We start from the raw sequence: 55,340 nt of genomic DNA on the forward strand, positions 1-55,340 counted from the left end.
GATCACGTGCCAGAACAGTCCCGAACCGCCGGCCGGGTGGTGCTCGTCGGAGCCCACGGCCACGGTCGCTGGCACCTGCAGAACCTGCGCCGGCTGGCTGCGGCCGGCGAGGTCCGTCTGGTCGGGATCTGCGACCCGCGGCCGCTGGACGACGAGTTGCGCGCACTGGCCGGCGACGTCCCCGTCGCCGCCTCGCTGGACGAGCTGCTCGCAGCGACCAGCCCCGACGTGACCATCATCTGCACGCCGATCCACACCCACACCGACCTGGCGCTCACCGCCGCCCGGGCGGGCAGCGCCGTGCTGCTGGAGAAGCCCCCCACCCCGACGCTGGCCGAGTTCGACCGGCTGGTCGAGGGCATCGAGAGCACCGGGGCGGCCTGCCAGATCGGCTTCCAGAGCCTGGGGTCAGCGGCCATCGACCGGGTGCGCTCGCTGGTCGAGGGCGGGGCGATCGGCACGGTCCGGGGCATCGGCGGCGCCTGCGCGTGGGTCCGGGACGCGTCCTACTACGGCCGGGCCAGCTGGGCCGGGCGGCGCAGCGTCGACGGGGTGCCGGTCGTCGACGGCGCGCTCACCAACCCCTTCGCCCACGCGGTCGCCACCGCCCTGGCCCTCGCCGGGGCCACCGGTGCCGGCTCGCTGGAGTCGATCGAGGTGGAGCTGTACCGGGCCAACCCGATCGAGGCCGACGACACCTCCTGCCTGCGGATCCGCACCGCCGACGGGCTCGTCGTCACCATCGCCGCGACGCTGGCCGCCGAGCACCCGCGGGACCCCGTCCTGGTCGTGCACGGGAGCACCGGGCAGATCACGCTCTCCTACAAGACCGGCGAGGTGCGGCTGCAGGCCGGCGGGGTCGACGAGACCACGACGCACGACGCCGCCGACCTGCTCGAGGACCTGCTGGCCCACCTCCAGGACCGCACCCGGCCGCTGCTCGTCCCCCCGGCGGCGACCCGCTCCTTCATGGAGGTCGTGGAGGCGGTGCGCTGCGCCCCGGACCCGGCAGAGGTCCCGGCCGCGCACCGGCGGGCCGAGGGCGAGGGCACCACCGCCCACCAGGTCGTCCCGGGCATCGACGCGCTGGTCGACCGGGCCGCGGAGGAGCTGCGGCTGTTCTCAGAGCTCGGCGCTCCCTGGGCCACGGCCCCGGCCGTGCGGCGGCCGGGTGCCGCGCCGTCCCCGGTGGGGCACTGACCGTGGCGCTCAAGGACCTGCACCAGGGGCACGTCCCGGAGGAGCCGTCGCCGCCCGGCACGGTGCTGGCCACGCTCACCGTGGCCGGCACGGTGGTCGCCACCTGCTGGGACGGCGCCGGGCTCCCCGGCGTGCTCGCCCCCCGGCCGTTCCTGCACCCGGTCAGCACGCTGGCCGGCACCCCGGTCACCGACGCCCAGCCCGACGACCACCGCTGGCACCTGGGCGTCTCGGTCACCCTGCAGGACGTCGGCGGGGCGAACGTCTGGGGCGGCCGCACCTACCTGCGCGACCAGGGCTACACCTGGCGCGCCGACCACGGGCGCCAGGCGCACACCGGGTGGACGGCGCAGGCACCCGACGGTTTCCGGGAGACCCTCGACTGGCTGGACCCGGACGGGCGCACGCTGCTCACCGAGGAGCGCACCGTGCAGGCAGCGCCCGCTCCGCTCGCCGGCGCCTGGACCCTCGACCTGACCACCACCCTGCGCAACGCCACCGACGCCCCGGTGGAGCTGGGCAGCCCCGCCACCAACGGGCGCAGCGGCGCCGGTTACGGCGGGCTGTTCTGGCGGCTCCCCCCGGTGACCGGGGCCCGGGTGTGGAGCCCGGACGCCGAGGGCGAGGACGCCGTGCACGGCACCCGGACGACCTGGGTGGCCTTCGCCGCGACCGGCCCGGCGCCGTTCACCGTGGCGCTGGCCGGCACCGACGAGACCACCCAGGGCGACCCCTGGTTCGTCCGCGTCGACGACTACCCCGGCCTGGGCTCCCAGCTGGCCGCCGAGCACCCGGTGCGGCTCGCCCCCGGGGCGGCCACCACCCGCAGCTTCCGGGCCCTGGTGGCCGACGGGACGCCGAGCTCCCAGGCCATCGGGGATGCGCTCACGGCCCCGCCGGGCCAAGGTGGACGGCGATGACCGCTGCTCGGGAGAGCCCGACCGGCCGCCGGGCCACGCCGGACGAGGTCGTCGGGGCCCCCGCCGTCCGGCGCAGCGGCCCCGTCCTGCTCTCCGAGGTCGCCGCCCACGCCGGCGTCTCGCTGGCCACCGCCTCCCGGGTGCTCAGCGGCAGCCGCTCGGTCGGTGAACCGCACCGCGGCCGGGTGCTGGCCGCAGCCCAGGAGCTCCGATACACGCCGAACGCGCAGGCCCAGGCGGTGGCCCGGGGGGCCAGCAACGTGGTCGGCCTGATCATCCACGACGTCCTGGACCCGTACTTCTCCAGCATCGCCGGCGGGGTGATGCGGCAGGTCGAGGAGCGCGAGCTCGTGGTGTTCCTGGCCAGCACGCACAGCGACGTCGACCGCGAGCTGGAGTTCGTCCAGACGATGCGCTCCCACCGGGTGCGCGCGCTGATCATCTGCGGCAGCCGCACCACCGACCGGGCGCACAACGAGCGGCTGGCCCACGAGCTCGAGGGCTACGCGGCGGCCGGCGGCCAGGCCGCGGTGATCAGCCAGGACCGGCTGGGCACCCACGCCGTGGTGCCGCAGAACCGGACCGGGGCCCGCTCCCTGGCCCGCGAGCTGTGCCGGCTGGGCCACCGCCGCTTCGCGGTGCTCGCCGGGCCACGCGGGCTGCTGACCTCCCGCGACCGGCTGACCGGCTTCCGGGAGGGGCTGGCCGCCGAGGGGATCGACGTCGCCGAGCTGCAGGTGCTGCACGGGGAGTTCACCCGGGAGGGCGGGGAGAGCCTGGCCGCCCGGCTGATCGCCCAGGGCCCGCTGCCGACCTGCGTCTTCGCCGTCAACGACGTGATGGCCCTCGGCGCGCTGGCCGGCTTCCGGGCCGCCGGCGTGCGCGTGCCGGACGACGTCTCGCTGGCCGGCTTCGACGACATCGCCCCGCTGCGCGACGTCGTCCCCTCGCTCACGTCGGTGCACCTGCCGCTGGAGGAGATGGGCGCCCGGGCGGCGCAGCTGGCGCTGGACACCGAACCCCAGACCACGAGCCAGGCCGTCAAGGTCCACGCCGAGGTGGTGCTGCGCGACAGCACCCGCCGGCTCGCCTGACCACCACCGGAGGACACCGTGCACCCCCACCTGGACCGACCGTCGGCCGCCGATCGGGCGGTCAAGCGCGAACGCGTCCTCGACCTGCTGCACCGGACCGGGCACGAGCGGCTGGTGCTCACCTCGGTGGGCTCGCTGTCCTGGTACCTGGACGGCGCCCGGCCGGCCGTCAAGCTGTCCGCCGAGAACGGGGTGATCGCCGTCGTGGTCGACGCCGCCGGGGACACCGTGTTCGTGCCGAACAACGAGGCCGACCGGCTCGCCGCCGAGGAGCTGCCCGCCGACGTCCGGGTGCAGGTGACCGACTGGTGGGCACCGCTGCTGGGGCCCGACCTGGCGCCTGGCACCCCGGGAGTGCTGACCGAGGCCGACCCGGTCGCCGCGGAGGGGCTGCGGGCCGCCCGGGCGAGCCTGCTCCCGGTCGAGACCGAGCGGTACCGCCGGCTCGGCCGGGACGCCGCCGAGGTGCTGACCGCGACCGCGCTGTCGCTGCAGCCCCGGACGACCGAGCGCGAGGCCGCGGCCCGGCTGGGCGGTGAGCTGCTCGCCCGCGGGGCCGAGCCGTTCGTCGTCCTGGTCGCCGGGGAGGAGCGGCTGCCCTTCCGGCACGCGCTGCCCACCGACGGGGTGCTCGGCCGGCGGGTGATGCTCGTCGTGTGCGGTCGGCGGCACGGGCTGATCGCGAACGCGACGCGCTGGGTCGCCCTCGCGCCGCCGACCGCCGCAGAGGCCGATGCCGACGCACGGATCCGCGCGGTGGAGACGGCGTTCCTGGCCGCCTCCACCCCCGGACGCCCGCTCGGCGAGGTCTTCGCCGCCGGCGCCGGCGCCTACGCCGACCAGGGCTTCCCGGCCGACGAGTGGACCCGGCACCACCAGGGCGGCCCGACCGGCTACTGGGGGCGCGACCCGGTCGCCACCCCGGACAGCGAGGTGCGGCTGGTGGCCGGACAGGCCGTCGCCTGGAACCCGTCCGCCCCCGGCGTGAAGATCGAGGACACCCTGCTGCTGGGCGACGGGGGTCCGGAGGTGCTCACCACCGACGGCGTGTGGCCGACCACCCGCGACGAGCTGGGGCTGCTGCGCCCCGACGTCCTGGTCCGCGTCTAGGACGACGCCTCCCCGCCGGACCGGCGGGGAGGGCGCCCTCGGTCAGCGGAGGCGGCCGGAGCCGGCCTTGACCCTCACCAGCGCCGGCACCGCGACCGTCGGGTCGATCCGCTCCACGAAGGTGGGCGTCCAGCTCACCGTGGTCGGGATGTCCGGGTCGTTCACGGCGTTGTAGGCCTCGACCAGGCTGGTCCGGCGCGGCCAGGAGCGGCTGCTGACCAGCGTCCCCGACTCGTCCAGGCCCGCGCCGTCGAGCACGTCACCGCGCCAGTCCTCGACGAAGGACGCCGGGTCGACCCCGGGGGCCAGCTGGACGAAGTTGTTGTCGGCGACGATCTCGGCCTCCACGCCGACGCCCCAGCTGTACTGGTAGGCCGCCGGGTCGGAGACGACGTACCAGTTGTTGTAGACGTGCACGTCGCCGTAGCGCACCCGGGGCGCGCGCTGGCCGATGTCCTCCCACAGGTTGTGGTGGAAGGTGACCCGCAGCCGGCCGCGGTCGGCGACCCGGCTGTTGGAGGAGCCGACGAGGTTGGTCTTGTCGTGGTCCCGGAACTCGTTCCAGGAGACCGTGACCAGGTCCGAGGAGTTGGTGATGTCCAGCAGGCCGTCGTGCACCTCGAACTTCTGGCCGTAGACGACGGGCAGCGCCTCCGGCGGGTTCTGCCCGTCGTCGAAGGTGTTGTGGTCGACCCAGACGTGGGTGGACTCGGCGAGCCACAGGTTGTCGTAGGCGGCGTTCCAGGCACCGGCGTCGCCGTCGGTCGGGTCCCAGGCGGTGAAGCAGTCGTAGGCGTCGGACAGCCGGAGGTTGCGGATGATCACGTCGTCCGAGCCGCGCACGGTGAGCGCGGCGCCGACGATGCCGGCGTCCCGGCCGACTCCGATGATCGTGACGTTGGAGCCCACGTACTGGCGCACCTGGGCCTCCTGGACGTCCGCGGACGCCGCCCGGGCGTCCTCCAGCGGACCGGTGGGCTCCGTCTCCGTCCCCCAGACCTCCGGCGCGTAGGCCGCGATGTAGTCGGCCATGTCGAAGCCCTCGACCTCGTAGGACGCACAGTCGACGGCGCCGTCGGCGGTGCGCCGCTGGGCGTCCAGGACGCCGTGGACGTACACGATCCGCGGCGTGGTGTCCCCGCGCGCGGCGTCGCCACCCAGGGCGGCGCGGAACTCCTCCCAGGTGTGGACGTGGAAGACGTCGGCCGGGTCGGCCGTGGACCCACCGGTCGTGCCGCCCTCGGCGGCGGCCCAGCCGTCCTGCGCGCCGAGCACCTCCCGACCGAGGTCCCGGCCCGGGTCGCGGCCGTGCGCCGATGCTGCGGTCGGGGCGAGTGTGACGGCCAGGGCTCCGGCCGCGGTGACGATCAGGGTGCGACGCAGTGCGCGCATGCCACTCCTTCGAGGAGAATGGGAAAGCGGTTTCCCGAGTGATGCGCGTCACGCTAGTTGCGGATCGGAAACGGTGTCAAGACGTCCGAGACGACTCGCCGACCGCCATCCCGGCTCAGTCAGACGGCGAGCACGGCCTCCCGCTCGGCTGCGCCGGCGAGCTCGGCATAGCGGCCGCCCAGCGCCAGCAGCTCCTCGTGGGTGCCCTGCTCGACCACCCGGCCGTGGGCGAGCACCGCGATCAGGTCGGCGTCCCGGACGGTGGAGAGCCGGTGCGCGATGGTGATCGTCGTCCGGCCCTGGCTGGCCTCGTCCAGGGCCGCCTGGACGGCGCGCTCGGTGGTGTTGTCCAGCGCGCTGGTCGCCTCGTCGAGCACCAGCGCCCGCGGGTCCCGCAGCAGCGTGCGGGCGATTGCCAGCCGCTGCTTCTCCCCGCCGGAGAAGCGGTGCCCGCGGGCACCGACCACGGTCTCGTAGCCGGCCGGCAGCGCGGCGATGACGTCGTGGACCTGGGCCCGGCGGGCGGCGTCGACCATCTCGGCGTCGGTGGCGTCGGGCTTGGCGTGCCGCAGGTTCTCGGCGATCGTGCCGTGCAGCAGGTAGGTCTCCTGGGCCACGACGCCGACCACGTGGGCCAGGTCGGCCAGGGAGACGTCCCGGACGTCGATGCCGTCGACGGTGACCCGCCCGGCGGTGGGGTCGTTGAGCCGGGCGACCAGGGAGGCGAGCGTGCTCTTGCCCGACCCGGTCTCCCCCACCAGCGCCAAGGTCGCCCCGGCGGGCACGGTGAGGTCGACGTCGTGCAGCGCGTCGCGGGTGCCGTCGGGGTACCGGAAGCCGACGTGGTCGAACCGCACCTCGCCGCGGACCGCGCGCGGGTCGAGGGGCACCGGGCGGGCCGGGTCGTCGATGTCGACCGGCAGGTCGAGGTACTCGAAGACCCGGCTGAACAGCGCCATCGAGGCGGTCAGCGAGACGCCGATGTCCAGCAGGCCCATCAGTGGGCGGAACAGCGCGCCCTGCAGCGCGGTGAACGCGACGAGCGTGCCGATGGTCATCCCGCCCGACGTCGCGGGCAGCCCGGCGATCAGGTAGATCAGCGCCGGGATGCCGGCGAACACGATGCTCATGGTGGCCATCCGCCAGCGGCCGGCGAGCTGGGACCGCACCTCGAGCCCGACCAGGACGTCGGAGGTGCCGGCGAACCGCTGGGACTGGGCCGGGCCCGCGCCGAGGGTCTTCCCCAGCAGCACGCCGCTGACGCTGAGCCCCTCCTCCACCTGGGAGTGCAGGTCGGCCAGGGACCGCTGGCGCTCGGCGGTGATGGCGCGGCGCATCCGGGCCACCCGCCGGGTCAGCCAGACGGCGGGCGGCAGGACGACGAGGGACAGCAGGGACAGCCGCCAGCTCAGCACGGCCATGGCGACGACGGTGCCGATCACGGTGGTGGCGTTGGCGGCGAACGAGGTGGCCGTGGTGGTGACCACCGACTGCATGCCACCGATGTCGTTGGTGAGCCGGGACTGGACCTCACCGCCCTTGGTGCGGGTGAAGAAGCCGAGCGACTGGCGCTGCAGGTGCGTGAACACCGCCGTCCGGAGCCCGTGCATGACGTGCTGGCCGACGGTGGTGGACAGCCAGGTCTGCAGCACGCCGAGGACGGCGGTGACCGCGGCCACGCCGACCATGCCGGCGACCGCCCAGCCGAGCAGGGGCACGTCCTGCTCGGGGATCGCCTCGTCGATGACCAGCCGGATGAGGAACGGCGTGGCCAGCGCGATGGCCGAGCTGGCGACGATGAGCGTGACCACGGTGGCGAGCTGCCGCCGGTACGGGCGGAACAGCCCCGCGACGCGGCTCCAGCTCACCGGTGCGCGCTCCAGTTGGGCGCGGTCGGCCGGGTCGGGCCGCCCGCCGGAGCGCCCGCCTCCCCGACCTGGGTCCATGGGGTCGATGGCGACCACCCCTTTCTGCTTTCCTGAGGTTACCTCACCGTGTGGCAACCTCAGGGCCGCAGGTAGCATTCCCGCCGTGACGGACCGCGGCACGGCAACGCTCGGCGACCTGCTCATGCGGGTCGCCCGCACGCTGCGCCGCCGGTTCATCGCCGCGCTCGCACCCTGGGACCTCTCCCCCCACCAGGCCCGGGCGCTCCGGGTGGTCTGCGCCCGCGACGGCGTCCGGCTCTCCGAGCTGGCCGAGGCGCTGCGGATCGCCCCGCGATCGGCGACCGAGGTGGCCGACGGGCTGGAGGAGCGTGGGCTGGTCGAGCGTGCCACCGACCCGGGCGACCGGCGGGCGGTGCGGTTGACGCCGACCGAGACCGGCCGCCGGGTGCAGCGCGAGGTGGACGACGCGCGGGCCGCGGACTCCCAGGAGCTGTTCGCCCGGCTCTCGGCCGCCGACCGCGCCGAGCTGGAAAGGATCCTGCGCCAGCTCACCGACTGACCGGCGAGCTCAGCCCTCGTCGAGGGCGAACGAGCCGGTCTCGACCTCGCCGACCCGCTGGTAACTGGCCAGGACGGCCCCGGTGCCGGACACCGTCGACGTGACCAGCCGCCAGGTGCGCGGCACGGTGCCCTCGGCGAACAGCTTCCGCCCGGAGCCGAGGACGACCGGGAAGACGACCAGCCGCAGCTCGTCGACCAGGTCCTCGGCCAGCAGGGTCTGCACCAGCCCGAGGCTGCCGTGCACCTGCAGCTCACCGCCGTCCTCGGCCCTGAGCGCGCGGACGGCGTCGGCGACCTCCCCCTCGATCAGCCGGGCGCCCGACCAGTCGACCGACTCCAGCGTGCGCGAGGCGACGTGCTTGGGCAGCACGTTCAGCGACCAGGCGATCCGGTCGCCCTCGGTGGGCATCTTCGGCCAGTGCGCGGCGAAGATCTCGTAGGTGCGTCGGCCGAGCAGGAAGTCCTGAGCGGTGGCGAACCAGGCGTCCATCTGGCCGCCCATGACCTCGTCGAAGTGCGGCACCAGCCAGCCGCCGTGGGAGAACCCGCCGGAGGTGTCCTCCTGCGGGCCGCCCGGGGCCTGGGCGACCCCGTCGAGGGTGAGGAACGTGGTGACGACGAGCGGGCGCATGGCAGACCTCCGGAGTCCGGCCGCCCGGATGGCGGCCCGTGCACCCAGAGACCCGGCGGCCGGGCCGAAGTCATCGGCGGGAGGCGCTCACTCCGCCGGCTCCAGCTCGAAGAACACGACCTGCGGCGGGGCGTTGACCCGCATCGGCAGCGCGCTGAACCCGAGCCCGCAAGTGACGTACAGCGCGTTGCCCTCGGCGCCGTACGCCGCCGGTGACCACCCGTCGGCGACCACCTTCTCCTCCTCGGTCAACCCGAGCCAGCTCCAGCGCGGCAGGCCGGGCAACGCGATCTGCCCGCAGTGGGTGTGCCCGGCCACGGTCAGCGGCGCGCTGCCGGGCGGCATCTCGGGGAAGGCCGTCGGGTTGTGCATCAGGACCACCCGCGGCGCGTCCTCCGGCAGCCCGCTCAGCGCCTGGTCGACGTCGACCAGACCGGGGCGCACCGGGCCGACCCCGACGACGTGCAGCGGGTCGGTGCCGGTGCCGGGGACCGGCACCGACTCGTTGAGCAGCACCGGGACCCCGGCGCCCTCCAGCGCGGTCGTGAGCTCCTCCGCGGCGTCGCTGGCGTAGTCGTGGTTGCCCAGGACGGCGTAGGTGGGGATCCCGGCGTCCAGCAGCGGGGCCAGCAGGTCCAGCGCCGCCGCCACCTCGGGTTCGACGTCCGGACCGGCGTGGTAGACGAAGTCCCCGCCCAGCAGCACGAGGTCGGGCTCGGCCTCCACCACCCGCTCGACCGCCCGCTCGACCATCCCGGTGTTGGCCCACCACATGCCGATCTGCATGTCGGCCAGCAGGGCGACCTCCAGCCCGGCCGCCTCCGCGGACAGCCGGGGGAGCTCCACCTCCTCCCGGTCGTCGTCGAGGACCAACCGCGGTTCGACCAGGACGCCGTAGCCGATGAGCAGGACCAGGGCCGCCAGCAGGGCCAGCCCGACACGGACGGACCAGCGCCTCATACCCGGCCGGCCATCGCCGCGCCCCGAGCGGGGTGCCGGAGACCTCGGCCGGAGCTGATGCGGAAGGCCCAGGCGCACGCCAGGACCCACACGGTGCCCAGCAGCAGACCGGCGGCGACGTCGGTCGGGAAGTGGGCGGCGACGTAGATCCGGGTGATGCCGATCGCCGGCGCGAGCAGCACCGGCAACGCCAGCACGGCCCACCGCCAGCGACTGACCCCGTAGCCGATGACCAGCGCGGCCAGCGCGCCGTAGAGGGCGACGGCCATCCCGGAGTGGCCGGAGGGCCAGCTGGCGCCGGCCGGCAGCCCCTCGGTCAGGTCGACCACGTCGGGCCGGACACGGCCGACGACCAGGCCGACGACGAAGTAGATGACCACCTCGCCGACGATCACGACGAGGACGAAGACGACGGGGCGCCAGCTGCCCACCCAGGCCAGTGACAGGACCGCCAGGGTGAGCCCGACCGCGATGGCCGCCCGGGTGCCGGACAGCATCCCCACCGCGTCGGCCACCGTGGTGAGCGTCTCGGTGCGCTGGTCGACGAACCAGACGGTGACGCTCTGGTCGAACCGGCCCAGAGCGGTGTCCCTCAGCACGCGGGTGACCAGCAGCCCCAGCCCGACGAGCACGGCGAACAACGCCGCCGCCGCACCGACCAGCTGCAGGACCGTCGTCCGTCCAGCGGGGAGCACCGGCTGGTGGGTGGGCGCCGGCCGCGGGGCCTCCGCGGGGTCGACCTCCAGGGGGTCGAGCGGCTCGTCGGTGTACTCGTGCCGGTCGTGCTGCCAGCCGCGGAAGGCGATCGTGGTGATCGCCAGCCAGGCCGCCCCCAGCGCCCAGCCGGCCAGCACGTCGGAGACGAAGTGCACGCCGAGGGCCAGCCGGGTGAACCCGATCGCGAACACCAGCAGCGCGAACAGGGCGATCAGCCACGGGCGCACCCGGCGGCTGACCACCGGCAGCAACACCAGCAGCAGCACGCCCCAGGTCACCACGGCGGTCATCGCGTGACCGCTGGGGAAGCTCTGGTTGGCCGGGGTCTCGACCACCGGGTTCAGCACCACCGGGCGGGCCCGGTCGGCCACGTACTTGGTGAGCAGGATGAGGACCGGCAGGCCCATCCCGGTGACCGCGACGAACGCGGCGAGCCGGCGGTGCCGGCGGATGAGCAGGAAGAGTGTCGCCAGCACCGTCACCAGCACCGAGGCGCCGGTGCCCCCGAGGTCGGTCACGGCACGCAGCACGCTCACCGTCACGGACGAGCCGCTGACCGCCTCGTTCAGGTCCGCCGCGACCTCGCCGTCGAGGGAGGCCAGCGGCGACCAGCTCTCCTGGACCAGCAGCCACAGCGCGAGGAACGGCACGGCGCCGACGAGGAGGGCCACCAGTCCCAGCACCGCGCGGACGCCGAAGCGACCGGGCGCCTGCGGCGGTTCGCGGTCCGATGGCGACTGGGTCGAGGTGGTGAGGGGCCGGCTCATGAGGAGCCCGCTACCCAGCTTCGCCGGGGAGCCCGACCATCGTTGCGACACCGTGACCTGAGCGACACGCCTACCGCGCCACCCGCCGGGTAGGCCGCTGGCTGATCCCTGCTCGCCGAGAGAACGGACGTCACCATGACCTCGCACCTCCCCCGGTACCGACGGTGGCCCGGCATCGCGCTCGCCGCCGCGACACCACTGCTGCTCGTGACCGGCTGCGGTGAGACCGAGGACTCCCCCAGCCTGAACGACGACGAGGGCGAGGTCGTGACGGACGAGGGCGGCGAGATCGTCGGCGGCCCCGAGGCCCCGTCGGTCGACGTCAACACCGACGTCGAGGTCGTCGGCGTCGAGCTCGCCTACCCGGTCGACGGGCTCTACGAGGTGGGTGCGGAGGTGCCGCTCTACGCCGCGCTGACCAACATCGGCACCGAGCCGGTCACCCTGGTCGACGTCACCGGCCCGGACTTCGAGGAGGCCGTCAGCCTCGACGGGAGCGCGGAGCCGTTGGACGCGGTCGAGATCACTGTCGCCCAGAACGACAACACCTACATCGGGGCCGAGGGATCGCCGTCGATCGTCCTCGTCGGTCTGGAGACGGAGCTGCGCTCCTCCCAGTCGATCCCGGTGACGTTCGTGTTCGAGGAGGCCGGCGAGATCACCGTCGAGGTCCCGGTGTCCGCCGACGACAGCGACCCCTTCGAGCGGTTCAGCTTCCCCGACCCGGCCGAGGACCCGAGCAACGAGTGACCGGGCGGGTTGCGATCCGGTCACGTTCCGACACCTGACGGACTTCCCCTCGGTCACCGGGCACCCCTCCGGGGAGCCCACGCACACCGACCGAGAGGACACGAACCGATGACCGACCCACGGACGACGACCGGCGCGACCAAGGCAGCAGAGAAGAAGCGGCCGATGTGGCCGTGGCTCCTGCTGGCCGCCCTGCTCGCCGCGCTGCTGCTCTGGTGGCTCATCGCCGAGTTCACCGGAGACGACGACGCCGACGCCGACGCCGGCGCGGGCGCCGTGGTCGAGGAGACCACCACCGAGACCGAGACGGAGGTCACCGGCACCGAGACCGTGTCGCCTTCGGCGCCCGCGTCCGAGATCGGTCTGGGCACCGTGCTCGTCGGCGACCTGGACGTGCTGGACCCGTCCGTCGACCTGAGCGCCAGCGTCGGGGAGCCCGTCCAGGCCAACACCGTCGAGGTGGCGGCGGTCGTCGCCGACGAGGCGTTCTTCGTCGGCCCCGAGGCCGGCCAGACGATCCTGGTCCGGCTGGAGGAGTTCGGTGGCACCGACTCCGAGGAGTCGCCGTTCGAGGTGGCGGAGGGTGACACCGTGAGCTTCGGCGGGACCCTCGAGCAGGTCGACGACGAGTTCCTCGCCGAGCTGCAGCTCTTCGACCCGACGACGCAGTTCGAGACCGGCGACTTCTACGTGCAGGCCTCGGAGATCACCCTCGTCGAGTGATCCCACTCTGGACTCCCGATGGCGTCCCCGGCCCGCGACTGCTGCGGTCCGGGGACGTCGTCGTCCTGCACCCTGCAGAACCCGTCGGACCCCACTGTGGAGAGGCGCCGTCGTGCCGAACACCATGACCGAGCCGAACGCCCCGCGGGGGACCAGGTGAACGCACGTGACCACGGGGTGGCCGCCGGTGTGCTGACCACAGCGGTCCTCCTCGCCGGGGCCGCCGCACGCCGGGAGAACGCCCGCCGGCTGGCCAGCCGGACGAACGGGTTCTCGCCGTCCGTCCGCACCGACGACGGGGTGCGGCTGCACGTGGAGGTCGCTGACGAGGTCGACGCACCGACGGTGGTGCTGGTCCACGGCATCGGCGTCTCCGCGGAGATGTTCGACCCGCAGTGGACGGCCCTGCGCAGCCGCGCCCGCGTCGTCCGCTACGACCAGCGCGGGCACGGCTCCAGCGGCTGGGCCGGCGGGCGCGGGGCGACCGTGGCCGAGCTGGGCCACGACCTCGGCCAGGTCGTCGACCAGCTGGGTGGGAACGGGCCGGTCGTGGTCGTCGGGCACTCGATGGGCGGCATGGCCGTGCTCGCGCTGGCCGCTGAGCGGCCCGAGCTGTTCGGCACCCGGATCGCCGGTGCCGCCCTGATGAGCACCCGCGCCGCACCGCTCGACGGCGCCGAGCGGGCCAGCACCCCGATCACCGCACGGGCCCGCACCGGCCTGTCCACCGGGGGTGCGTGGCTGCTGTGGCTGGTGGCCCCCCTGGTGGGCGCGTTCCGCCCGTTCCGGACCCGGCCGGGACGGCGGCTCCTGCGCTGGCAGCTGTTCGCCGGTGACCCGCCCGAGGACGCGGCGCGTGCGCTGACCGGGATGTGGGCGGACACCCCGGTCGGGGTGTTGTCGGCCTACCTGCGGAGCCTAGCCACCTACGACCAGCGACCCGCGGTCGCCGCGCTGCGCACCGTGCCGGTCCTCGTCCTGGCCGGGACGTCGGACCGCACCATCCCCACCCGTTCGGCGCCTCGTATGGCGGCACAGATCGGCGAGGGGGCCGAGCTGGTCCTGGTGGAGGACGCCGGGCACCTGGTCAACGACACCCACCGCGACATCGTGAACGCGGCGCTGGGCGCCCTGCTGGACCGGGTCCAGGCGGGGGTCGGCGACTGACCCGCCCCTGTCCGGTCAGCTCTCGACGACGACCTCGATCACCGGGTACCCGGAGGCGCCGTCCGGGGCCACCGGGGTGCGCTCGTCGGTCTGGACCTCACCGAGCCCGTCGGTGGCCCGGGCGGTGATGACGTGGACGCCCGGGGTCGCGTCCCAGGGCAGGTACCACTGCCGCCAGCAGTCGACGTCGAGCCGTTCGGCCAGCTCTGCCTGCTGCCAGGGGCCGTCGTCGATGCGCACCTCGACGCCCTCGATGCCGCGGGTGGGCGCCCAGGCCACCCCGGCGATCGGACGCTCCCCTGCGGTGATGGTCCGCCCCGGGCCGGGGACGTCGATCCGGGTGGAGGTCTTGATCGGCCCCTCCTTGGCCCAGCCGCGGGGGACCCAGTAGCCGTCGACGTCCCAGTCGGTGAGCTCGATCGCAGAGAGCCACTTGGTCGCCGACACGTAGCCGTACAGCCCGGGCACGACCAGCCGCGCCGGGAAGCCGTGCTCGGCCGGCAGCGGCTCGCCGTTCATCCCGACGGCCACCATGGCCTCGGTGACGTCCAGGGCGGTGACGGTGGGGAACCCGGCGGTGAACCCGTCGACCGACCGGCCGACCAGCTGGGTCGCCCCCTCCTGCAGCCCGGCGCGCTCGAGCAGCCGGAACAGCGGGACCCCCTGCCAGCGTGCGTTGCCCACCAGGTCGCCGCCGACCTCGTTGGAGACGCAGGACAGGGTGATGTCGGCCTCGATCTGCGGCATCGCCATCAGCTCGTCGTAGGTGAGGGTGAACGGGTTGTCCACCATCCCCCGGATCTCCAGCTGCCACTCGGCCGGGTCGATGGTCGGCACCCGCAGCGCGGTGTCGATCCGGTAGAACTCCTCGTTCGGCACGAACAGCGGCGTCAGACCGGGGATCTCCAGGTCGGCACCCGCCGGCACCGGTCCCGCCGGCCGGACCGGCACGGGCAACCGGATCGCCGCCCGGAGCTCGGTCAGCCGTTCGCGCCCCATGAGCAGTCGGCTGCCGACGCCGCCGATCACCGCCACCGCGGCGGCGCCGCCGGCCAGCAGGAGGAAGTTGCGGCGGCCCGTCGTCCCGGGCCCGTCCGACGCCCGCGTCTCCGCAGCCGCGGCAGCCAGCAGGTGGTACAGGATCGCGACCCCCACCGCGGCGCCCAGCACCCCGGCCAGCACGGTGAGGACGGCGGAGGCGTCCGGCGCAGCGAGGCCGGCGGCGACACCGAGCGCGGTGATCAGCACGAACGCGACCGCACCCAGCACGAACCGGCGGCGTGCCAGCAGTCCGGTGCCGGCGCCCAGCAGCGCGGCGACCAGCCCGATCGAGGCCAGCAGCACCGGCTTGTCGTTGGTGCCCAGCGCGGCGATCGCGGCACGCTCCAACCAGCCGGGAACGCTGTCGATGACGGCGTCCCCCACCGAGATGACCAGCGAGGGCACCCCGTCGATGGCGCCGGCGGCCAGCTCGACCACCCCGATGCCCGCCGCAGCCGCCAGCAGCCCGGACAGCGCCGCACGGCCGGCCGGTGCCCGCCGCGCCGCGTCGTCGTCCCGCGGTCCTTCGACCGGTTGTGCGTCATCCATGCACCCAGCTTCACCCGACTCGGCGGGTGGGACACGCCGAGCCGGGGAACCGACGCAGGATCGTCACGGAACACCGGCTGGGCGGGCGTCGGTGCGGACCGAGCAGCGTCGCCGAGGAGCGTTCCGAGCGTTTCTCCTCGCCGAGGACTCGACCGATCGGCTCCCGTGCTCCACGATCAGCCGATGACAGAGTCGTCATCCGCCGTCCTGGCCGGCTGGGCGCCCGAGCCCTTCACCAACGCCGGCATCACCCACACCCTGCACACGCGCGGCTCCGGGCCGGGCCTGGTGCTGCTGCCCGAGCTGCCCGGCCTCACGCCGGAGGTGATGGGCCTGGCCGAACACCTGGTCGGTGCGGGATTCACCGTCACCGCCGTGGACCTCTTCGGCGATCCGGGCCGGCAGACGAGCCCGGGCTACGCGGTGCGCAGCTCCGCCGGGGTCTGCACCAGCCGGGAGTTCCGCGCCCTCGCCCGTCGGGCCGACCGGCCGGCGGCCGAGTACGTCCGGGCCGTGGCCCGCCGGGTACGTGACCGGGTGGGCGGCCCGGGGGTCGGGGTGATCGGGATGGGCGTCAGCGGGGGTCTGGCGCTGGCCTCCGCCGCCGAGCCGGCCGTGCTCGCGCCCGTCGCCAGCCAGCCGTCGACGCCGCTCCCGCTGACCCCGGGACGCCGGCGGGACCCGGGGATGTCCGACCGGGAGCGTGCGGCGGTCCAGGCCCGGGTCACGGCCGAGGGCCTGCGCCTGATGGGCCTGCGGTTCAGCGAGGACACCGCGGCGCCCAGCGACCGCTTCCGGGCCCTGCGGGCGGTGTTCGGCGACGGCTGGCTGCCGGTGTCGGTGAACAACCGGCCGGGCAACGAGGCAGGCATCGCCCAGCAGGAGCACCGGGTGCTCACCAGTACCGACGCGGCGACCCCCGGCCACCCGACGTACGAGGCCCGCGAGCAGGTCGTGGCGTTCCTGCGGGAACGCCTGGCCGCCCTGCCGGCGACCGCCCGGTCCCTGTGAGGGACCTCCCGGTGGCGCCGGCCGGCGCCACCGGGAGGGACCCACGGGAGCCCTACGCTGCGAGCGAACCGGCTGGCGTCAGGCTGACCTGACGAGGACCGTCGAGCGCATGACCAGCCCCGCAGAGCTCGCCGTCCAGCACACCCTGCGGACGGCGGTCGCCCGCTACGACGACCTCCGAGCCCGCGACTCGCTCGCCGATCCCACCGCCGAGGACTCCGTCGCCGCCGAGCACCTCACCCAGCCCGAGGCCCTGGAGCTGCTCGCACTGAGCCAGGTGATCACCAGGAAGGCGAGCTACGGACAGCAGCTGGCGGTGCGGTCCGCCCGGGAGACCGGGGCGTCCTGGTCGGCGATCGGCCGGGCGCTGGACATGACCAAGCAGGCCGCGTGGGAGGCGCACACCCGCTGGATCGAGGACCAGGCCGCCCAGCACCGGGACACCGGCGTGTCCGGCCTCGACGACCTGTCGGTCGCGCGGGCACGCAAGCTCGCCGGCCGTCCGGACGACCAGCTCTGAGCCGGGAGCCGCTGGCTCACTCCGGGAGGTGGAGGCAGAACGGGTGGCCGGCCGGGTCGAGCATCACCCGGACGTCGGCCTGCGGCTGGAACTCGGCGACGGTCGCGCCCAGCGACCGGGCGAACTCCACGGCCGCGTCCAGGTCGTCGACGGCGACGTCCAGGTGGGCCTGCATCCGCGGGTCTCCGGGGCCGGCCGGCCAGACCGGGGGCACGTGGTCGGCCTCCAACTGGAACGACAGCCCCGGCCCACCCGGGCGCAGCGTGGCCCACTCGGGGTCGTCGGTGGCGATCGGCCAGCCGAGCATCGTCGCGTAGAAGCGCGCGAGCCCGCGCGGGTCCGGGGTGTCGAGCACGGTGCCGGTCAGCGTCATCCGCGGTCGGTCCTGCACGTGGTCAGCCGTTCTGCTCGATGTAGGTGTCCGGGTCCTTGTCCTGGATCGGGATCCCGGTGACGTGCTTCGCCTCGTAGGTCAGGAACTGCACGGCGATGTCGTGGCGGGTCTGCAGGTCGGCGTGGTGCCGGAAGTCGAGCAGGTCCTCCCGCTCCTCCTCGGCCATGTGGTCGTCGTTGGCCTTGCGCGCCTCCCACACCGCCGTCCACCACTCGTCGGTGCCGACCTGGTGGTCCTGCGTCTTCCGGACGGCGTCCCGGATCTCGTTGTGGTCGGAGACCGCGTCCTCGACCTCGTCGCGCACGCCGCCGTCCGGGTTGCCCTTCCCCAGCTTCAGCACCTGGGGGTAGAAGTACTTCTCCTCCCCCTCGGCGTGCACCTCGAGGAAGGCCGCCAGCCGGTCCCACATGGCGCTCAGCGCCTCGTTGTCACCGCGCGGCATCTCGTCCAGGTAGGCGAACATGCGTCTCTGCTGGTGGTGCTGCTCGAGGATGATCTCGGTGATGTCCATGGGGCCAGCGTGCCCCCGATCCGGGCTCCCCGCGCGACGCCGAGGCGGGGCCCCGTGACGACGCCCCCTCCCGCGGACGGGAGGGGGCCTCGCCCGGTGCCCGGGTCGTCAGTCGGCGCAGATGCTCGCCGGGTCACTGACCCCGCAGTTGTTGCCCCGGAAGGTGATCCCCGGGCCGGCCTCCTGCAGCAACGTGTTCGGGATCGGCCGGGTCACCCAGACGTCCACCGGCTCGTTGTCCAGGATCCGGTTGGACTTGACCTCGATGTTCTCCACCAGGCCCGGCCCGGCGACACCGGGCGGGAGGGTGCCCGGCGGCGGGGCGAAGCTGACCAGCGTCAGCCCACCGGCCGGGTAGTTGATCGGGGCCGCTCCGGCCGGGGTGACCGGGCGGTTGCCGGTGATCAGGTTGCCGACGACCCGCACGGAGTCGGCGTTCGTGATGGACATGCCGACCCCGGAGACCAGCTGGGCGCCGTCACGCCCGGCGATGCAGTAGCGGTTGTTGGCGATCGAGGCGTTGGCCTTGATCGTGAAGTCACCGCCCTGGACCTGCCGGGTGGCGTCCGGGACCTCCGTCACCGCGTCGTCGAAGAAGAGCACGCCGACGCAGTTGCCGGTCACCTTGTTGGCGGTGATGGAGCCGCCGCGCGACTCGCGGACGAAGATGCCGAGGTTGTAGCCCTCGACGTAGTTGGCGGTGATCCGCGCGTTCGCGTTGTCGGAGTCACCGACCCCGACTCCGGCGGTGCCGGCGAACCACGGCGCACCCCGGTCGACGCCCTTGTACACGTTCCCGGCGATCGTGATGTCCGTGGACGCCGCGGCGAGCACGCCGTACCGCTCGTGGCCGATGCCCGAGGTGGCCTTGACGGTGAAGCCGTCGGCCTGCCACCCGACGACCCCGCTGGCCGGGTGGTTGCGGGTGCCGAGCTTCGCGACGGTGACCGGGCTGTCCGGGTTCAGGAAGAAGATCCCGGACACGTCGTCGGCCAGGGTGCTGGGATCGCCCTCGTTGTCCGTGCCCTCGCTGGCCGTCCAGCAGGCGTTGGGCGCCACGTCGGGCAGCGGTGCGCCCGGGCCCCACTCCGGCCAGGTGATGAGCGTCGTGTTGGGGCCGGACCCGATGATCTTGAGGCCCTTGCCCTCGACGCACACGGCCTCCTGATAGGTGCCGGGCGCGATCTTGATGGTGTCGCCGGAGGACGCCCGGTCGACGGCCGCCTGGATCGACTCCCCCGGGCGCACCACCAGGGTGCTGGGGCCGCCCGCGGCGGCGGTGCCCACCGGCAGGGCCCCGACGGTCAGGGCTGCGGCCAGGACGATCGTCCGGCTGCGGGTCCGCCAGCTGACCCGGCGTGCCCTCGTTGTGCTGGTGCTGCTGTCCATTCTCGCCCTCCTGGAAGGAACCGCGCTGGTGAGCCGCGCCGGTGCGGCGCCCACTCCGGCGTCCCGGTCCCGCTTCCGGTCCCGAGGCGAGGACAACCCTCTTCGACGCGCCGCACCGCGCGCAGCCGCCGCGGGTCGACAACTCTCCCCACCCGAGGTGGCAACCCGCGACCTGCGGAGGAGGCGACCTGCGACCGGGGTCGCATCCCGGGCCCGCCCCGGGTCGCACCCGTTGGTTGGCCCGCGCACCGCAGGTCTGCCGCCCGTCGAGGGAATTGCGGATCGACCCCGAGTCGCCGTCGACAGCACCGCAGCCGCAGGAGCACAGTCCCGCCATGCCCCCAGCGCAGGCCGTCGGTGTGCGGCCACTCGTCGAGTCCGGCCCCGGCGACGAGGTGGTGGTGATCGCCGGCCTCACCAAGCGCTACGGGCCACGCACCGTCGTCGACGACCTCTCCCTCACCGTGCGGCGTGGGGAGGTGTACGGCTTCCTCGGCCCCAACGGGGCGGGCAAGACGACCACGCTGCGGGCGCTGCTGGGCCTGGTGCGCCCGACCAGCGGGACGGCGTCGGTGCTCGGCCGGCCGGCCGGTTCCCCGTCGGCGGGCGTCGGCGCGCTGATCGAGGGCCCGGGGTTCTACCCGTACCTCTCCGGCCGGGAGAACCTGCGGGTGCTCGCCCGGTACGCCGGTGCACCCGCCGGCCGGGTGGACGCCGTGCTGGGCACCGTCGACCTGACCGACCGCGCCCGGGACCGCTACAGCACCTACTCCCTGGGCATGAAGCAACGGCTGGGCGTCGCCGCCGCGCTGCTCAAGGACCCCGAGCTCGTCGTCCTGGACGAGCCGACCAACGGGCTGGACCCGGCGGGCATCTCCGACATGCGCGCCCTGCTGCGGCGGCTCTCCGCCGACGGCCGCACCGTGCTGCTGTCCAGCCACCTCCTCGGCGAGGTCGAGCAGGTCTGCGACCGGGTGGCGGTCATCTCCTCCGGCCGGCTGGTGGTGGAGAGCAGCGTCGACGAACTGCTCGGGCTCCGCCGGCTGGTGATCGAGGCGGAGCCGCTGGGCGAGGCCGCCGCGGTCACCACCCGGCTGCTGGGCCCGGAACGGGTGTCGGTCGTCGACGGGGTCGTGCACGCCCAGGCGGGGCCGGAGGACGCCGCCCGGATCAACCGGGCGCTGGTGCTGGCCGACGTCGAGGTGTCCGGCCTCCGCCAGGAGGCGCAGACCCTCGAGGCGGTGTTCCTGCAGATGACCGGGTCCGAGCTGGCCGCCGCGGGCCCCGAACCGGACGGTCCTCCGGCGCGACGGACCGGACGGCTGTCCCGGGTCTCCCGGAGAGGAGCGGCGCGGTGAGCGCGACGACGCAGACCGATGACCCCGGGGTGGGGACGGCGGAGCCCGCACGCCCCGCCCCGACGACCGGCCGGGCGGCGGGGTCGCTGGGGGCCATGGTCCGGGCCGAGCTGACCAAGCTCCTCCGGCGGCCGGCCACCTGGGTGCTGCTGGGGCTGTGGCCGGCGCTGCAGCTGGTGTTCAGCACGGTCATCCCCTACGTGAGCTACCAGCGCGGCGCCACGTTCGAGGGCCTGCCGCCGGAGGTGCTGCTGGCGAGCATGCTGCCCGACCAGCTGGTGCTGAACTCGCTCTCCGGGCTGCCGCTGTTCGGTGGTGCCCTGCTGCTCACCCTCGGCGCCCTGCTGGCCGGCAGCGAGTACGGCTGGGGCACCCTGAAGACGCTGCTCGGCCAGGGCCCCCGCCGCCTCCAGGTGCTGGCGGCCCAGCTCCTGGCCCTGCTCGTGGTGCTGGCCGTGGCCGTGCTGGTGAGCTTCGCGCTGACCGCCCTGGCGAGCGGGGCGATCGCCGCCGGCGAGTCCGCCGCCGCCGACTTGCCGACGGTCGGCCGGCTCCTGCGTGGGCTCGGCGGCGGCCTGCTCATCGCGGCCACCTGGGGTGCGCTGGGCCTGTTGCTCGGGCACGCCCTGCGCAGCACCGCGCTGCCGATCGCGCTCGGGCTGGTCTGGGTGCTGGCCGTGGAGAACCTGATCGTGAACGTCGCCGCGCCGTTGCTCGGGGCCTTCGACACCGCCCAGGCCGCGTTGCCCGGGGTCAACGCCGGCTCGCTGGTCGCCGCGCTCGCCGGGCCCGATGCGGCGCTGCGCACCCCCGGGGTGGCGGCGATCGTCGATGGGACCCAGGCCGCCTGGGTGCTCGCCGGGTTCCTCGTGCTGTTCACGATCGTGACCGGCCTGCTGCTGACCCGGCGCGACGTCGTCTGAGGGGGTGCCGTCCGAGGCAGCGCGATGTCCCGCCACCTCTCAGACGGCGGAGCTCTCACTGATCAACTCGCCGAGCCGCCGGGCGGCGAAGGCGACCAGGCCACGTGCAGGTAGCAGGACGACTCGAGCGGTGCCAACCGTCGTCGGGCGGATGCCGGCACGCTCCTCGTACTGCCGGCCCAGGAGGGGGAAGTACGTCCCGTTGTCGTCGCCGACGTCGAGGGTCTCCCACCAGACCCGCTCGCCGTCCACCTCGACCGGGTACCGCCGTTGTTTGAGCCGCCGGTGCTGCACCAGCGATTCGGCGTGGTGCAGGAAGCTGTTCCGGTCGTGGCCCACACCCACCAACAGGATCTGGCCGTCCAGGTCGTGCAGCTGCTGGAAGGGTGAACCCGCGCCGACCGCGAAGTGCCAGGGCTGCCCGGCGACGATCTCAGCTGCGTGTGCGCCGACCGCAGCCACCGAGGCCTGCGGGTGCCGGCTGCGTACCGCGTCGGGCAACGTCCGGACCGCCTCCGCCACAGCCCCCATGGGCGAGGGCAGGTCGGGGGTGAAGAACGGCACATCGGCGCGGCGTGCGCGGACGTCACCCCCCGGGACACCGGTCACGGACGGCGCTGGATCGGCAACCTGCGGGGTGAACGCCGGCACGACGAGCGTCCCGTCCACTCCCACCGTCCGGCGGAGGCTCTCGGCCACAGTGACTGCTCCGCCGATGACCGTGCCCAGGCTGGACAGCGACGCGTGGACGATCACGTTCATCCCGGGGGCGACCCCGGCCCGCTTCCACCCGGCGAGCAAGTCGTCAGCAGACAGTGCGATGGGTGCGCTCACGTGTCCATTCGACCGGCTGTCCATTCCGGACTGCAGAGCCGGGGGCTTCCTCAGGCTGCCGGGAGGTCCTCCCGGTTGACCAGGATCGCCAGCTGGGTCCGGGTCCGGACGTCCAGCCGGCGCATCACCGCCGTCAGGTGGCTCTTCACCGTCGCCGAGCTGAGGAACAGCCGGCCGGCGATCTCCTCGTTGCTGAGCCCCTGCGCCACCAGCTCCGCCACCTCGCGCTGGCGCTCGGTCAGCCGGTCGAGGGCCCGGGCCACCACGGTCTGGCTGGGCACCTCCCCGGTCAGGTGGCGCACGAGCTGACTGGTCACGGCGGCGTCGAGGGCGGGCTCCTGGCGGGCGAGGGCGCGCACCGCCTCCACCAGCCGCTGGGCCGCCGCACGACGCGGCAGGAACCCGCGGACCCCGCACTGCAGGACGTCCATCAGGCCGGTCCGGCCACCGCCGCCGGCCTCGGCGAGCACGAGGACGCCCACCCCGCGCTGGCACAGGTCACGCAGCAACGGCAGCGCGGCGCTGCCCACCAGGCTCTGCCGGACGACGACGACGCGGGTCCCGGGGCCGTCGGCGACCGCCACGACCTCCATGAGGTCGGCGGTCTCGACGACGACCGCGATGTCGGGCTGGGCCTCGAAGACCGCACGGAGCCCGAGCCGGAAGACCTCCTGGTCCTCGCAGATCAGCACCTGGACCAGGTGCCGGGGCGTCCGCCGCGCGCAGGGCCGGAGGTCGGGCCGCGGTGGCGGGCCGTCGGGCACGACCACGACGTCGTGCAGCACCGCCCGGACGCTCGGTGGGTCGGCAGGCCGCGGGCGCGCATCGGTGTGCCCGGTCTCGGTCCGTGGGTCGGCAAGTCTCATGCGAACTCCCCCTGATGCCACCGCAAGGACCGCCCTCGACCGCCCGGTGGGCCGACGAGAGCAGCGGTGACAGAACGGTAACGGACAATCGAGTTCCTGTGTCGGTTCTCGTCCACGGAACTCACAGCAGGCGCTCAGGCCTGCAGGTCGCCGGCCGCACGGTGGAAGTGGATCGCCAGCTGAGTGCGGTCCCGCAGCCCCAGCCGACGCAGCGCCACCGTGATGTGGCCCTTGACGGTGGCCCGGCTGACGGCGAGCCGTTCGGCGATCTCGGCGTTGGTGAGGCCCTCGGCGACCAGTCGCGACACGGCCATCTGCCGCGCGGTCAGCACCCCGCTGAACGACATCCGAGCGCCGTCGGCCTGCCCCGGTGCGTCCAGCCGGTGCAGCAGCTCGCCGGTGGCCGCCGCGTCCAGCACCATCTCGCCCCGGGCCACCGCCCGCACGCCGTCGACCAGCCGCTGGGGGCTGACCGTGGTGTGCACGTAGCCGCACGCACCGGCCTGCAGGGCGTCGACCAGGTCGCTGCCCGATCCGGGCTCACCGAGCAGGACCACCCGGACTCCCAGTTCGCACAGCGCACGCACCAGCTCGGCCACGACCGGTCCCCACGCCCCGAGGCCGACGACGGTGACGTCGGGCCGGAGCCGGACGGCCAGGGCGAGGGCGTCGGCCGCCGATCCCGCGTCGGCGACCACGCGCAGGTCGGGCGCCCGGAGCAGCACTGCCCGCAGGCCGTGCCGGAGCACCTCGTGGTCGTCGCAGATGAGCACCCGGAAGGGGGCACCGCCGTCGTCCTGGACCGCGCCGTCACCGGCCGGGGCGCCCTGGCGACCTGCAGGTGCCCCGTCACCGGCCGACCGGGCGACCGCGCCATCGGGCAGCGCCTCGCGGGCCGTGCCGATGTACGGGTCGCCGGTCATCCTTGTCAACTCCGCTCGTGCGGCGCGAGGAGGCGTCCGCCTGGATCTCACCGGTCTCGGAAGTTAGGGGATGACACACGGTGAGCGCCACCGGCTTGGGCGCGTTGTCACCGAACGCACCCAGGGTTCATACCCGGGTCGTGGTCCCCCCGGCCCCGGGTGCACCACCCGACCGCGCCGGGCGGTGGAGGTGACCGACGACGGACGGGCGACCCCGGGCGTCCGGGCGATCCGGTCCCCCTCCTCGCGGTGGAGGCGGCGCCCCCATCCACGCCTCCGGGTGCGCCTGCAGAACCGCCCGTGCGGCCGATGCCGACCGGGCCGGCGCAGACCTAGCGTTCGCCTCGTTGGTCCGATCCCGACGCCCGCAGGAGCAGCCGTGCACGAGACGATGATCATCGCGAAGATGGACCCGGCCCACGCCGACGACGTGGCCGCCGTCTTCGGTCGCTACGACGCGACCTCGATGCCCCACGAGATCGGGGTGCGGCACCGGTCGCTGTTCCAGTTCCACGGCATCTACGTGCACCTGGTCGGCTTCGACCGCCCTCCGGCGGAGGCGATGCAGGTCGCCCAGTCGCTGCCTGCCTTCCGCGCCGTGAGCGATGACCTGAAGCCCTACATCGAGGCGTACAGCCCCACCTGGCGCTCACCGCAGGACGCGATGGCCCGCCGCTTCTACCACTGGACGTCCTCGCCCGAATGAGGCGAGCGACAGCACACGGTTGAGAGGCCGAGATGACACGCTCCTCGATGACCACGCCCGGGGTGTCCGCACCGCCGGCGCCGACGGACTGGACCTCCTGTCCCGCCTGCGGGTGGCTGCTCTACCGCAGACGGCTCGAGCGTGACCTGCACGTGTGCCCGGAGTGCGATGCGCACCTCCGGCTCGGCGCCCGGGCCCGCATCGACCAGCTCGTCGACCCCGAGAGCTTCGCCGAGACGGTCTTCCCGGAACGGGAGGGCGACCCACTCGGCTTCACCGACCTGCGCGCCTACCCCGACCGGCTGCAGGACGCCGCGCACCGCTCCGGGGAGTCCGAGGCGGTCGTCGTGGGGGTGGCCACGATCGGGGGCACCCCCGTGGTGCTGGCCGTCATGGACTTCGGCTTCCTCGGCGGCAGCATGGGCGTGGAGGTCGGGCGCCGGGTGAGCGGCGCCGCCGAGCTGGCGCTCGAACGGTGCCTGCCGCTGCTGGCCGTGTGCGCCAGTGGCGGGGCACGGATGCAGGAGGGCGTCTTCTCGCTCTTCCAGATGGCCCGGGTGAGCGAGGCATTCGGCCGGCTCCGCGAGGCCGGGCTGTTCTCGGTCTGCGTGCTCACCGACCCCACCTACGGGGGCGTGTCCGCCTCGTTCGCCACCCTCGCCTCGGTCCTCGTCGGCGAGCGCGGCGCGCACGTCGGCTTCGCCGGCCCCCGCGTCGTGCAGGAGACGATCCGGGCCGAGCTCCCCAGCGACTTCCAGACCGCGGAGTTCCTGCTGGCCCACGGCCTGGTCGACCGGGTGGAGAGCCGGGCCGAGCTGCGTCCGCTGCTGGTGCGGCTGCTGGCCCTGCACGCGCCGGACCGGCCCCGGGGGGAGGCCGACGAGGAGCCGGACCCCACCGCCCCCGACGTGACGCCGCCCCCGGACAGCGACCCGTGGGACGTCGTCCAGCGCGCCCGCGTGGTGGACCGGCCGACGACGTCGGACTACCTGCACACCGCCTTCGACGACTTCGTCGAGCTGCACGGCGACCGCGCCTTCGGTGACGACCCCGCCCTGATCGGGGGCGTGGCCTCGATCGGCGGCCACAGCGTCGTCGTCCTCGGGCACGAGAAGGGGCACTCGGTCCGCGAACGGGTGGCGCACGAGTTCGGGATGCCCCACCCGGAGGGCTACCGCAAGGCGATGCGGCTGCTCGGGCACGCGGAGGTGCACGGGCTGCCCGTCGTCACGCTCGTCGACACCCCCGGCGCCCACCCGGGACCGGAGGCGGAGGAGCACGGGCAGTCCCACGCCATCGCCGAGATCATCATGCGCAGCAGCCGGCTCCGCGTGCCGGTCGTCTCGGTGGTGACCGGGGAGGGCGGCAGCGGCGGCGCGCTGGCGCTGTGCACCTCCGACCGGCTGCTGGTGCTGGAGAACGCCTACCTGTCGGTGATCAGCCCCGAGGGCTGCGCGGCCATCCTGTGGCGGACGGCCACCGCGGCGCCGACCGCCGCCCGGGCCATGCGCCTGGGTGCGGCCCACCTGTACCGGTCCGGCATCGCCACCTCCGTGGTCGCCGAGCCCCCGGGCGGTGCGCACACCGACCCGGCCGAGGCGGCGCGGCTGCTCCGCGCCGCGGTCCGCCGGGAGCTGGACGAACTCGCCGGGCAGGACGTCGACGCCCTGCTGGCGGCCCGGTCGCGGCGGTTCTCCCGCATCGACGTGGACGACGGACGGCCGGTGCGGGCGCTCCAGCCCGTCCTGCCGGTGGAGCGGTGACGTGCGCCCCGGGGAGCTCGCCCAGCGAGCCGAGGTGACCGGCCCGCCCGCCGGCGAGGACGACGAGGTGCGCTCGCTGCGGGAGGACGTGCTGCAGCTGGCCCGGACCCTCCCCGGGGACCTGCGCCGGCTCACCGTGCGCAACGGGGACAGCTCGATCGAGATCGAGTGGGCCACCGAGGACCGTCCGCCCGCCGACGGCGCCGGCGTCGCCGGGCCGCGCGGCCTCACGCTCGCCGCGGACCCCTCCCCCGACACCGACGTGCCGGCGGACCTCACCGCCGTCCACGCCCCCCTGGTCGGCACGTTCTACGCGGCGCCGGCCCCGGACGCCGGGCCCTTCGTCCGGGTCGGCGACGAGGTCGAGGCCGGTCAGACGCTCGGGATCGTCGAGGCGATGAAGCTGATGAACCCGATCGTCGCCGACGAGGCGGGCGTGGTCGCCGAGGTCGTCGTCGGGGACGCCGAGTCGGTGGAGTACGGCCAGGTGCTGATGTACCTGCGCTGCGACGGGGGCCCGCGGTGATCAGCCGGCTGCTCATCGCCAACCGCGGGGAGATCGCCGTCCGCATCGCGCGGGCCTGCCGGGAGCTGGGCATCGAGGTGGTCGCCGCCTGCTCCACCCCCGACCGGGACTCCGCGGTGGTGGAGATGGCCGACGAGAGCGTCCACATCGGACCGGCCGCACCGCGGCACAGCTACCTGCACGTGCCCAACCTCATCGAGGCGGCACTGCGCACCGGCGCGGACGCCGTGCACCCCGGGTACGGCTTCCTCTCCGAGGACCCCGACTTCGCCGAGATCTGCGACAAGGAGGGCCTCACCTTCGTCGGCCCGCCGCCGGAGGTCATGCAGCAGATGGGCAACAAGGCGACGGCGCGGCGGCTGATGGCCGACGCCGGGCTGCCACTGCTGCCCGGGGTCGTCGAACCGGTCCGGACGGCGGACGAGGGCCGCGCCATCGCCGACGCGATCGGCTACCCGGTGATCATCAAGGCCGTCGCCGGCGGGGGCGGCCGCGGGATGACGGTGGTGACCTCGCCCGCGGAGTTCGCCGAGGCGTTCACCAGCACGCGGGCGGTCGCCCGGGCGGTCTTCCGCGACCCGACGGTCTACGTGGAGCGCTACCTGACCCGGGCCCGGCACGTGGAGGTCCAGGTCCTCTGCGACGCCCACGGCTCCGGGATCTCCCTCGGCGAGCGCGACTGCTCGCTCCAGCGGCGGCACCAGAAGCTGCTGGAGGAGGGCCCGGCCGGTCACCTCTCCCCCGAGCAGCGGGAGGAACTGGGCGCCCTGGCCGTGCGTGGGGCGCTCTCGGTCGGCTTCACCGGGGCCGGCACCGTGGAGTTCCTCGTCGACGAGGCGGGCGCGTACTTCATGGAGATGAACGCGCGGATCCAGGTCGAGCACCCGGTCACCGAGATGCTCACCGGGGTCGACCTGGTCCGCGAGCAGCTGCTGGCCGCCAGCGGCCGACGTCTGCAGCTGCGCCAGGAGGACGTCGTCCCGCGCGGGGCCGCGGTCGAGTGCCGGATCAACGCCGAGGACCCCACCCGCGGCTTCGCCCCCGCACCCGGGCACCTCGACGTGCTGCGCCCCCCGGGCGGCCCGTGGACCCGGTTCGACACCGGCTACCGCCAGGGCGACGACGTGAGCCCGCACTACGACTCACTGCTCGGCAAGCTCGTCGTCTGGGCTCCGGACCGGGACCAGGCGATCCGGCGGATGGACCGCGCGCTGGCCGAGCTGCGGGTCGAGGGCCCGGGCCTGCGCACCACCGTCGGCCTGCACCGCGCCCTGCTGCGCCACCCCGACGTGCGCGCCGACTGCCACGACATCGAGTTCCTCGACCGCGCACTGCCCGACCTGCTCGTGCAGTCGGCGGCCCTCGCCGAGAGCTCGACCACGGGGCTGCCCGTCCCGCACGGCCCCCTCCAACTCGTCCCGGCACCTGAGCAGCACCGGCCGGGACCGCCCGTCCCCGTCCCCGTCCCGTCCCGTCCCGTCCCTGGAAGGAACACCGCCATGTCCGACCCCGCCATGACCAACGCCCCGTTCACCCTCACCGACCTGATGGACCTGCTGACGGAGAAGGCCGGCCTCCCGCCGGAGTCGCGCACCACCGACCCCGACGCCCACTTCTCCGACATCGGGCTGGACTCGCTGGCCTTCCTCTCGATGCAGACCGAGCTGCACGACCGGTTCGGCATCGAGATGCCCGACGACGACGCAGAGCGCTACACGCTCGGCGACATCGTCGCGACCGTCTCCGCGGCCCAGTCCCAGCCGGCCTGACGAAGGGCCCCGTCCACCTCCCGCCGCGCGAGCTCGGCGCGAGCCCCTGGACGGGGCCGAACCCCACCGCCACATCCCCTCGACCACCGGAGGACCCAGATGAGCACGCCCGAGAACGACGGCCGGACCGTCGGCCACACCGACAACTCGATCTTCATCGACGCCGGCATCGACCACGTCTGGACGATGACCAACGACCTGCCGTCGTGGCCGGACCTGTTCACCGAGTACGCCGAGGTGGAGGTGCTCGCGCACACCGGCTCGACCTTCCGGTTCCGGCTGAAGATGCACCCGGACGAGAGCGGCCGGGTGTGGAGCTGGGTCTCCGAACGGACCCTGGACGAGGAACGGCACGAGGTGGTGGCGCACCGGGTCGAGCCCGGCCCGTTCGAGTTCATGGACATCCGCTGGAGCTACGCACCGGAGGGCGCGGGCACCCGGATGCGGTGGGTGCAGGACTTCCGGATGCGCCCGGAGGCCCCCATCGACACCGCCGGCATGACCGAGCGGATCGACGCCAACAGCAAGATCCAGATGGCGGTCATCCGGGACAAGGTCGAGGCGGCCGCCCGGCATCCGGAGCCGGCGCGGTGACCGGCCCGCGCACCGGGGCGGCCGTCGTCCTGCCGGGCGAGTGGACGGCCGCACCCGGTGCCCTGGAGGCGTGGCTGCCCGACCCGGCCGCCCGGGACGTCGTGGCCGAGGCCTCCGACGTGCTGGGTCGGGACGTCGTCGCGTGGTGGGGCGACCCGCTCAACCTGCACGACCCGGCGGTCGCCCACCTGGCGGCCCTCGTCGTCGGTGTGGCGGGCTGCCGCAGCCTCGCCTCCGCCGGCCTGCAGCCGGTCGCCGTCGCCGGGCACGGCGTCGGCGAGTACGCGGCCCTGGTGGCTGCGGGCGCCCTCCGGCTGGACCAGGTGGTCGACCTCGTCGACTGCCGGGCCGAGATGCTGGCCCACGGCCCGCGCCCGTCCACCGCGGGCATGGCCGCCGTCGTCGGGCCGGGCGCCGGCGAGGTCGCCCAGGCGGTGGTCGCGGACCTGGGGACCACCTCGGGTCTGGCGATCGCCGCGTACGACGGGCCGTCCCAGGTGGTGCTCTCCGGCTGGTGCCCCGAGCTGGCCCACGCCCGGGAGGTCGTCGTCGCCGCCGGCCTGGACCTGGTCCGGCTGCCGGGGCGGGCCGCCGGCCACGGTCCGCTGGTGCAGTCGATCGCCGATCGCCTGGCGCCCTCGTTCGACGAGCTGGACTGGTCCGTCCCGGACGTGCCCGTGCTGTCCAACGTCGACGCCCGGCCCTCCCGCGACCCGGAGCACCTGGCCCGGTGCCTGCAGGAGCACCTCACGTCACCGGTGCAGTGGGAGGCCACCGCACACGCCCTGGTGGCGGACGCGGGGGCGACCTGGGTCGTCGAGGTCGGCGCCGTCCCGACCCTGGGCCCGCTGATCCGCCAGGTCCACCCCGGCCTCCCGGTCCTCCTGGCCACCGGTCCGGGCCTGCCCGGCCCGGACCCCCATGCCGAACACGCGCTCACCGGCGCAGCCCCCAGCAGAGGAGAGAGATGACCACCATCCAGCACCCCACGACGAAGGTGCGGTGCGGACCCACCGTGTCCCGCTCGGACGCGGCCCCCAACCGCCGGCGCGGCGGTGACATCCGGGTGCTGCTCTCGCCGACCAGCGTGGGCGCCACCGCCGGCTTCATGGGCACCCTGACCCTCGAGCCGGGCGAGGTCGTGACCGAGCACTGGCACCCGTACTCGGAGGAGTTCCTGTACTGCGTCTCCGGCGACGTGCTGGTGACGCTGGACGGTGAGCAGCGCCGACTGGGCGGCGAGTCGGCGCTGCACATCCCGATCGGCGTGCGGCACCGGATCGTCAACGACGGCCCGGAGTCGGCGTTCTTCGTCTTCCTCGCCGGCCCGCTGGCCCCACGCCCCGAGCTGGGCCATGTCGACACCGAGCCCTCCCCGGGCTCGATGGGCGTCCGGTGAGCACGACCGGGCGCCGGGTGGTCATCACCGGCATCGGCGTGGTGGCACCCGGCTCGATGGGCCGCGAGGGGTTCTGGGAGATGATCACCGCCGGCCGGACGGCGACCCGGCGGATCACCTTCTTCGACCCCAGCCGCTTCCGCTCCCAGGTCGCCGCCGAGGTCGACTTCGACGGGCGGAAGCTGGGCCTGACCGCCCACGAGGTGTTCCGCAACGACCGCTTCGTGCAGATGGCGATGGTCGCCGCCGACGAGGCGGTCGCCGACAGCGGGCTGGCGCTCGGCGGCGGTGTCGAGGCCACCGACCCGGACCGGGTGGGCGTCGTCCTCGGCAGCGCGGTCGGGGCCACCATGCGACTGGAGGACGAGTACGTCGCGGTCAGCGACGCCGGCACGCACTGGCTGGTCGACCCGCAGTACGCCTCGCGGTTCCTGCACCACGCGCTGGTGCCCAGCTGCGGGGCGACCGAGCTGGCGGTGCGCTTCGGCGCCTCGGGGCCGGCCACCGTGGTCTCCACCGGCTGCACGTCGGGCATCGACGCCGTGGGGTACGGCAGCCAGATGATCGAGGACGGTGACGCCGACGTCGTCATCGCCGGGGCCAGCGACGCCCCGATCTCGCCGATCTCGATGGCCTGCTTCGACACGATCCGGGCCACCACCGGCAACAACGACGACCCCGAGCACGCCGCCAAGCCCTTCGACGCCCGCCGGGACGGGTTCGTGATGGGCGAGGGCTCCGCGGTGCTGGTGCTGGAGGAGCTCGAGCACGCCCGCCGGCGGGGCGCGGAGGTGTACTGCGAGGTCAGCGGCTACGCCAACCGCTGCAACGCCCACCACATGACCGGGCTGCGCCCCGACGGGGTGGAGATGGCCGAGGCGATCCGGCTGGCCCTGGACCAGGGCCGGATCGACGCCGACGAGGTGGGCTACGTCAACGCACACGGCTCGGGCACCAAGCAGAACGACCGGCACGAGACGGCCGCGGTGAAGCTCAGCCTCGGCCCGACCGCCCAGCAGGTCTCGATGAGCTCGATCAAGTCGATGATCGGCCACTCGCTGGGCGCCATCGGCTCGATCGAGATCGCTGCCACCGCACTGGCGGTGCAGCGCGGCGTGGTGCCGCCGACGGCGAACTACGAGGTGCCCGACCCCGAGTGCGACCTGGACTACGTGCCCAACACCGCGCGGGAGCAGAAGGTCGACGTCGCGCTGTCGGTGGGCAGCGGCTTCGGCGGCTTCCAGTCCGCGATCGTGCTGGCCCACCCGACGAGGAGGACCCCATGACCGGGCTGGCCGTCACCGGGATCGGCGTGGTCGCGCCGACCGGCGTGGGCGTGGAGGCGCACTGGTCCTCCCTGGTGCGCGGCGAGCCGGCCATCCGGCCGATCGTCGGCTTCGACCCGGCGCAGTACGGCGTCTCGCTGGCCGGGCAGGTGACCGGCTTCGTCCCGGCCGACCACGTCGACCCCCGGCTCATGGTGCAGACCGACCGCTGGACCTGGATGTCGCTGGCGGCGGCCACGCTCGCGGCGCAGGACGCCGGGTACACCGCACCCGAGGACGCCTACGCGACCTCGGTGTTCCTGGCCGCGGGCTCCGGCGGCAACGAGTTCAGCCAGCACGAGATCCAGGGGCTGTGGGCCAAGGGGCCCAAGTCGGTCGGCGCCTACCAGTCGATCGCCTGGTTCTACGCGGCCAGCACCGGCCAGATCTCCATCCGGGACGGCTACAAGGGCCCCTCGGGTGTGGTGGTGAGCGAGGGCGCGGGTGGGCTGGACAGCATCGGCTGGGCCCGCCGCGTCGTGCGCCGCGGCACCCCTGCGGTGCTGGTCGGGGGCACCGAGGCCGGGGTGACCCCCTACGCCCTGCTCTGCCAGGCGACCAGTGGGCGGCTGTCCACGGCGACGGCCCCCGAGGACGCCTACAAGCCCTTCGACCGGCGGGCCTCGGGCCACGTCGTCGGCGAGGGCGGGGCGATCCTGCTGGTCGAGGAGCCCGGCGCCGCCCGGGCCCGCGGGGTGGAACGGGTGTGGGGCGAGGTGGTCGGCCACGGCGCCACGCACGACGCCCACCACCACGCCGACCCCGCACCGGACGCCCGGCAGTACGCCCGGGCCATCCAGCTCTCCCTCGCCGACGCCGGGATCACCCCGGACGAGGTGGACCTGGTCCTCGCCGACGCGGCCGGGGTGCCGGAGCTGGACGCCCTCGAGCTGGAGGCGCTGCAGCGCGTGTTCGGCGGGCGCGCCGACCCGGTGCCGGTGACCGCGCCGTCGTCCTTCACCGGACGGCTGATGGCCGGTGGCTCGGCGCTCAACGTGGCCACCGCCCTGCTGGCCATGCGGGACGGGATCGTGCCCGGCACCGCGTACCTCGACGACCCGGTCGACGCCCCCGGGCTCGACCTCGTCCAGCACAGCCGGGCCCAGCAGGTCGAGACGGCCGTCGTCCTCGCCCGGGGGCTCGGCGGCTTCAACAGCAGCCTGGTGCTGCGCCGGCCCACCGAGGAGAGGACGTCATGACGACGTTGGAGGACGCGGCTCCCACCACCGCCGCCGAGCCGGGCGGTGCGGTCCGCACCCTGCTGCGGATGCGGGTGCGGGAGGGCTGCGAGGCGCAGTTCGAGGAGGCGTGGCGCACGGCGGCGGTCCAGATCGCCGGGGAACCGGGCAACGTCAAGCAGGAGCTGATGCGGGACGCCGACGACGCACGCACCTTCCTGATCGTCGGCGAGTGGGCCGACCGGGCGGCGGCGGACGCGTTCGGCCGGTCCGCCGCCCGGGAGGCGCTGACCGCCTCGCTCCGGGACCTGCGGGAGGACGCCGACCGCAGCACCTACGAGATCCGCTACGGCATCGCCGGCGGCGAGCAGGCCTCGCACGTCCGGGTGGACATCAGCACCCGGGTGGCCCCGGGTGAGGAGGAGGCGTTCGAGCGGGCCTACGCCGTCGTCACCGACCGACTGCGCGGGACGCCGGGCCTGATCCGGGAGGAGCTGCTCCGCGAACCGGGCTCGGACATCTTCCACATCTTCGCCGAGTGGGAGTCCGACCAGGACTTCCGCAACTGGGTGGACGACCCCTCGCACGCCGACCAGAGCGGGCCGCTGATCCGCTGGCTGTCGGTCTTCTTCGAGCGCAAGCTCTACGAGATCCGCTTCCGCCCGCAGGAGGCCGGGGTCCGCGGCGTCCGGGCCACCCGTCCCGCACCGGCCCCGGCGGCGCCGGAGACCACCAGCGTGCCGGCACCCCGGGCCGAGCCGGCGGTCGCGGCCGCTCCCCCGCCGGTGGACGTCCCGACCCGCACCGCGTGCGAGGTGCTGGTGGTCGGCGCGGGCCCGACCGGGCTGACCGCGGCGATCGAGCTGGCCCGGCGCGGGATCGCCGTCCGGGTGGTGGACAAGCGTGCCCAGCCGGCCGCCCAGGCGGACAAGGCCATCGGCGTGCACTGCCGGACGATGGAGATCTGGGAGGACCAGGGCATCGTCACCGAGGCGATGGACGCCGGCAGCTGGCTGCACGGGCAGACGGTGTTCGTCAACGGGAAGCAGACCCACCAGGTCGACTGGTCCGGCCTGGAGGAGCTGCCCTACGCCCACCTCGGGCTGCCGCAGTACGAGACCGAGCGGATCCTCGGGGACCGGCTGACCTCCCTCGGCGTCCCGGTCGACCGGGGGGTCGAGGTCACCGGGTTCAGCCAGGACGACGACGGGGTGACCGCCGAGCTGGTGGACGCGGCGGGCAACCGGTCGAGCACCCGCGCGCAGTACCTGATCGGCGCCGACGGGTCCGGCAGCGTGGTGCGGGAGCAGCTCGGGCTCACCTTCGACGGTGGCCTGTCGATGTTCCCGCAGCTGTTCATGCTCGGGGACGTCGACGTCGACTGGGAGATGCCGCCGGGCCACCTGGTGCGCTGGGTGCGGATCGAGGAGGACGGCGACTTCACCGGGATGCTGGTGTGCGTGCCGCTCAAGGGCGCCCACCGCTACCGGGTGGCGACGCTGGCCCCGCAGCGGCTGCAGAAGACGATCGGCAGCGGGGTGGTGCCGCCCGGGTTCTGGAAGGAGTACGACCCGCCGGGACTGGCCGACATCCAGGCCGCGATCGACGACCTCGGCCCGGCCGGGACGACGGCGAGCAACCTGCGCTGGTCGTCGATCTTCCGGGTCAAGCACGGCATCGTCGACCGGTACCGCACCGGCCGGGTGTTCGTCGCCGGGGACGCCGCCCACCTGCACCCGCCGGCCGGGGGCCAGGGCATGAACACCGGCATCCAGGACGCCTGGAACCTGTCCTGGAAGGTGGCCCTGGCCGTCCGCGGGCAGGCCTCCCCCGGGCTGCTGGACAGCTACGAGGCCGAGCGCCGGCCCGCCGGCAAGGCCATCGTCGACCGCGCCGTGGCCATCGCGTTCACCGACGAGATGGACATGGACGACGAGCGGGCGCAGTTCCTGCTCGAGATGCAGATGACGATGAACTACGCCGGCAGCCCGCTGGTCGGGGAGTCGGGCGGGTCGGCGGCGTTCACCGGTGGGCCGCAGCCCGGGCACCGGGCACCGGACGTGCTGGGGCTGCGCCGGTTCGGCGTCGCGCACGACCTGCGGCTGTTCGAGCTGACCCGGGGCACGCGCGCGACGCTGCTGCTGTCCGCCGGTGAGGGCGTCGGGGCCGAGGAGCTGCGCGCGCTGGAGGAGCTGGCCGCGTCGGTCCGGCAGGACACCGGGGGGCAGGTGCGGCCGTACCTGATCGCCGGCCCGGACGTCGCCGTCCCACCGCTGGTCGACCTGCCGGTGCTCCGGGACGCGCGGGGCGCCTACGCCGCCGCGTACGGCACCGCCGGCGCCGGGACGGCGGCGTACCTGGTGCGGCCCGACGGGCACGTCGGCTTCCGCACCCGGCCGGTGAGCGAGCCGGCGCTGCGCGAGCACCTGGCGGGGGTGTTCGCCGGCTGAGGCACCCGCGCGGTCGGCCTGCCGGCAGGCCGGCCGCGCCGGGTCCGGGAAACACGGAGTTCACCGGCGGGCGTCTTCCGGTGGAGGTATCTCAGCACTAAGATAACTCGGCATGAGCTCACGCCGGGTCCGCATCGGGATCGACACGGGCGGCACCTTCACCGACGTGGTCGCCGTCGACGAGGAGACCGGGGAGGTCGCGACCACCAAGACGCCGTCCACGCCGGGCGACCCGGCGGACGGCTTCCTCGCCGGCGTGCAGAAGGTGCTGGGCCAACTGGGCCTGGACGGGTCGGCGGTGACCGCGGTCAGCCACGGGACGACGGTCGCCACCAACCAGCTGCTCGAGGGGAAGCTGGACCGGATCGGGTTCATCACCACAGAGGGCTACGAGTCGGTGCTGGAGATCGCCCGGCAGTCGGTGCCCGACGGCTACGGCAACAGCTACTTCTGGGTCAAGCCGCCGCGGATCGTGCCGGCCGACCTGGTCCGCACCGTGGGCGGCCGGCTGGACGTCACCGGCGCCGAGGTGCGGCCCTTCTCCCGCGAGGACGCCGTCGCGGCCGCCCGGTTCTTCAAGGACGCCGGGATCACCACGATCGGCGTCTGCTTCCTGCACTCCTACGCGAACGACGCGCACGAGCGGGCAATGCTCGACGTGCTCCACGTGGAACATCCGGGCGCCGTGGTGTCGATCAGCTCCCAGGTGCTGCGCGAGTACCGCGAGTACGAGCGCTCGGTGACCACCCTGGTCGACGCCGCGGTGAAGCCCAAGGTCGGCGCCTACGTCAGCAACATCCGCCGCCGCCTCGACGAGATCGCCCCCGCCGTCCCCTTCTACGTGATGAAGAGCAACGGCGGCGTGCTCAGCGCCTCCGAGGTGGTGCACCAGCCGATCACCACGATGCTCTCCGGCCCTGCCGCGGGTGCGCTGGGCGCGGCACTGATCGCCGGTACCGCGGGCTTCGACCGGGTGCTCACCTGCGACGGCGGCGGCACCTCCACCGACGTCACCGTGGTGATCGACGGCGAGCCGACGCTGACCACCGAGGGCTCGGTCGGCGACTACCCGTCCAAGATCCCGATGATCGACGTCGTCACCGTCGGCGCCGGCGGCGGCTCGATCGCCTGGCTGTCGCCGGAGGGCACGCTCAAGGTCGGGCCGAAGTCGGCCGGGGCCGACCCGGGCCCGATCTGCTACGACAACGGCGGCGAGCAGCCGACGGTCACCGACGCGCACGTCGTCCTCGGCCGGATCCCCCCGCACCTGCTGGGCGGGGAGATCCCGCTGTCGGCGGACGCCGCCCGGGCCGGGCTGGAGCAGCTCGGCGGGAAGCTGGGGCTGACGGTCGAGGCGCTGGCCACCGGGATCCTGGAGATCTCGGCGTGGAACCAGGCCAACGCGCTGCGCCAGGTCACCGTCGCCCGCGGCCTCGACGTCCGCGACTTCACCCTCACCACCTTCGGCGGCTCCGGCTCGCTGCTGGCCTGCCGGCTGATGGACGTGCTGGGGCTGCCGCGCACCCTGGTGCCGCCGAACCCGGGCAACGTCAGCGCCTTCGGGCTGCTGACCGTCGACGTCCGCAACGACTACGTGCAGACGATGGTCGCCCGGCACGCCGACGTCTCCCCCGCCACCCTGGCCACCGCCTTCGCCGAGCTCGAGGGGCAGGCCGAGGTCGCCCTGGACGGCGAGGGCTTCGCGCGCAGCGAGCAGCGGATGCAGCGCACCGCCGACCTGCGCTACGTCGGCCAGGCGTTCGAGGTGCGCGTGCCGGTCGGCGACGGGGAGCTGGACGACGCGGCGATCGACGCCGTCGCCACCGCCTTCCACGCGGCGCACCACCAGCTCTACGGCTACGACTTCGCCACCGACCCGCGGCAGGCCGTGGAGTGGGTGAACCTGCGGGTGAGCGGGATCGGGCCGATCCGCCGTCCGGAGATCGTCGAGCCGGCGCCGTCCGACCGCGACGCGCGCCGCGGCACCCGTCCGGTGTTCTTCGACGAGTGGGTCGAGGCCCCGCTGTACTGGCGGCCCGACCTCTCCCCCGGCGACGTCGTCGCCGGCCCGGCGATCGTCGAGGAGTTCGGCTCCACCGTCCCGGTGCACCCCGGCTTCTCCGCCACCGTCGACCGTTTCGGCAACCTGCTGCTCACCAAGGAGACCGCCCGATGAACCACCACGATGGCCATCCTGGTGGCACGGACGCCGCCGACCCGGTGCTGGTGGAGATCGTCGCCGGCACGCTGGCCGCGATCGAGAAGGAGGTGGAGACGTCGATCGGGCGGACCTCCCGCTCCCCGATGATCCGGGACGCGCACGACTTCCGGGCCGGCATCCACGACCGGCAGCTGCGCAAGCTCACCGGCCGCTCGTACTCCGCGCTGGTGCAGCCGGTGGTCCGCGACCACCCGATCGACACCATGAACCCCGGCGACGTCTACTTCCACAACGACGTCTACCTCTCCGAGGGCGGGATCGGCCACCTGCCCGACCTGTGCGTGACGGTCCCGGTCTTCGCCGACGTCGAGGGGGCCCCGACCGTGGTCGCCTTCATCCAGGCGTTCGGCCACCACGACGACATCGGCGGCGCGGTGCCGGGCTCCATGCCGTCGGCGGCCACCAGCGTGTTCGAGGAGGGCCTGATGGTCCCCCCGATCAAGCTGTGGGACCGCGGCGTCCGCAACGACGCCGCACTGACGATCATGACCCGCAACTCGCGGATGCCCGACTCGCTCGCCGCCGACCTGGACGCCGAGTGCTCGGCCTGCCTGGCCGGCGCGCGCCGGCTCGGTGAGCTGTTCGACCGGTACGGCGTCGAGGCGGTCGAGGCGTGCTTCGAGTCGATCCTGAGCAGCTCGACCGAGGTGTACCGGCGCGAGATCCTGTCCCAGATCCCGGACGGCTCCTACGTCTGGGAGGACTACGCCGAGCACGACGGCGTCGACGAGCCCCAGCTGCACCGGCAGCGGATCACGCTGACCATGGACTCCACGAAGGACGTCCCGCTGGTCATCGACTTCACCGGCACCGGCCCGCAGGCGAAGGGCCCGATCAACCACTGCGGCGACTACGCCGACGGCAACTTCCTGAAGAAGTGGCTGGCGCCGATCCTGCGCAACCTGGCCGAGTCGCCGGAGCGGATGGCACAGCTGGACGTCAACGAGGGCGTCGTCCCGCTGATCGAGATGAGGTTCCCGGAGAAGGGGACGCTGCTCACCCCGATCTTCCCGGCGCCCACCAACGCCCGGACGTTCGTGATCCTGCGGCTGCTCGGCGTGCTGGCCGGGGTGCTGGCCAAGGCCACGGGCGGCCGGATGCCCGCCGACCAGGAGACGATCCGGTACACCGGCGTCTACGGCACCGACGCCAACGGCGAGCCGTACCTGATGCGCGAGGTGCTCGGCGGCGGCTCCGGCGGGCGGTACTACGCCGACGGCGAGGACACCATCCACGTCGTCCCGGACTCCCGGAACCTGCCCACCGAGTTCACCGAGTCCCGCTTCCCGCTGCGGATCGAGCGGCTGGCGCTGGCGAAGGACTCCGGCGGCCCGGGCCGGTACCGCGGCGGCTGCGGGTACGAGAAGGACATCCGGGTGCTGCGCGACGCGCACTTCATGTCCATCGCCGACCGGTCGATCCTGTCCTGCTGGGGCGTGAAGGGCGGCAGGGCCGGGCGGCCGTTCTCGATCACCGTCGACCCGGGCGGACCCGACGAGCACGAGGTCGACGCGCTGGCCGACGCCGAGCCGCTGAAGGCCGGCACCGTCGTGCGGGTGCGGACGACGGGCGGCGGCGGCTGGGGCGACCCGCTGGACCGGCCGGTCGACGAGGTGCTGCGGGACATCTCCTGGCACAAGGTCAGCGTCGCCGGCGCCCGCGACGACTACGGCGTGGTGCTCCGGGACGACGGCACGGCCGACGAGGCGGCGACGGCCAAGTTGCGCGAGGAGCTCCGCGCGGCCCGCCCGGAGGTGCAGCCGTTCTTCGACCGCGGCCCCGGCTACGCGCTGCTCTCCGGCGGCGAGTCGCACAACGAGTTCGACCTGCTCTGAAGGAGGACCCCGGCTGGCCGGTACCGGCCGGCCGGGGCAGGCTCGGCCGTGATGAGCGAGAGCGAGCACGAGACCGATCAGCCCAACCTGCACCCCGGCCAGTACGACGAGGGCGGCACCGGCGGCATGGCCACCCGTGAGCTGCAGGCCCGGCACGCCGACGACGAGGACGGCGACCGGGAGCACGGCTGACGAGGAAGCGGACCGGGCCGCACCGCGCGCCCCGTCACGTGTTGGCGTCGAGTTCTCGCCGGTGGGCATGCCGTGGCCGGCTGTGGCAATCACTGTGGTGTCCGGAACCTGCGGCGGGCGTCCCGCGCCCGGCTCGACGAGAGGAACCACCGTGCAGCAGCACACCCGTCCCATCGCGAAGCTCTGCCTCGCCGGCATCCTGGCCGTTGCGCCCCTCACCCTGGCGGCCTGCGGCAACGAAGGCTCCGGCGACGACTCCGCCGCCGGAGAGTCGGCCTCCGACAGGGTGCGGAGCGCCGGGGACCTGCTGGAGGAACGAGAGGGGGAGGACGGCGAGGCCGACGCCGGGGACGACGCGGACGCCGGTTACAACGGCAGCTACGACTCCGGGTTCCCCGAGCAGGCGAGTGCCCTCGTGGGCGAGGAGGTGACCGTGTCGGCGACCGTGGACCAGGTGGTCGACCCGAACTCCTTCTCCATCACCGGCATCGAGGAGACCTCCGCCGAGCCGCTGCTCGTCGTGGGCTCGGACATCGCCGGCGTCCTCGAGGAGGGGCAGGTCCTCCTCGTCACCGGGACCGTGCAGAGCGGGTTCGACGAGGCCGCCGTCGAGGAGGAGCTGGGCCTGGACCTGACCGACGACGGCTACACCGACTTCGCGGGCCAGGAGTACATCGTCGCCGACAGCGTCGACATCCAGGTGCCGGCCGAGCAGGAGTGACCCACCCGGGCACCGCGCGACCTCGTGCGGTGCCCGGGCGGGCAGCGCACGGTCGAGCCGGGTGGCCGGCGCCGGTCGTGCGGCGCACCCTCCACCGTGCTGGACGCGACCGAGCACCGGACCGGCCGGTCAGCCGGCCCGCCGCCCGAGCCACCGCCGGCGGCGGGGTGACGGCGCCGGCTCCGGCGCCGCGGGCCCGGGGACGACGACCGGGCGGCTGAGCCGCCACTCGGCGACCATCTCCTCGACGTCCGGCATCCCGACGGCGATCCACGGCCCGTCGACCGGCTGCCGGTAGTACCGGTCGACCCGGGCGACGTGCGCCTCGACGACCGCGCGGGCCAGCTCCTCGGTGGGCTGCCGGGCGACCCGGGCGGGCAGCTCCTCGCGCTCCTTCCGCAGGGCCAGCCCCGTGGGCATGATCGCGGCGACGTCGGCCTCTTCCCGCCGCGCCCACTCCAGCGCCCACTCGTAGGTGGTCTTCTCCCGGTCCCGCCGGGGCAGCGGCTTGCCGGCGCCGGCCAGCCCCTCCAGGTCTCCCCGCTCGCGGGCCTGCGCGATCTGGTGCTCGACCCAGCTCTCGAACGACACACCTTCCGGCTTGCGTTCCGTCATCGGCGTCCTCCTCCGCGCTCCTCTGCCAGTCTGGGCCGCATGCGGACGACGGGCACCCGAGAGGTCTACCGGAACCCATGGCTCCGGCTGCGCGAGGACGCCATCGAGCTGGACGACGGATCGCCGGGCGTCTACTCCGTCGTCGAGCGGCCGCACTTCGGCCTGGTCATCGCTGCCGAGCGGGACGGCTTCTGGCTGGTCGAGCAGTTCCGCCACCCGCTGGGCCGCCGCTCCTGGGAGTTCCCACAGGGCACCTGGTCGGCGGGCGGGACCGGGACGGCGGAGGAGCTGGCCCGCGCCGAGCTGGCCGAGGAGACCGGGCTGAGGGCGGCCCGGCTGAGCCACCTCGGGCACCTGGACCTGGCGCCGGGGCTCACGACCCAGGAGTTCGACGTCTGGCTGGCCGAGGGGCTGACGCCCGGCCCCACCGCCCGCGAGGCGACCGAGGCCGACATGCGCTCGGCGTTCGTCCCCGAGGCCCAGCTCCGGGCGATGGTGCGCGACGGCCGGTTCACCGACGGCCCCTCGCTGGCCGCCTACAGCCTGCTGCTGCTCGCCCGAGGACAGGCAGAGGAGTGAACCGCGCCCCGGCCGGGAACCGAGGAGCCATGGACGAACCTGCCCCCAACGTCGAGGTCACGGTCACCACACACGACGCGGAGTCCGCCGAGATCACGGTCGTCGGCGAACTGACCGAGCACGCCCGCCGACCGTTGGTGCGCGAGATGACCGACCTGATGCTGGCCGGTGCCACGCTGAAGCAGGTCCGGGTCGACCTGTGCGAGGTCACCTTCATGAACTCGGCCGGGATGGCGACGCTGGTGCAGTTGCAGCGGATGGCCCAGCCCCGGGGCATCGACACCCCGCTCGTGGTGCACACCGCCGCCGTCGCCCGCCCCCTGCAGCTCAGCGGCCTGTGGCGGCGCTTCACCATCGTCGACCGCCGTGACGGCCACCCGGAGGAGGTGCACGAGGCCACCCCGCACGGCCACGACCACAGCTGACCGCGCTCCCGCCGGCTCCGCTCGTTTGCTGCAGGCCTCACCGGGCACCTCCCTCCGGGCCACCATCAGCTTCGAGCCAGGAGGTCTCATGTCCCGCTCCACCCGTCCCCGGACCGTCCGCCGCGCCTTCGCTGCGTTCGCCATCGCCGCCGCGTCGTTGACGACGGCCGCCTGCGGAGACGACGTCGTCGACGACGGTGTCGAGCAGGAGGTGGACGAGGGCGTCGGCGAGGTGGAGCAGGAGCTCGACGAGGACACCGAGGGCTGACCCCAGCGCGACGGCCGGTTCGGCCGGGGTCCGCCGGACGATCAGTCCGGTGAACCCCGGCGGAGGCGAGGTCGGATCAGCTGGGGTCGGGCGTGCCGCCGGGCACGCGGCCCAGGCTGATCAGCCAGCGGCGCAGCAACCCGGCCAGCTGCGTGCGCTCCTCGGGCGAGAGGGCCGCCAGCATGTCGCGCTCGGTCTCCAGGTGGTCCGGCAGCGCCGTGTCCAGCGCCGTCCGCCCGGCGTCGGTCAGGGTGACCACGACGGCCCGCCCGTCGGCCTCGCTGCGGCCCCGGGTGATCAGGCCCCTCTCCTCCAGCCGGTCCAGCCGCTGGGTGATGGCGCCGGAGGTGACCAGGGCGGTCCGCATCAGCGCGGTCGGGGTCAGCTGGTAGGGCTCCCCCGCCCGGCGGAGCGCCGCGAGGACGTCGAAGGACGGCGCATCGAGCCCGTGCCGGGCGAAGGTGGCCCGCTGGGCGAGGAAGACCTCCCGCTGCAGCTGGCTGATCCGGCCGATGACGCCCATCGGCGAGCAGTCCAGGTCCGGCCGCTCCTGCGCCCACTGCGCCAGGATCACGTCCATCGCGTCCCCGGCCGTCCCGTTCCCGTCCTGGGCGCGCGCCGGGTCGTCCAGCAGGTCGCTCACGGCGCCGGCTCCCCAGGGCGCGGCAGGTCGGCGAGGTGCTCGGCGAAGGTGCGCGGCGGGCGGCCGAGCAGGCCGGTGAGCACCCGCGGACTGCCGACGAAGCCGTGCGCCCGGTAGTGGTCGAACATGGTGCGCTGGCAGCGGGCCGCATACCCGGTGGGGACCTCGCCCCCGGGGATGACGTCGTCGGCGACGACCTCGTCATCGAGCCACTCGCCGATCAGCTCGGCCAGCCGCGGTGCGGTCAGTGCCTCCGGACCGGCCGCCTCGAAGGTCCCGCCGTCCAGGCCGTCCTCGGTGAGCAGCACGGCTGCGGCCTCCGCCACGTCCCGCAGGTCGACCACGGACTGCGCCGTCCGCAGGCCCCAGAAGCTGCGGAGCACCCCGCTGGTCTGCGCCGCCTCGAGCTGGGTGTCCAGGTTGTCGGCGTAGGAGCAGGGCTGCAGCACCCGCCACGACGCCAACCCGCTGCTGTCGAGGGCCTCCTCCGCCAGGTCCTTGCCGGCGTGGTGCGGCATGACCCGCAGCTGCGGGCGCATCACCGAGTGGTAGACGACCCGGGGCAGCCCGGCCCGGCGGGCCTCGGCGAACAGCGCCGCCGCACCCTCGGCCTCGTCCGGGTCGAAGTTCGGCCAGATGAGGTACATGGCGTCCGCGCCCCGGAACACCGAGGACCAGGCCATCGGCGAGGTCAGCTCCGCGACGACCACCTCGGCGCCGAGCTCGGTCAGCTCCGGCCGGGGGCCTCGGCTGGAGACCACGGCGCGCACCGACTCCCCCCGGGCACGCAGCGCACGCACGACCGCCGTCCCCGTGGGCCCACCGGCCGCAGTCACCACGATCACACCGGACACCTTAGTTCTGAGAGACCGGTCCGGCCGGTCACCGTGCCCACGAGGGGCGGACGGAGCACCGGATGCGCGCGTCGGCCGACCCCGGGTCGCTGCGGCTCAGCGCAGCGGTGAGCTCAGCCGGACGGTCAGGCCGTCGGGCCCGGGGAGCAGGTCGACGTGGTCCCAGAGCTTGCGGGCCAGCCACAGGCCCATGCCTCCCTGGGAGAGGTCGTCCCCGTGCGCGGGCTGGAAGCCGGCGAGCGGGTCGGCGAACCCCGTGCCGCAGTCGGTGATGGTGCAGACCACCCGGTCGGCCGAGGCCCAGACCCGGGCCGACACCGGCGGCGTGCCGTGCCGGAACGCGTTGGCCGCCATCTCGCTGACCGCCAGGTGCAGGTCGGCGCCCTGGTCGTGGTCGGGGACGCAGGTGGCCAGCACCGCGGCCAGCTGGTGCCGCAGGGTGCCCAGTGACCGCGCTCCGTCGACGGCGAACAGGGGCGGACCGTCCTCCATCGGCTCGCGCGGCAGCGGCAGCGCCGGCAGGTACTGCGCCGGCGGCAGGTAGCCGGCGCTCGCCACCCGGACGCCGTCGACGAGCAGGTGGGGATGTGTCTGCCCGGCGCTCGCGACGACGTCGGGCGACAGCTGCCGCTGGTCGTAGACGCACAACGCGTCGAGCGGCTGGGCGGCGAGCAGGTCGTTCACCACCGACTCGTAGCGCTGCCCCTCCCGCCACGTGCGAGGTTCCGGGCCGAAGTCCGGTGTGCCCAGGACCCGGAGCGAGCCCGACGCCGACGCGGCGGCCCGTTCGAGCAGTTGACGGGTGGCGAGGACGGCGTCCGGGGCACGGGCGCCGCGCATCGAGACGCGGGGATCGCTGAGGAGCTGGGTGTCCCGGGCCCCCACCGCCGAGCGCAGCAGCTCGGCCGTCTCCTCCGCGCAGGACAGCACCGTCACGTCCCCGGCGGCGAGGCCGGCCTCCAGCCACGGGACGGCGTTCTGGAGCAGCGCGTCGTCGGAGCCGCACACGAGCGCCGTGTGGCCGCGCGTCCGCTCGGGCCCGGAGCCCGGATCGTCGTCGCGGGCGCGCGGCACCGAGCGCGCGACACGAGCTCCGAGAACGGACACGACACCTCTCGACCGACGGTGGACCCTGGAGACTGCTGGCATTGTCAATCACCCACCCCAGGTCTCGGCAACCGCCCCCGGGATCGGTACTCCCTCGTGTGGGTGACCCGCCGCACGCTCGCACCAGGCGCGACGACCCACAGCCGGAGCGTCAGGGCGGCGCGCGTGTCGGGCTCAGCGGCGGCGACCCGCCAGGGCGTCCAGCGCCGGACGGTCCAGCCCGGTGGCCGACTCCACCTCGGCGACGTCGAGGGCCCCACAGTCCAGGCCGCGGAGCACCACGGTGGCCAGCGCGCGTGCGGTGGCCGGCTCGTCGAGCACCCCGCCCTCCACCCGGCTGACGTACCCGGCGAGCCGCACCGCGGCGGCCGGCAGTGCGGCGCGGAAGAACGCGTAGGTGGCGACGTAGCGGGTGACGAGCTGCGCCGGGTGCAGGTCCCAGCCCTGGTGGAAGCCGCGTTCCAGCGCCCGCCGGACGAGCCCGGCGTGCAGCTGCCAGGCGGCGTGCACCTCCGCGGTGGTGCCGACGGGGAGCACGTTGGTCGAGCCGTCGACCGCGCACGCCCCGGTTCCGGCCACGGCCACCTGCATGGCCTGCTTGGCGGCGTCCGCGGCCGGGTGGTCGGAGGACTGGTGGGCCGCGGAGATGCCCAGGGAGGCGCTGTAGTCGTAGGTGCCGAAGTGCAGGCCGGTCACCCGGCCCCCGCCGGCGTGCAGCATCCGGGCCAGCGTCGTCGTGCCGTCGGCACCCAGCACCGCCTGCGGCGTCTCCACCTGCAGCTCCAGGTCCAGCGCCAGCCCGCTGGCCAGCTCCAGTGCGTCGAGCACCGGCAGGAACGCGGCGACCTGCTCGACCGCGGTCACCTTGGGCAGCGTGACGATCGCCCGGTCCCGGCCGGCCGCGGCCAGGCCGGTGAGGAACAGGTCCAGCGAGCGCACCCCGCGGCGGCGGGTCGGCCCTTCCAGCGACTTGGCCCGGATGCCGAGGGAGGGCGGCAGCCCCGTCTCGGCCGCGAGCACCGCAGCGGCCGTGGTGACGTCGCCGTCCTCCGCCTCGGGCGGGCCGCGGTAGCCGTCCTCGGCGTCGACCCGCAGGTCCTCGACCGGCTCGGTGGCCAGCTTCGCCCGCACCCGGGGCAGCACCTGCTCGACCAGGCCCACGTCCAGGCCGAGGTCGGGCAGGCCGTGCGCGTCCAGCGCGGCCAGCGCCGCGGCGCCCCAGTGCGCAGCCAACCCGGGGACGACGGCGTCGGCGGGCACGTAACAGGTGTGCACCGGCTGCCGCGCTGACGACTCGCCCGGATAGGCGGCGAGCCGCGCGGCGTCCACGGGCGCCAGTCGCCGATCGAGCTCGTCGTACAGCTCCGCAGGGATCATCGACTGGCATCCTGTCAGCCGTGCCCGACTCCCCGCTGGACAGATTCAACGCCGAACCGGCAGCGCGGGCCGAGGAGCTGCTGCGAGCCTGCAACGCAGCGCCGTCCTTCGCCAGCACCGTCGCCGCCGACCGCCCCTACGACTCGGCCGACGCCCTGGTCGCCCGCGCCGAGGAGGTCAGCCGCGCCCTCCCCTGGGCCGAGGTGAGCGCCGCGCTGGCCGCCCACGCGCGGATCGGCGACCGGATGCAGGGCCCCTCGGCGGAGGCGAGGACGTCGCGCGAGGAGCAGAGCGGGATGACCACCGCCGCGGACTCGGTCCGGGCCGCGATGGTCGAGGGCAACCGCGAGTACGAGGAGCGGTTCGACCAGGTGTTCCTGATCCGCGCAGCCGGTCGGTCGGCCGAGGAGATGCTCGTCGAGCTGCACCGCCGGCTGCGCAACGACCCGGAGACCGAGCGCGCCGAGGTCACCGAACAGCTGGCCCAGATCACCGGCCTGCGGGTCGCGGGGCTGCTCGCATGAGCGTCTCCACCCACGTGCTGGACGCCGTGGCCGGTCGCCCGGCGGCGGGGATGACGGTGCAGCTGCTGGACGACGCCGGCCAGGTCGCCGCCGGGGTCACCGACGCCGATGGCCGCTGCCGGCTCACCGAGGAGCCCACCGCCGCCGGGCCGCACCGGATCGTCTTCGGCACCGGCGAGTGGGCCGCCGGGCTGGGCCGGGAGACGTTCTGGCCGGAGGTGGTGCTGACCTTCACGGTCGCCGAGCCGGCCGAGCACCACCACGTGCCGTTGCTGCTCTCCCCGTTCGCCTACTCCACCTACCGGGGTTCGTGAACCTCCGGTTCCACGTGCAACATCCCCGCAACGCAGATGAGTGAAGGTGCGCGCATGGCGATCGTCCTCGGGCCCAACCAGTACGGGAAGGCGGAGGTGCGGGTCGTCGCGGTCGACCGCTCCACCGCGCGGCACTCCCTCGTCGACCTCGACGTCAGCACCGCCCTGCGCGGTGACTTCGCGGCCGCGCACACCGTCGGCGACAACGGCCACGTGCTGTCCACCGACGCGCAGAAGAACACCGTCTTCGCCTTCGCCCGCGACGGGATCAGCTCGCCCGAGGAGTTCGGCCTGCGGCTGGCCCGGCACCTGGCCGGCAGCTACGACTGGGTCACCGGGGCCCGGGTGGCGATCGAGTCCTACGGCTGGGACCGGATCACCGTGGGCGGGGCGCCGCACGACCACGCCTTCTCCCGCACCGGCGGCGACGTGCGCACCGCGGTGGTGACCGTGGACGGCGCGGACGTGCACGTGCTCGCCGGTCTCGGTGACCTCGTCGTCCTCAAGACCACCGGCTCGGAGTTCTGGGGCTTCCCCCGCGACCGCTACACCACCCTGCCGGAGACCACCGACCGGATCCTGGCCACCGCGGTCACCGCCCGCTGGCGGTACACCGGGCTCGACGTCGACTGGGACGCCAGCTACGACGCCGTCCGGACGACGCTGCTGGAGACCTTCGCCGCGACCCACTCCCTGGCGCTGCAGCAGTCGCTCTACGCGATGGGCGAGGCGGTGCTCGAGCAGCACGCCGACGTGGCCGAGGTGCGGATGTCCATGCCGAACAGGCACCACTTCTTGCAGGACCTCTCGGCGTTCGGGCTGGACAACGACCTCGAGGGCCCGGGCGCGGTGGTCTACCACGCCGCCGACCGGCCCTACGGGCTGATCGAGGGCACCGTGCTGCGGGACGACGTCCCGGCCGCGCCGGCCGCCTGGCTGGGCACCCCCGGCTTCTGCTGACCCTCCGCAGGTGTGGACGCACACCGCGCCTGGGTAGCAGGCCCTGGCGACACCCCCGGTCCAACCACGGCCGGCTCTGGGGTGCGCACTCCCGGAGAGGGAGGCATGGACCTCACGCAGGACTTCACTGCCCGCGTCACCGCCGCCGAGTCGGAGCTGCCCGGCCCGGAGCTGTTGCCCCTGCGGCTGGCCCGCGCCTGCGCTCAGGTGCTGCCGGTCGCCGGCGCCGGCCTCAGCGTCTACTTCTCCGCCGACCGGCGGTTGCCGCTGGGCGGCAGCGGCCAGGAGGCCGGCATCGCGGAGCGCCTGCAGTTCACCGTCGGTGAAGGCCCCTGCCTGACCGCACACGGCACCGGCAACCCGGTGCTCGCCGACGAGGACGAGCTGCACACCCGCTGGCCGGTGTTCCACGACGCGCTCGTCGCGCGCACCGCCTTCCGCGGTGTCATCGCCCTGCCGCTGCACGGCGGACTGCAGGGCATCGGCTCGCTGGACCTGTTCGTGCAGCCGCCCGGCTCCGTCCGGGACCTGAGCCTCGCCGACGCCCTGACGGTCACGACCGCACTCAGCAACAGCTTCGCCGCCGCGATGGACCAGGAGCCACGCAGCGAGTTCGGGCCAGCCTGGCTGGACGCGCCCGCCGCCGGCCGCCGGGCACTGGTCTGGCAGGCGGTCGGCTTCGTCAGCATCGGGTTGGAGCTGGACAGCACCGATGCGCTGGCCCTGCTGCGCGCCAGGGCCTACGGATCGGGCCGGGACCTCGACGAGGTGGCCGAGGCCGTGCTGGAGGACCGGCTCAGCCTGGCCGACCTGTCGGAGGCCGCCGAGACCGGGCACTGAGGCCGGTGCGGCCGGCACGTCCGGCCGCACCGGCAGGTCAGCGCTGGAAGGTGTCGACCGACCGCTGCAGACCCTCCGACATCCGCACCAGGTCACCGGTGGCCGTCTGCATCGCTGCCACGCCGCTGTGGGTCTCCTGTGCTGCCCGGGCGACCTCGGCGACCGTCTCGGCGATCGACCGCCCGCTCTGCGCGGCCTCACCGATGGCCCGGCTCATCTCGTTCGTGGTGGCCGTCTGCTCTTCGACCGCCGAGGCGATCGTCGTCTGGTAGTCGTTGATCTGGGCGATGACCGACGTGACCCCGCCGATGGCACCGACCGCGCTGTCGGTGTCGGCCTGGATGGCCTCCACCCGTCGGGCGATGTCCTCGGTGGCCTTCGCCGTCTCCTGGGCCAGCTCCTTGACCTCGTTGGCGACCACCGCGAAGCCCTTGCCGGCCTCCCCGGCACGCGCCGCCTCGATGGTGGCGTTCAGCGCCAACAGGTTCGTCTGCTCGGCGATCGAGGTGATCACCTTGACCACGTTGCCGATCTCCACCGAGGACTCACCCAGGCGGGCGACCGTCTGGTTGGCGCTCTCCGCCGCGGTCACCGCGCTCCCGGCGACCCGCGCGGCCTCGGCGGCGTTGTGCGCGATCTCCCGGATCGAGGCGCCCATCTCCTCCGCACCCGTGGCGACGGCGTCGATCGAACAGCTGACGTCCTTCGCCGCCGCGGTCACGGCGTCGGCCTGCCCGGTGGACCGCCCCGCCGCGCCGGCGATCGTCGCCCCCGTGGACGACAGCGACTTGGCGGCCCCGTCGAGCAGCCGGGAGGCCTCGGCCACCTCGTCGACCACGTCCGACACGCGGTCGAGCGTGGTGTTCAGCGCACCGGCGAGCTGGTCCAGCTCGTTGCGGCCGGCGCCGACGTCCAGCCGCTCGTGCAGCTCCCCGGCCGCGAGGACATCGGTCATCCGGCGCAGTGGCCGGGTGACGCTGCGGGACACCAGCAGCGAGATCAGGGCGATCACCAGCACCACCGGCGTGGCCCACAGTGCCAGGGAGAGCAGGTGGTCGAGGAAGGCGCCGTTCAGGTCGGTGACGTAGATGCCCGAGCCGACGACCCAGCCCCAGGGCTCGTAGCCCGCGACGAAGGAGATCTTCGCCTGCGGCTCCTCCTCGTCCGGCTTGGGCCACATGTACTCGACGAAACCGCTGCCGTCGCGCTCGACGACCTGCACCATCTCCACGAACAGCGCCTTGCCGGTCGGGTCGGTGTTGCCGGTGAGGTCCGTGCCGTCCATCTCGGGCTTGATGGGGTGCATGACCATCGTCGGGTTCATGTCGTTGATCCAGAAGTACTCGGTACCGGAGTACCGGAGCCCGCTGAGCGCGCTCCTCGCCTGGGCCTGCGCCTGCTCCCGGGTCAGCGCACCGGTGGCCTCCTGCTCGCCGTAGAAGGCGACGACGCCGAGCACCGCCTCGACCGCGGACTGCGCCTTGTTGCGCTGCTCGGCCTCGATGGTCTGGCGCACCTGGAGGGCCCCGATGACGGCGATGGTGCCCATGCCGACCACGGCCGCCAGCACCAGCGCCAGGAGTCGGGTGCTGATCCGGATCCGGCGCAACCCCCCGCCGGTGAGGACGTCCCGCAGTCGTGTGCCCATGCCGTGCTCCCGTCGTCGACGGCGTGGATGCCGTAACGGGGTTGTCGACCGGACGGCACAGAAGTGCAGCCGAGACGGTTAGCACAATCCGATCGCAACACTCCGACGACAGGCCGCGCACGCCCGTCTTGTGCATCACAAGTTGACCCGGCCAACCGGCAGGTCACCGCTGCCCGCACCTGCCACGATCGGGATGTGAGCGACGAGCGGGAGACCCTGACCTACGAGGACTTCGGCCGGGCGGCCCGGGAGCTGGCCCAGCAGGTCGCCGACAGCGGGTTCGAACCGGACCTGATCCTGTCCATCGCCCGCGGCGGGCTCTTCCTCGGCGGCGCACTCGGCTACGCGCTGGACGTGAAGAACCTCTTCGTGATGAACGTCGAGTTCTACACCGGCGTCGACGAGCGGCTGGAGCTGCCGGTGGTGCTGCCGCCGACGCTCGACGTCGTCGACCTGACCGGCACGAAGGTGCTGATCGCCGACGACGTCGCCGACACCGGCAAGACCCTGGAACTGGTCAAGGAGTTCTGCGCCGGCCACGTCACCGAGGTGCGCACCGCCGTGGTCTACGAGAAGCCGCGGTCACTGGTGCGGTGTGACTACACCTGGAAGCACACCGACGCCTGGATCGACTTCCCCTGGTCGACCCTCCCGCCGGTGGTCTCCCGCGGCGGTGCCGGCCACTGAGGGAGGACCCGGCCTAGCGGCGGGTGGATGCCGTGACGGTGAACGTGGGGTCGCGGGTCACCTGGCGGGTCGGTCCGACGATGCGGCGCAGCGCGTCGCGGTGCGGCAGGTGGCTGTTGTAGACGCACCACAGCTCGCCGCCCGGCCGCAGCACCCGGGCCGCCGCGTCGAACAGTCGTTCCGCCGCGGCGGCGTGCACGGCGACGCCCAGGTGGAACGGCGGGTTGCAGACGACGAGGTCGACGCTCCCGTCCGGGACGCCGGCGGCAGCGTCGGCGCGGGTGACCGTCACCCGCTCGGCCAGCCCGTTGGCGGCGACCGTCGCTGAAGCCGATGCGCAGGCCGCCGCCGACTGGTCCGACGCGAGGACCGACAGCCCCGGTCGGGCCGCGGCGAGCCCCGCGGCCAGCACGCCGGTGCCGCAGCCGAGGTCCAGCGCCGTCGCGGCGTCCGGCACGGCGCCGGGGAGCGAGCGGAGCAACGCCCGGGTGCCGCGGTCGACCTTCGCGCCGGCGAAGGCCGCGCCGTGGGCGCACACGGTCATCCCGAGGTCGGGGTGCTCCCGGCAGACGGGGAAGGACGACGTCCCCGGCTTTGGCCCCCGGGCGACCAGCAGCCGGGACTTCTGCCGGCCACGGGTCGCGTGCACGTCGCTGAAGCTCTCGGCCAGGACGTCGTTCATCGCGTGGGTCATGTGCTTGACCCGCCCGCCGACCAGGAAGGTGACGTCGGGGTCGGCGCCGGCGGCGACCACCTCGGCGAGCTCGCGCAGCGCGTCGAGCCCCTTGGGCGCCTGCGCCAGCACCACCCGGGCCCCGCGCACCAGCTCGGCCCCCAGGGGCAGCGACCGGTAGGTGCCGGCGTACCCGGTGCGCTCGGCGTTGCCGGCCAGGGCCAGCTCACCGACCAGCAGGTCCTGGTGCACCCGGACGCCCGTCGCCCCGTGCAGCGCCACCGCGCCCAGGGTGAGCGCGCCGTGCGAGTCGTCGAGCACGACCACGCCGTCCGGGTGCTGCCCGATCAGCTCGGCCGCCTCGTCGAGCAGCAGGCGGTCGGTCGCGTCGACGGCGACCAGTTCGGGCGCGTCGACGTCGGGCTCGCGGCGGAGCTGGGCGAACAGTTCGTCGGGGGCCACGTCCCCACTGTGCCGGGCGGCCCGCGTGAGCCCGACACCGGCCCGTGCACCTGATCGGGTGATCTCGCTTCGGAGAGGCGGCCACGATGCCGATGGGGGTACTGCCGATCGTGGCTCCACGGGCGGCGGGAGACACGCTCACGGGAGACCTCATGCCCCGCACCACGCGCCTGCCGGGCGCCCAGTGGTTCGCCGACCGGCCGGTACGGATCAAGATCCTCGCGTCCACGGCCGCCGCCGGCGTCGTCGCGTCGGTGATCGGCGGCCTCGGCCTGACCGCGCTCGCCGACTCGGCGGCGAACAGTGAGGCGATCTACGCCGACAACGTCCTGAGCATCGAGGAGATCGGCCTGATGATCGACGACGTCGAGCAGATCCGGCTGGCGATCAGCACCGCGACCGCCATCGACACCCACGCCCCACAGCTGTCCGACGTGCACACGCTGATCGCCGACTACGAGCACCAGGTGAGCGCCTACGCCGCGACCCACCAGACCGGGCGGGAGCACGACCTGCTCGTCGAGGCGACGGACGACCTGGCCCAGATCGACACGCTGACCAGCGCCGTCCTGGTGCCCGCCGCCGCAGCAGGCGGTGGGACGACCGCAGTGCCGCCCGGGGCCGAGCAGGTCGACCCGCTGCTCACCGAGGTGATCGCAGACCTCGACGAGCTGCGTGCCATCGACACCCGCGAGGCGGCGGCCGCGGCGGCCAACGCCCGGGAGTCCTACGAGCACCACCGGACCATCGCCCTCGTGGTGCTGGCAGTGGGGCTGGCGGTCGCCGTGGGCATCGGTCTGCTGGTGGCCTCGGTCATCACCCGGGGCATCCGCTCGGTGCAGCACGTGGCCGAGGGGCTGGCCCAGGGTGACCTGACCCGCAGCACCGGGCTGACCAGCAAGGACGAGCTCGGCCGGATGAGCGCCGCGCTGGACCAGGCGACCGGCACGATGCGTGGCGTGATGGCCGAGGTCGGCTCGTCCGCGGACGCGGTCGCCGCCGCCGCGGAGGAGCTGTCCGCCTCCGCGGCGCAGATCGCCTCCTCGGCCGAGGAGACCAGCACCCAGTCCCAGGTGGTGAGTGCGGCCGCCGAGGAGGTGTCCCGCAGCGTCAGCACCGTCTCGGCGGGCGCGGAGGAGATGGGCGCATCGATCCGGGAGATCTCGCTGAGCGCCAACGCAGCGGCCGGCGTCGCCGCCCAGGCGGTGGCCCAGGCCCGGGCGGCGACCACGACCGTCACCGCCCTCGGCGAGTCCAGCCGGGAGGTCACCGCGGTGGTCAAGCTGATCACCTCGATCGCCGAGCAGACGAACATGCTCGCCCTCAACGCCACCATCGAGGCCGCCCGGGCCGGTGAGGCCGGCAAGGGCTTCGCCGTCGTGGCCGGTGAGGTCAAGGAGCTGGCCGAGCAGACCGCCCGGGCCACCGAGGAGATCGTCCGTCGGGTCGAGGCCATCCAGGCCGACTCCTCGGGGGCGGTCACCGCCATCGACGGGATCAGCGGCGTCATCGAGCAGATCAGCGACCACCAGGCGACGATCGCCAGCGCGGTCGAGGAGCAGACAGCGACCACCGCGGAGATGGCCCGGTCGGTGACCGAGGCGGCCGGCGGCTCGAACGAGATCGCCGCGAACATCACCGGCGTCTCCCAGGCCGCGGACTCCACGACCCAGGCGCTGACCCAGACGACGACGGCGGTCGCCGAGCTCTCCCGGATGGCGACCGGCCTGCGCGGGGCGGTGGGCCGCTTCACCTGGTGAGCCCCGGGCCGGACGGGCCGAGGTCAGGAACTCCCGTCGGCGCGGGACCGCGGTGCGTGCGTCGCCCTGCGCCGGCGCCACAGGGCGCCTGCGACGTCGACCAGGGTGCTGAGCACGGTGGCGAGGGCGAACGCCTGGACCGCTTGAGGGGCCAGGTCCCGGGTGTCCGCGGCGAGCAGGACCACGAGGTACACCGCCCAGACCGGGGCCAGCAGCAGCCAGCGACGTCGGTCCGTCAGGCCGGAACGCCGCTTGACGAGCTCCGCGTAGCCGTAGCCCAGGCAGACACCGACGATCGTGACGAGCAGGTACACGCCTGGTCCCTCCTCCTGTCGACGGGGCGCAGCCTCGCGACCGGGCTACCGGGGAGTGGCCGCGATCAGGTCGACGGTCACCTGGGCCAACTGCGGGCCGACGTCTTCCTGGAGGAAGTGGCCGCCGCCGGCCAGCGTGGTGTGCGGCAGGCCCTGCGCCCCGGGCACCAGCTTCTGGAACACCGCGTCGCCGCCGCCGGTGATCGGGTCGCGGTCGGAGAAGGCGGTGAGGAACGGCTTCTCCCAGGTGCGCAGCACCGCCCAGGCCGCCCGGTTGGCCTCGGCCGCCGGGTCGTCGGGGCTGGTGGGCACCAGCGAGGGGAAGACCCGGGCGCCGGCCTTGTACCGGCCGTCGGGGAACGGGGCGTCGTAGGCGGCGACCACCTCGGGCGCCATCTCCGTCGCCGTCCC

Annotated in this window: 56 protein-coding genes (1 of these 56 cut by a window edge); 35 read left to right on the top strand and 21 right to left on the bottom strand. The window is 74.1% G+C overall.

Going from position 1 to position 55,340, the window contains the following annotated elements; all coding sequences use genetic code 11:
* Window positions 1–6: 6 nt before the first annotated feature.
* The 4 genes from O2W15_RS04750 to O2W15_RS04765 are packed head-to-tail and all read left to right on the top strand — an operon-like array spanning window position 7 to window position 4,324.
* On the top strand, window positions 7–1,200 hold the full coding sequence (locus tag O2W15_RS04750; protein ID WP_269178572.1) for a Gfo/Idh/MocA family protein: 1,194 nt from the start codon (window positions 7–9) through the stop codon (window positions 1,198–1,200).
* Between the two features lie 2 nt (window positions 1,201–1,202).
* Window positions 1,203–2,120 (top strand): PmoA family protein, encoded by a 918-nt coding sequence (locus tag O2W15_RS04755; protein WP_269178573.1) that lies wholly within the window; start codon window positions 1,203–1,205, stop codon window positions 2,118–2,120.
* A complete protein-coding gene (locus O2W15_RS04760; RefSeq protein ID WP_269178574.1) occupies window positions 2,117–3,214 on the top strand; it encodes a LacI family DNA-binding transcriptional regulator in 1,098 nt (365 codons plus the stop codon). The genes O2W15_RS04755 and O2W15_RS04760 overlap by 4 nt, the downstream gene beginning before the upstream one ends.
* A gap of 18 nt (window positions 3,215–3,232) precedes the next feature.
* On the top strand, window positions 3,233–4,324 hold the full coding sequence (locus O2W15_RS04765; RefSeq protein ID WP_269178575.1) for a M24 family metallopeptidase: 1,092 nt from the start codon (window positions 3,233–3,235) through the stop codon (window positions 4,322–4,324).
* Window positions 4,325–4,366: 42 nt separating this feature from the next.
* Here O2W15_RS04765 and O2W15_RS04770 read toward each other — a convergent pair whose 3' ends face one another.
* Together O2W15_RS04770 and O2W15_RS04775 are read right to left on the bottom strand one after the other, a co-directional pair.
* Window positions 4,367–5,716 carry a pectate lyase family protein gene (locus O2W15_RS04770; protein ID WP_269178576.1) on the bottom strand — a complete coding sequence of 450 codons (1,350 nt, stop codon included), beginning with the start codon at window positions 5,714–5,716 and terminating at the stop codon, window positions 4,367–4,369.
* A 119-nt stretch (window positions 5,717–5,835) separates the two neighbouring features.
* The gene (locus O2W15_RS04775; RefSeq protein ID WP_269178577.1) at window positions 5,836–7,584 is read right to left on the bottom strand and encodes an ABC transporter ATP-binding protein; all 1,749 of its coding nucleotides are present in this window, start codon (window positions 7,582–7,584) and stop codon (window positions 5,836–5,838) included.
* A 163-nt stretch (window positions 7,585–7,747) separates the two neighbouring features.
* On the opposite strand from O2W15_RS04775, the gene O2W15_RS04780 reads away from it, so the two are divergent.
* Window positions 7,748–8,164 (top strand): MarR family winged helix-turn-helix transcriptional regulator, encoded by a 417-nt coding sequence (locus O2W15_RS04780; RefSeq protein WP_269163949.1) that lies wholly within the window; start codon window positions 7,748–7,750, stop codon window positions 8,162–8,164.
* A gap of 9 nt (window positions 8,165–8,173) precedes the next feature.
* On the opposite strand, the gene O2W15_RS04785 is transcribed toward O2W15_RS04780, so the two are convergent.
* From O2W15_RS04785 to O2W15_RS04795, 3 genes are all read right to left on the bottom strand, one after another.
* Window positions 8,174–8,797 (bottom strand): dihydrofolate reductase family protein, encoded by a 624-nt coding sequence (locus tag O2W15_RS04785; RefSeq protein ID WP_269178578.1) that lies wholly within the window; start codon window positions 8,795–8,797, stop codon window positions 8,174–8,176.
* 87 nt (window positions 8,798–8,884) lie between these two features.
* Complete coding sequence (locus tag O2W15_RS04790) at window positions 8,885–9,757, bottom strand: metallophosphoesterase (RefSeq protein ID WP_269178579.1); 873 nt, start codon at window positions 9,755–9,757, stop codon at window positions 8,885–8,887.
* Window positions 9,754–11,241 (bottom strand): phosphatase PAP2 family protein, encoded by a 1,488-nt coding sequence (locus O2W15_RS04795; protein WP_269178580.1) that lies wholly within the window; start codon window positions 11,239–11,241, stop codon window positions 9,754–9,756. The genes O2W15_RS04790 and O2W15_RS04795 overlap by 4 nt, the downstream gene beginning before the upstream one ends.
* A gap of 135 nt (window positions 11,242–11,376) precedes the next feature.
* Between O2W15_RS04795 and O2W15_RS04800 the strand changes: the two genes are divergently transcribed.
* From O2W15_RS04800 to O2W15_RS04810, 3 genes are all read left to right on the top strand, one after another.
* The gene (locus tag O2W15_RS04800; protein WP_269163954.1) at window positions 11,377–11,991 is read left to right on the top strand and encodes a hypothetical protein; all 615 of its coding nucleotides are present in this window, start codon (window positions 11,377–11,379) and stop codon (window positions 11,989–11,991) included.
* Between the two features lie 108 nt (window positions 11,992–12,099).
* Window positions 12,100–12,714, top strand: a complete 615-nt coding sequence (locus O2W15_RS04805; RefSeq protein ID WP_269178581.1) for a hypothetical protein — start codon at window positions 12,100–12,102, stop codon at window positions 12,712–12,714.
* A 156-nt stretch (window positions 12,715–12,870) separates the two neighbouring features.
* Window positions 12,871–13,881 (top strand): alpha/beta fold hydrolase, encoded by a 1,011-nt coding sequence (locus tag O2W15_RS04810; protein WP_269178582.1) that lies wholly within the window; start codon window positions 12,871–12,873, stop codon window positions 13,879–13,881.
* 15 nt (window positions 13,882–13,896) lie between these two features.
* On the opposite strand, the gene O2W15_RS04815 is transcribed toward O2W15_RS04810, so the two are convergent.
* Window positions 13,897–15,471: a molybdopterin-dependent oxidoreductase gene (locus O2W15_RS04815; protein ID WP_269178583.1), complete on the bottom strand. Its 1,575-nt coding sequence runs from the start codon at window positions 15,469–15,471 to the stop codon at window positions 13,897–13,899.
* A gap of 183 nt (window positions 15,472–15,654) precedes the next feature.
* Here O2W15_RS04815 and O2W15_RS04820 point away from each other — a divergent pair, with 183 nt between their 5' ends.
* Together O2W15_RS04820 and O2W15_RS04825 are read left to right on the top strand one after the other, a co-directional pair.
* Window positions 15,655–16,482, top strand: coding sequence for a dienelactone hydrolase family protein (locus O2W15_RS04820; protein WP_269178584.1), 828 nt, complete (start codon window positions 15,655–15,657; stop codon window positions 16,480–16,482).
* Between the two features lie 109 nt (window positions 16,483–16,591).
* Entirely contained in the window at window positions 16,592–17,002 is a 411-nt protein-coding gene (locus O2W15_RS04825) for a hypothetical protein (protein WP_269178585.1), read from the top strand.
* 16 nt (window positions 17,003–17,018) lie between these two features.
* Here the strand turns inward: O2W15_RS04825 and O2W15_RS04830 are convergent, their stop codons facing one another.
* The 3 genes from O2W15_RS04830 to O2W15_RS04840 all read right to left on the bottom strand — a co-directional run bounded on the left by O2W15_RS04830 (window position 17,019) and on the right by O2W15_RS04840 (window position 19,296).
* Complete coding sequence (locus O2W15_RS04830; RefSeq protein ID WP_269163960.1) at window positions 17,019–17,375, bottom strand: VOC family protein; 357 nt, start codon at window positions 17,373–17,375, stop codon at window positions 17,019–17,021.
* 22 nt (window positions 17,376–17,397) lie between these two features.
* On the bottom strand, window positions 17,398–17,907 hold the full coding sequence (locus O2W15_RS04835) for a hemerythrin domain-containing protein (RefSeq protein WP_269163961.1): 510 nt from the start codon (window positions 17,905–17,907) through the stop codon (window positions 17,398–17,400).
* Between the two features lie 108 nt (window positions 17,908–18,015).
* The gene (locus tag O2W15_RS04840; RefSeq protein ID WP_269178586.1) at window positions 18,016–19,296 is read right to left on the bottom strand and encodes a right-handed parallel beta-helix repeat-containing protein; all 1,281 of its coding nucleotides are present in this window, start codon (window positions 19,294–19,296) and stop codon (window positions 18,016–18,018) included.
* A gap of 335 nt (window positions 19,297–19,631) precedes the next feature.
* Here O2W15_RS04840 and O2W15_RS04845 point away from each other — a divergent pair, with 335 nt between their 5' ends.
* The gene (locus O2W15_RS04845; protein ID WP_269178587.1) at window positions 19,632–20,654 is read left to right on the top strand and encodes an ABC transporter ATP-binding protein; all 1,023 of its coding nucleotides are present in this window, start codon (window positions 19,632–19,634) and stop codon (window positions 20,652–20,654) included.
* Window positions 20,651–21,577 (top strand): ABC transporter permease subunit, encoded by a 927-nt coding sequence (locus tag O2W15_RS04850; RefSeq protein WP_269178588.1) that lies wholly within the window; start codon window positions 20,651–20,653, stop codon window positions 21,575–21,577. The genes O2W15_RS04845 and O2W15_RS04850 overlap by 4 nt, the downstream gene beginning before the upstream one ends.
* Before the next feature lie 39 nt (window positions 21,578–21,616).
* Here O2W15_RS04850 and O2W15_RS04855 read toward each other — a convergent pair whose 3' ends face one another.
* The 3 genes from O2W15_RS04855 to O2W15_RS04865 all read right to left on the bottom strand — a co-directional run bounded on the left by O2W15_RS04855 (window position 21,617) and on the right by O2W15_RS04865 (window position 24,200).
* Window positions 21,617–22,411 carry an aminoglycoside N(3)-acetyltransferase gene (locus tag O2W15_RS04855; protein ID WP_269178589.1) on the bottom strand — a complete coding sequence of 265 codons (795 nt, stop codon included), beginning with the start codon at window positions 22,409–22,411 and terminating at the stop codon, window positions 21,617–21,619.
* Between the two features lie 50 nt (window positions 22,412–22,461).
* Window positions 22,462–23,277: a response regulator transcription factor gene (locus O2W15_RS04860; protein ID WP_269163966.1), complete on the bottom strand. Its 816-nt coding sequence runs from the start codon at window positions 23,275–23,277 to the stop codon at window positions 22,462–22,464.
* Window positions 23,278–23,411: 134 nt separating this feature from the next.
* Window positions 23,412–24,200, bottom strand: coding sequence for a LuxR C-terminal-related transcriptional regulator (locus tag O2W15_RS04865; protein WP_269178590.1), 789 nt, complete (start codon window positions 24,198–24,200; stop codon window positions 23,412–23,414).
* Window positions 24,201–24,579: 379 nt separating this feature from the next.
* Here O2W15_RS04865 and O2W15_RS04870 point away from each other — a divergent pair, with 379 nt between their 5' ends.
* From O2W15_RS04870 to O2W15_RS04935, 14 genes are all read left to right on the top strand, one after another.
* Window positions 24,580–24,906, top strand: coding sequence for a TcmI family type II polyketide cyclase (locus O2W15_RS04870; RefSeq protein ID WP_269163968.1), 327 nt, complete (start codon window positions 24,580–24,582; stop codon window positions 24,904–24,906).
* A 32-nt stretch (window positions 24,907–24,938) separates the two neighbouring features.
* Window positions 24,939–26,669, top strand: coding sequence for an acetyl-CoA carboxylase carboxyltransferase subunit alpha/beta (accA, locus tag O2W15_RS04875; protein WP_269178591.1), 1,731 nt, complete (start codon window positions 24,939–24,941; stop codon window positions 26,667–26,669).
* A 1-nt stretch (window position 26,670) separates the two neighbouring features.
* On the top strand, window positions 26,671–27,195 hold the full coding sequence (locus O2W15_RS04880; protein WP_269163970.1) for an acetyl-CoA carboxylase biotin carboxyl carrier protein: 525 nt from the start codon (window positions 26,671–26,673) through the stop codon (window positions 27,193–27,195).
* The gene (locus tag O2W15_RS04885) at window positions 27,192–28,964 is read left to right on the top strand and encodes an ATP-binding protein (protein WP_269178592.1); all 1,773 of its coding nucleotides are present in this window, start codon (window positions 27,192–27,194) and stop codon (window positions 28,962–28,964) included. Before O2W15_RS04880 ends, O2W15_RS04885 begins: the two co-directional genes overlap by 4 nt.
* Before the next feature lie 99 nt (window positions 28,965–29,063).
* Window positions 29,064–29,558 carry an SRPBCC family protein gene (locus tag O2W15_RS04890; protein ID WP_269163973.1) on the top strand — a complete coding sequence of 165 codons (495 nt, stop codon included), beginning with the start codon at window positions 29,064–29,066 and terminating at the stop codon, window positions 29,556–29,558.
* Entirely contained in the window at window positions 29,555–30,529 is a 975-nt protein-coding gene (locus O2W15_RS04895) for an ACP S-malonyltransferase (RefSeq protein ID WP_269178593.1), read from the top strand. Before O2W15_RS04890 ends, O2W15_RS04895 begins: the two co-directional genes overlap by 4 nt.
* The gene (locus O2W15_RS04900) at window positions 30,526–30,957 is read left to right on the top strand and encodes a cupin domain-containing protein (RefSeq protein WP_269178594.1); all 432 of its coding nucleotides are present in this window, start codon (window positions 30,526–30,528) and stop codon (window positions 30,955–30,957) included. Before O2W15_RS04895 ends, O2W15_RS04900 begins: the two co-directional genes overlap by 4 nt.
* Entirely contained in the window at window positions 30,954–32,243 is a 1,290-nt protein-coding gene (locus tag O2W15_RS04905) for a beta-ketoacyl-[acyl-carrier-protein] synthase family protein (protein WP_269163976.1), read from the top strand. Before O2W15_RS04900 ends, O2W15_RS04905 begins: the two co-directional genes overlap by 4 nt.
* Window positions 32,240–33,481 (top strand): beta-ketoacyl synthase N-terminal-like domain-containing protein, encoded by a 1,242-nt coding sequence (locus tag O2W15_RS04910; RefSeq protein ID WP_269178595.1) that lies wholly within the window; start codon window positions 32,240–32,242, stop codon window positions 33,479–33,481. The genes O2W15_RS04905 and O2W15_RS04910 overlap by 4 nt, the downstream gene beginning before the upstream one ends.
* Complete coding sequence (locus tag O2W15_RS04915) at window positions 33,478–35,910, top strand: FAD-dependent oxidoreductase (protein ID WP_269178596.1); 2,433 nt, start codon at window positions 33,478–33,480, stop codon at window positions 35,908–35,910. The genes O2W15_RS04910 and O2W15_RS04915 overlap by 4 nt, the downstream gene beginning before the upstream one ends.
* A gap of 112 nt (window positions 35,911–36,022) precedes the next feature.
* A complete protein-coding gene (locus O2W15_RS04920) occupies window positions 36,023–38,086 on the top strand; it encodes a hydantoinase/oxoprolinase family protein (RefSeq protein WP_269178597.1) in 2,064 nt (687 codons plus the stop codon).
* Window positions 38,083–39,966: a hydantoinase B/oxoprolinase family protein gene (locus O2W15_RS04925; RefSeq protein ID WP_269178598.1), complete on the top strand. Its 1,884-nt coding sequence runs from the start codon at window positions 38,083–38,085 to the stop codon at window positions 39,964–39,966. Before O2W15_RS04920 ends, O2W15_RS04925 begins: the two co-directional genes overlap by 4 nt.
* A gap of 51 nt (window positions 39,967–40,017) precedes the next feature.
* Window positions 40,018–40,158 (top strand): hypothetical protein, encoded by a 141-nt coding sequence (locus O2W15_RS04930; protein WP_269163981.1) that lies wholly within the window; start codon window positions 40,018–40,020, stop codon window positions 40,156–40,158.
* A gap of 151 nt (window positions 40,159–40,309) precedes the next feature.
* Window positions 40,310–40,879 carry a hypothetical protein gene (locus O2W15_RS04935; protein WP_269163982.1) on the top strand — a complete coding sequence of 190 codons (570 nt, stop codon included), beginning with the start codon at window positions 40,310–40,312 and terminating at the stop codon, window positions 40,877–40,879.
* Between the two features lie 129 nt (window positions 40,880–41,008).
* On the opposite strand, the gene O2W15_RS04940 is transcribed toward O2W15_RS04935, so the two are convergent.
* A complete protein-coding gene (locus O2W15_RS04940; RefSeq protein WP_269178599.1) occupies window positions 41,009–41,494 on the bottom strand; it encodes a J-domain-containing protein in 486 nt (161 codons plus the stop codon).
* Window positions 41,495–41,533: 39 nt separating this feature from the next.
* Here O2W15_RS04940 and O2W15_RS04945 point away from each other — a divergent pair, with 39 nt between their 5' ends.
* From O2W15_RS04945 to O2W15_RS04955, 3 genes are all read left to right on the top strand, one after another.
* Window positions 41,534–42,073, top strand: a complete 540-nt coding sequence (locus tag O2W15_RS04945) for an NUDIX domain-containing protein (protein ID WP_269178600.1) — start codon at window positions 41,534–41,536, stop codon at window positions 42,071–42,073.
* Between the two features lie 29 nt (window positions 42,074–42,102).
* Complete coding sequence (locus O2W15_RS04950) at window positions 42,103–42,498, top strand: STAS domain-containing protein (RefSeq protein WP_269163985.1); 396 nt, start codon at window positions 42,103–42,105, stop codon at window positions 42,496–42,498.
* A gap of 88 nt (window positions 42,499–42,586) precedes the next feature.
* A complete protein-coding gene (locus tag O2W15_RS04955) occupies window positions 42,587–42,766 on the top strand; it encodes a hypothetical protein (protein WP_269163986.1) in 180 nt (59 codons plus the stop codon).
* Window positions 42,767–42,842: 76 nt separating this feature from the next.
* Here the strand turns inward: O2W15_RS04955 and O2W15_RS04960 are convergent, their stop codons facing one another.
* The 4 genes from O2W15_RS04960 to O2W15_RS04975 all read right to left on the bottom strand — a co-directional run bounded on the left by O2W15_RS04960 (window position 42,843) and on the right by O2W15_RS04975 (window position 46,747).
* Entirely contained in the window at window positions 42,843–43,409 is a 567-nt protein-coding gene (locus tag O2W15_RS04960; protein ID WP_269163987.1) for a MarR family winged helix-turn-helix transcriptional regulator, read from the bottom strand.
* Window positions 43,406–44,254 (bottom strand): SDR family oxidoreductase, encoded by an 849-nt coding sequence (locus O2W15_RS04965; protein ID WP_269163988.1) that lies wholly within the window; start codon window positions 44,252–44,254, stop codon window positions 43,406–43,408. Before O2W15_RS04965 ends, O2W15_RS04960 begins: the two co-directional genes overlap by 4 nt.
* Before the next feature lie 105 nt (window positions 44,255–44,359).
* Window positions 44,360–45,271, bottom strand: coding sequence for a sensor histidine kinase (locus tag O2W15_RS04970; RefSeq protein ID WP_269178601.1), 912 nt, complete (start codon window positions 45,269–45,271; stop codon window positions 44,360–44,362).
* A gap of 273 nt (window positions 45,272–45,544) precedes the next feature.
* Window positions 45,545–46,747, bottom strand: a complete 1,203-nt coding sequence (locus tag O2W15_RS04975; RefSeq protein ID WP_269178602.1) for a DUF6986 family protein — start codon at window positions 46,745–46,747, stop codon at window positions 45,545–45,547.
* A 20-nt stretch (window positions 46,748–46,767) separates the two neighbouring features.
* On the opposite strand from O2W15_RS04975, the gene uraD reads away from it, so the two are divergent.
* From uraD to O2W15_RS04995, 4 genes are all read left to right on the top strand, one after another.
* Complete coding sequence (gene uraD, locus O2W15_RS04980) at window positions 46,768–47,271, top strand: 2-oxo-4-hydroxy-4-carboxy-5-ureidoimidazoline decarboxylase (RefSeq protein WP_269178603.1); 504 nt, start codon at window positions 46,768–46,770, stop codon at window positions 47,269–47,271.
* Complete coding sequence (gene uraH, locus O2W15_RS04985; RefSeq protein ID WP_269157566.1) at window positions 47,268–47,585, top strand: hydroxyisourate hydrolase; 318 nt, start codon at window positions 47,268–47,270, stop codon at window positions 47,583–47,585. Before uraD ends, uraH begins: the two co-directional genes overlap by 4 nt.
* A 54-nt stretch (window positions 47,586–47,639) precedes the next feature.
* A complete protein-coding gene (pucL, locus tag O2W15_RS04990) occupies window positions 47,640–48,545 on the top strand; it encodes a factor-independent urate hydroxylase (protein WP_269163992.1) in 906 nt (301 codons plus the stop codon).
* A 105-nt stretch (window positions 48,546–48,650) separates the two neighbouring features.
* Window positions 48,651–49,385 (top strand): ANTAR domain-containing protein, encoded by a 735-nt coding sequence (locus O2W15_RS04995; RefSeq protein WP_269178604.1) that lies wholly within the window; start codon window positions 48,651–48,653, stop codon window positions 49,383–49,385.
* 37 nt (window positions 49,386–49,422) lie between these two features.
* Here the strand turns inward: O2W15_RS04995 and O2W15_RS05000 are convergent, their stop codons facing one another.
* Entirely contained in the window at window positions 49,423–51,033 is a 1,611-nt protein-coding gene (locus O2W15_RS05000; RefSeq protein ID WP_269178605.1) for a methyl-accepting chemotaxis protein, read from the bottom strand.
* A gap of 195 nt (window positions 51,034–51,228) precedes the next feature.
* Between O2W15_RS05000 and O2W15_RS05005 the strand changes: the two genes are divergently transcribed.
* Window positions 51,229–51,720, top strand: a complete 492-nt coding sequence (locus tag O2W15_RS05005) for a phosphoribosyltransferase (protein ID WP_269163995.1) — start codon at window positions 51,229–51,231, stop codon at window positions 51,718–51,720.
* A gap of 13 nt (window positions 51,721–51,733) precedes the next feature.
* Here the strand turns inward: O2W15_RS05005 and O2W15_RS05010 are convergent, their stop codons facing one another.
* Window positions 51,734–52,855, bottom strand: a complete 1,122-nt coding sequence (locus O2W15_RS05010) for a class I SAM-dependent methyltransferase (protein ID WP_269178606.1) — start codon at window positions 52,853–52,855, stop codon at window positions 51,734–51,736.
* Between the two features lie 152 nt (window positions 52,856–53,007).
* Between O2W15_RS05010 and O2W15_RS05015 the strand changes: the two genes are divergently transcribed.
* The gene (locus tag O2W15_RS05015; RefSeq protein ID WP_269178607.1) at window positions 53,008–54,615 is read left to right on the top strand and encodes a methyl-accepting chemotaxis protein; all 1,608 of its coding nucleotides are present in this window, start codon (window positions 53,008–53,010) and stop codon (window positions 54,613–54,615) included.
* A 23-nt stretch (window positions 54,616–54,638) separates the two neighbouring features.
* On the opposite strand, the gene O2W15_RS05020 is transcribed toward O2W15_RS05015, so the two are convergent.
* Complete coding sequence (locus O2W15_RS05020; RefSeq protein ID WP_269178608.1) at window positions 54,639–54,929, bottom strand: hypothetical protein; 291 nt, start codon at window positions 54,927–54,929, stop codon at window positions 54,639–54,641.
* A 45-nt stretch (window positions 54,930–54,974) separates the two neighbouring features.
* Window positions 54,975–55,340 carry the end of a haloalkane dehalogenase gene (locus O2W15_RS05025; RefSeq protein WP_269178609.1) on the bottom strand. The gene runs 549 nt beyond the window's last position, so the window shows 366 of its 915 coding nt (coding positions 550–915); its start codon lies beyond the right edge, outside the window — the gene reads right to left on this strand; its stop codon occupies window positions 54,975–54,977.

Source organism: Modestobacter sp. VKM Ac-2979 (genome assembly GCF_026967995.1).
GTDB lineage: Bacteria > Actinomycetota > Actinomycetes > Mycobacteriales > Geodermatophilaceae > Modestobacter.

Excerpts from the sequence above, each read along its gene's own strand:
- O2W15_RS04860 (WP_269163966.1), bottom strand. The coding sequence starts at position 23,277 with ATGAGACTTGCCGACCCACGGACCGAGACCGGGCACACCGATGCGCGC.
- O2W15_RS05000 (WP_269178605.1), bottom strand. The coding sequence starts at position 51,033 with ATGGGCACACGACTGCGGGACGTCCTCACCGGCGGGGGGTTGCGCCGG.
- accA (WP_269178591.1), top strand. The coding sequence starts at position 24,939 with ATGACACGCTCCTCGATGACCACGCCCGGGGTGTCCGCACCGCCGGCG.
- uraH (WP_269157566.1), top strand. The coding sequence starts at position 47,268 with ATGAGCGTCTCCACCCACGTGCTGGACGCCGTGGCCGGTCGCCCGGCG.
- O2W15_RS04770 (WP_269178576.1), bottom strand. The coding sequence starts at position 5,716 with ATGCGCGCACTGCGTCGCACCCTGATCGTCACCGCGGCCGGAGCCCTG.
- O2W15_RS04975 (WP_269178602.1), bottom strand. The coding sequence starts at position 46,747 with ATGATCCCTGCGGAGCTGTACGACGAGCTCGATCGGCGACTGGCGCCC.
- O2W15_RS04805 (WP_269178581.1), top strand. The coding sequence starts at position 12,100 with ATGACCGACCCACGGACGACGACCGGCGCGACCAAGGCAGCAGAGAAG.
- O2W15_RS04785 (WP_269178578.1), bottom strand. The coding sequence starts at position 8,797 with ATGCGCCCGCTCGTCGTCACCACGTTCCTCACCCTCGACGGGGTCGCC.
- O2W15_RS04920 (WP_269178597.1), top strand. The coding sequence starts at position 36,023 with ATGAGCTCACGCCGGGTCCGCATCGGGATCGACACGGGCGGCACCTTC.
- O2W15_RS04835 (WP_269163961.1), bottom strand. The coding sequence starts at position 17,907 with ATGGACATCACCGAGATCATCCTCGAGCAGCACCACCAGCAGAGACGC.
- O2W15_RS04995 (WP_269178604.1), top strand. The coding sequence starts at position 48,651 with ATGGACCTCACGCAGGACTTCACTGCCCGCGTCACCGCCGCCGAGTCG.
- O2W15_RS04910 (WP_269178595.1), top strand. The coding sequence starts at position 32,240 with ATGACCGGGCTGGCCGTCACCGGGATCGGCGTGGTCGCGCCGACCGGC.
- O2W15_RS04845 (WP_269178587.1), top strand. The coding sequence starts at position 19,632 with ATGCCCCCAGCGCAGGCCGTCGGTGTGCGGCCACTCGTCGAGTCCGGC.
- O2W15_RS04815 (WP_269178583.1), bottom strand. The coding sequence starts at position 15,471 with ATGGATGACGCACAACCGGTCGAAGGACCGCGGGACGACGACGCGGCG.
- O2W15_RS04925 (WP_269178598.1), top strand. The coding sequence starts at position 38,083 with ATGAACCACCACGATGGCCATCCTGGTGGCACGGACGCCGCCGACCCG.
- O2W15_RS04945 (WP_269178600.1), top strand. The coding sequence starts at position 41,534 with ATGCGGACGACGGGCACCCGAGAGGTCTACCGGAACCCATGGCTCCGG.
- O2W15_RS04795 (WP_269178580.1), bottom strand. The coding sequence starts at position 11,241 with ATGAGCCGGCCCCTCACCACCTCGACCCAGTCGCCATCGGACCGCGAA.
- O2W15_RS04790 (WP_269178579.1), bottom strand. The coding sequence starts at position 9,757 with ATGAGGCGCTGGTCCGTCCGTGTCGGGCTGGCCCTGCTGGCGGCCCTG.
- O2W15_RS04825 (WP_269178585.1), top strand. The coding sequence starts at position 16,592 with ATGACCAGCCCCGCAGAGCTCGCCGTCCAGCACACCCTGCGGACGGCG.
- O2W15_RS05015 (WP_269178607.1), top strand. The coding sequence starts at position 53,008 with ATGCCCCGCACCACGCGCCTGCCGGGCGCCCAGTGGTTCGCCGACCGG.
- O2W15_RS04820 (WP_269178584.1), top strand. The coding sequence starts at position 15,655 with ATGACAGAGTCGTCATCCGCCGTCCTGGCCGGCTGGGCGCCCGAGCCC.
- O2W15_RS04830 (WP_269163960.1), bottom strand. The coding sequence starts at position 17,375 with ATGACGCTGACCGGCACCGTGCTCGACACCCCGGACCCGCGCGGGCTC.
- O2W15_RS04915 (WP_269178596.1), top strand. The coding sequence starts at position 33,478 with ATGACGACGTTGGAGGACGCGGCTCCCACCACCGCCGCCGAGCCGGGC.
- O2W15_RS04955 (WP_269163986.1), top strand. The coding sequence starts at position 42,587 with ATGTCCCGCTCCACCCGTCCCCGGACCGTCCGCCGCGCCTTCGCTGCG.
- O2W15_RS04900 (WP_269178594.1), top strand. The coding sequence starts at position 30,526 with ATGACCACCATCCAGCACCCCACGACGAAGGTGCGGTGCGGACCCACC.
- O2W15_RS04930 (WP_269163981.1), top strand. The coding sequence starts at position 40,018 with ATGAGCGAGAGCGAGCACGAGACCGATCAGCCCAACCTGCACCCCGGC.
- O2W15_RS04840 (WP_269178586.1), bottom strand. The coding sequence starts at position 19,296 with ATGGACAGCAGCACCAGCACAACGAGGGCACGCCGGGTCAGCTGGCGG.
- O2W15_RS04950 (WP_269163985.1), top strand. The coding sequence starts at position 42,103 with ATGGACGAACCTGCCCCCAACGTCGAGGTCACGGTCACCACACACGAC.
- pucL (WP_269163992.1), top strand. The coding sequence starts at position 47,640 with ATGGCGATCGTCCTCGGGCCCAACCAGTACGGGAAGGCGGAGGTGCGG.
- O2W15_RS04890 (WP_269163973.1), top strand. The coding sequence starts at position 29,064 with ATGAGCACGCCCGAGAACGACGGCCGGACCGTCGGCCACACCGACAAC.
- O2W15_RS04760 (WP_269178574.1), top strand. The coding sequence starts at position 2,117 with ATGACCGCTGCTCGGGAGAGCCCGACCGGCCGCCGGGCCACGCCGGAC.
- O2W15_RS04865 (WP_269178590.1), bottom strand. The coding sequence starts at position 24,200 with ATGACCGGCGACCCGTACATCGGCACGGCCCGCGAGGCGCTGCCCGAT.
- O2W15_RS04800 (WP_269163954.1), top strand. The coding sequence starts at position 11,377 with ATGACCTCGCACCTCCCCCGGTACCGACGGTGGCCCGGCATCGCGCTC.
- O2W15_RS04940 (WP_269178599.1), bottom strand. The coding sequence starts at position 41,494 with ATGACGGAACGCAAGCCGGAAGGTGTGTCGTTCGAGAGCTGGGTCGAG.